Below are 56,530 nucleotides of genomic sequence, written 5' to 3'. Positions count from 1 at the left end.
TTCGACTGGCCTGATCGACATGTCAGCCCTCCACCTCTGTTCGCGGCGCAGGCAGGCTTGGCACGGTCGAGCGGCACGGCTGGGGCTTCCTCATCGTCTGGTCAATCATTCGCTGCCACCTGGTTCCCCCTTCTCTACTCCGGATCAGCCAGGTCCGGGTCAAAGTCCCAAGAGATTTGTCCCGTCCCGCCATGGCACGCCGAGCCAGGCCGCCACCGTCGCCCCCACCGCGGTCAGACCGTCCACATCACCCATGTCCGCTGCGTTGAGCGCGGTCGACCAGAGCACGACCGGCGAATACTCGCGGGTGTGGTCGGTCGAGGCGTCGGTAGGGTCGTTGCCATGGTCGGCCGTGATCACGAGCAGGTCGTCGTCGCCAAGCCTTGCAAGCAGTCGCCCCAACATCTTGTCGAACGTCTCCAAGCATCGACCGAACCCGTCGGGGTCCTGCCGGTGGCCGTACAGCATGTCGAAGTCTTCAAAGTTAGCGAAGATGAACCGGGCGTCTGACTCCAAGGCCTCGAACAAGGCCCCTTCGTGCTCGGCGTTGTTCTGGGTGCGACGGCCCGCCCTGAACCCACGCGCATTGAACAACTCGGGCACGACGCCCACGCCTGCCACGTCGCCGATCACGTCCACCAAGTTTTGCGGGGGGTCGAGGGGAAAGTCTTTGCGGTGTTCCGTACGCTTGAACGCCCCCGGACTCCCCACAAACGGGCGGGCGATGATCCGCTGGACGTTGTTCGGGGCGACGCACAGCCGACGGGCGGTCCGGCACCACTCGTAGAGTTTGTCGACCGGCACGACTTCCTCGTGGGCCGCCAATTGAAAGACCGAGTCGGCACTGGTGTAAAGGATGGGACAGTGGGTCTCCAGGTGCTGTTCACCGAGTTCGGCGATGATCTGAGTCCCGCTGGCGGGCCGGTTACCCAGAGTCTGGACGCCGCACTCCTCCTCAAACTGTTTGACCAAGGCCAAGGGGAACCCTTGGGGGTATGTCGGAAAGGCCACTTCGGTCACCACCCCCGCCATTTCCCAGTGTCCGGTCACCGAGTCCTTTCCCTGGCTCAGGGGCCTCAGCCGTCCAAATCGACCGGGCGACGAGCCCACCCCGGCGGCGGCGAAGAGACCCAACTTCTCAAGGTTCGGGGCGTCCAATCCCCCGCAATGACGCCAAACGTTGGCCAGGGTGGCCACGGCTTCGCCGTCATGGAACGCGGCGTGGTCGGGTGCGGCGCCCGCGCCACACCCGTCCATCACCACCACCACCGCCCTCATGGAGCGGAGATTACTCAAGTCACGCCGCTCAGTCGAGCGACGGCGTCGCGATCTGGTGCTTGCCTGACTTTGGTGCCGGCCCTGCGGCGATAAGGTCGGCCGAGTTCACGATCTGCAACGAGTTCTTGTCGACCTTCATCAGCTTGTTGCCTGAGTAGACGTAGACGAACTTGTCATCGACCGTCATGCTGGTCGCACCCGTCGGCAGACTTGGCGCGCTGGCGAGCCGGTCAGCCTCGCTCGGCGTGACGGCCCGGGCGACAATCGCTTGGCGCAGCGACTGATGTCCGGCGTCGGACTTGACCTGGTCGGTGGATGTCACCCACATCCACGTTGTGGCGCCGGCACCACCGAAGATCACGGTGGCGACGATCGGTACCCATAGTTTTGGTGCTTGTCTCATCTCATTCCCCCCGTTACCGGAGACGGGCACGCCCTGGGCAGTCTGAGTGCCGCCCTTGTTCGCGTCCGTATCGCGAAATACCGAGGTCAGGGTAGGGATGTTTGCAAGACCTACTGAAAGTCGGGCCAAAAGTCTGGAATGAAAAGGCCCGCCTCCTGAACTATGGATGGGGAAGCGGGCGATGAGTGCAGACAGGCACAGTCCAACGTGAAAACTATACAGCAAAAACTCGTCGCCGAGTCAAGCATTTCCGGCAAAGCATCATCAGATCGGTTCGAAATCCAGCCCGTGACACTCGCAATACCGCTTGAACAGATTGCGGGCGGCCGGATAGCACGAGTAGGGCGACATGAAATGGGCGAACTCGAATGTGACGAGCTTCTCCGCCGTCGCCGACGCCGCTTCCATCTTCAGCCTGAGGTAGCGCCAGTCGGCGGGCGGAAACTTGATGGGCATGTCGCGGTCGAAGCTCTCGACATTGGACCACGTCGTGATCCCATACCGGTCGGCGAGCCCGCGCATGCCCGACAGGAACGCCGGGAGCTCGGAATACTGGATCTGCCCGTCCTGAAAAGCGCAGACGTCCACCGCCTCGTGGGTCGCGTCGAAAATACGCTGCCAATGCTCCAGGGACTCCTGAAGTGTGAACGCGGAATGGACGTCGAACTGCTTCGTGCCCTGAGGGTACGGTGAAATCAGGACCGGCACGTCCTTGACCGACTTGCAGTGGCGGCCGATCCCGTTGAATATCTCCACGATGTGGCTGTCCAGGCGACTGGTCTCGTGGGTCATGTACCAACCTTTGAACGCCGGGCTGTCCCCGTAGCGCTCGACCACTTCGTCGATGAACGCCTTGTTCAGGTCGACCTCCTTCCACCAGCTCTGGCGGTGCCAATGGCTGCCGGAGTCGTATGTGCCCCAATAGAGGCTGACCCCGTGTTCCTCGGCCAGGTCCAAGAACATGCGGCCTAGGTCGTCGTAGACCGGCAACAGGCCGGGCAAGACCTTGCTGGGGAAGACGCAACGGTCCCGGTAGCCCGACCGGATGATGACGGCCGTGTCGATGCCGATCCGCTGGTACAGCCGGAACTCCCGCCTCCACTCGTCAATGCCCCAGTTCTGGGAAGGGATGTCGTGGGTGATCTCGTCGAGGAACGTCCCCGTCAGTCGTCGCATCAACCGCGAGTGTAACCCCTGGTCAAAAGTGACGCTGACCAGAATGCAAATTTGTTCTTGGGGTCAAGAAACAGACATAGACCACCGATGAATAGTGCAGGGCGAGCACGACAAAGACTTCGGGCGCCCACCTGAACACAAGATTTTCACACCAGGGAAACAGAGAAGCAAAGAGGGTATGGGCGCGTCGCATCAGCGGCGCGCCGTTTTTTCTTGTAGACTCGCCCGCATGCTTCTCGACGGCAAGAAGGGGCTCGTCCTTAGCGTCACGAACAAGAACAGCATCGGCTGGGCGGTCGCCGAGGCAGCCCACGCGCAGGGAGCCCGGGTCATGGTCGGCGCTCAGAACGACCGGATGCTCGAACGGGTGAAGGAACTTGTCGCCGGTTACCCGAACATGTCGGCCGTCCAAGTCGATTTCGGTGTCGCGTCTGACATGGAGGCCCTCGTCACTCGCGTCCGCGAAGAGTTCGGCACCGCCGACTTCCTCGTCCACTCGGCGGCCTTCGCCCAGCGCGAAGACTTGCAGGGCCGGTTTATCGAGACGAGTCGCGAAGGGTTTGGCATCGCCCTCGATGTCTCGGCATATTCGCTCGTCGCCCTGTGCCGGACCTTGGAGCCAGTCCTCGCCGACGACGCCAGCGTGATGGCGATGTCCTACCTGGGCTCGACCCGCACGGTGGGCAACTACAACGTGATGGGAGTGGCCAAGGCAGCCTTGGAGGCCTGTGCGAGGTACCTCGCCGTCGACCTCGGCCCCCGGGGTATCCGCGTCAACGTGTTGTCGCCCGGTCCGATCAACACAGTCGCCGCCCGCGGGGTGAAGGGTTTGACCGAGATGATCGCCTATGTCCACGACAAGTCGCCGCTGAAGCGCGAGTTTGGCGCCAAGGAAGTCGGCGGGTCAGCGGTCTATCTCATGAGCGACCTCAGCAAAGGCGTGACCGGACAGATCGTGTTCATTGACAACGGCTACAACATCATCGGCATGTAAATGCGGTTGCTGGGCGTCCCCAATTGGTCGTTCGGGCGCGAACGGTCGCTCGTCCGCCAAGTCCGCGACCTCCTCGACGCCTCCGGCCTCGACGTCCACTTTTGCGAGGCCGACATCGACCACAACCGGACGGTCACGGCGTATTCCGGTGACGGCGAGGCCGTCTTTGCGACGACGTCCCGGCTCGCCGACTTGGTCTTGCCCGCGATCGACCTGACCAGGCACCGGGGCGTCCATCCACGTGTCGGCGGCCTTGACGTCTGCCCTTTCGTGCCTCTGGGGGCCTTTGACCCCGACGAGTTGCGGAGGTCGATCGAAAGGTTCGCCGCCGGGTTTGCCACGGCGCACGAAGTCCCGGTCTTCCTCTATGAGCATTCGTCAAAGGCGGGGCGCCGACTACCCGACCTGCGCAAGGGCGGGTTCGGCGGGCTGCTGGGCCGTGAACTCGAACCCGACTTCGGCCCGTCTCATGCCCATCCGTTTCTCGGTGCCACCGTCGTCGGATGGCGAGACTTCCTCGTCGCGATGAACGTGAACTTGGACACTCCCGACCCCGGCCCGGCAGAACGGATCGCCGCCCATATCCGACAAATGCGGCGAAGCGGCACGCCGGGTTGGCAAGGCGTGCGCGCCCTGGGGTTGCCTTTGGCCAGCCGAAACCTGAGCCAAGTCAGCCTGAACCTGACCAAGCCCGACCTCTCCCCCATCGACCCGGTCGTCGAGTGGATCGAGGAGGAAGCGGCCCAGACGGGGGTCCGGGTGGCCTACCCTGAGATCATCGGAGTCGTCCGTGACGTGGACATGGAGCATAACACCAAGGTCCCCTGCCGACGAGAGCAGGTGGTGGAGACATGAGCGACTACGACATCGGGTTTCTGGGCGGCGGACAGCTGGCGCGCATGTCCATCATGGCCGCGCAACGCATGGGGCTCCGCTGCCTGAGCCTGGACACAGCCGGGTCTCCGGCAAGCCAAGTCGCCGACAGCGTCGAAGGCCTGCTCGTCGACCCGGCCACCGTCGCCGTCCTCTTGGGGCAATGCGACAAGGTCACCTGGGACAGCGAGTTCATCCCCGTCCATGTGGTGGCCCAGGCCGTCGGCCAGGCAGGCTTCGACAGAAGCCGGGTCGTCCCCGGTCTTGAGACGATGCAGACCGTCCAGGACAAGTTTGTCCAGCGGGCCGCCTACTCGCGGGCAGGGGTCCCTGGCCCCGAGGCAATGCCGGTGGAGTGCCTTGAAGACCTTGACCTTGCCGTGGCGAGGCTCGGCCTGCCCCTGGTCCTCAAGGCGCGTTTTGGCGGATATGACGGCAAAGGGACAAAGACCCTCCGCACTCGGGAGGACGTCGTCAACGCCGAGGAGGTCGCCTCGTCCGGCAAATGGATGGCCGAGGCGTTCGTCCCCTTCCGCCGCGAAGTCGCGGTGATGGTCTGTCGGTCGGCCCAAGAGACCCTTTGCTTCCCCACCGTCGAGACGGTGCAGACCGACCACGTCTGCGACTTGGTGTTCCCCGCCGGAGTCGACGCTTCCGCCGTCGCCGTCGCCGCCGTCGAGGCCCTGGGGGGGTACGGTCTCTTCGGTGTCGAGCTTTTTGAGCTAGAGGACGGGTCGTTCATGGTCAACGAGACCGCACCACGGCCACACAACTCAGGGCACTACACATTGGACTGGGGCGGGCCGAGCCAGTTCGAGCAGCACGCCCGGCTTGTCATGGGACTACCCTTGGCTCCGACAACCGGGCATGACACCTGTATGGCCAACCTGCTTGGGCAGCCGGACGCGGGTGACTGGCAGGAGGGCCTGCGCGCAGCTCTTAGTGCCGAGCCGGGTGCCCACGTCCACTGGTACGGCAAGGCCCAGTCCAAGCCAGGCCGCAAAATGGGGCATATCAACGTGGCGGGGCCCGACTGCGTCGACCGCGCCAAGGCCGCCCGGGCCGCCTTTTATGCCGGTTGGACCCGGCCCTGACGTAGCGGACCGGGTACAAACCGAAATCCTGGACGACCGGGCCGCATCCTTGCGCCCGCCTCCCGAGGATTTCACATGGCCACGCTGAAAGCTGAACCGCGCTCCCAGGTGTCGAGTGCTGCCACCAACCGCCTGCGCAACTCCGGGCAACTGCCGATGGCTCTCATCCGCAAGAGCAACGAGACCGTCCTGATCCAGGCCGAGCGCGAAGCGGTGAAGGAAGTCCTCTCCGGCCAGCACGGGCTTCTCCAGGCGACCCTCGCCCTGGGCGGTGAGGAAATGAAGGTGGTCGTCAAGGACTCCCAACGCGACCCCGTCAGCCGGCGCATCCTGCACATGACCGTCCAAGAGGTGCTCGGCACCGACGTCATCAAGGTGCAAGTCCCCGTCAAGGTCGAGGGCGAGCCCCTGGCCGTCACCAAGAAGTCGGCGACCCTTATGGTGCCCATGTCGACCGTGCCGGTCCAGGCTCAGGTCAGCGCGCTGCCCGACGCGATCGTCGTCAACGTGCAGGGCATGAAGCAAAATGACAAGATCGCCGCAAGCGACATCACTTTGCCAGACGGGGTCACCTTCCTCTGCTCGCCGGACACCGTCCTTGCCTCCACCAAGCAATTGCGCGGCATGGCCGACTTTGACGATGCTCCCTCGGCCGCCGCTAGCGAAGGCGGCGAAGAAGCCTCCTCGGCAGAGTGATCAAACGACAAGGTCGTGGGTGACCCGGGCGTCCGTCCGGTCACGCACGATCAGTAGCGGCTGGGTCACCTTTTCGACAAGGGACCGGAACACCTTGACCGAGACGTCGTCCTGGTCGTGGGACGCCGAGACACCGACCACCACCTGACAGGCCGCCGCCTCGTCAGCTTGGTCGGCGACCACGTTGGAGAACTCACGCGTCCGCTCGATCCGGACCTCGGAGGGCACGCCGGCCCGCCGGAAGATCTCTTGGGCGCTCTCCGCAAACGCCGAGGCGCTCACTTCGTATTCGGGCATCGGGGCCTGGATCGGCAGTTCGCGCGGGACGATGATCGGCAGGAACAACACGACCCGCGTGTTCCCGCCCTCGAACATGTCGGCGATCACCTCAAGGAAGTGGGTGTCCCAAGTCCCGGGACAGACCGTCGCGAGGACCGACCGGTCGCACGCTTTGCCGATGTCCTTCTTCTTCTTGCCCGTCCCTTCGTCGGCGACAAGCAGGTCGAGGGAGCGTCGCGCCTCGTCGACCGAGGCGACGACGGGCAACTGGGACCGGAGTTCGGACACACCTTTCAGGACCTCGAGGACGTTGGCCGGCACCGCGGCAAGGATGATGCGGGCGTGGGCGTGTTCGCCGACGAACTGCATGGCCGAATGGAACGTCTCGGCCCCCTCGGGCGTGATGTCGACGAGACCGCTACAGTCGATGATGACGCCGGTCGGGTGGCGCTTCAGCGTCAACGCGATCGCCGTGTGGATAGTCTCCCAATGGTTCGCGTTCAGCGAACCAGAAAGGATGACGACGTCTTCGTATGATTCGACGATCATAAAGGTCTCACTTCAGGAAGTATCTGACGTTTGTGACGACGACGTTTTTCCGCCCGCCTAGGGCCCGAAGGAACGGCACCGCGGCGTTGTTGTGCAGGATCTTGTGCCAGGGATACTTGGGCACGGCCTGCGGGACGATCACCGTGACCATCATCGTCGGTTCGATCTCGAGCGTCTCGTCGACATACTCCACGAGCGGCTCGACCAGCGAGCGGTAGGGCGACTCCAGGATCACCAAAGGGATGTCGGCGCCAAACCGTTGCCAGTCGTCCTTCACCTGTTTGACTCCCTTGGGGTCAAGGGTGACGTGGACAGCCCGGACGTCCTTCGACAGGGACTTCGCGTAGGCGACCGCCTGGAGGATGCCCTTGTGCATCCGGGGCACCAGGAGCATCACCATGGTCTTGACGTTCGGCAGGGTGTCGTCGGCGTCGACGCTCAGTTCGCTGGCCAGATAGTGGTAGTGCTTCGACGACCAGTTGAAAAAGAGGATGACGCCGAGGATGGCAAAAATCGTGACCCACGCGCCTTCGACAAACTTGGTCGCCGCCAAGACGATCGTCATGAGTCCGGTCGCGGCCGCACCGACAAGGTTGACGGCCATCGGCAACCCCGCCTTGCCTTGGCGACGCCAGCGGGCGACCATGCCTGCCTGGCTCAGGGTGAACGCGGTGAAGACGCCGACGGCGTACAAGGGGATCAAGGCGTGGGTGTCTGCCCCGAACGCGGTGATCAGGACGCACGACAGCCCGGCGAGGACAATGATGCCGTTGTTGAACACCAGCTTGTCCCCCAGGCTCATCAGGGAGCGCGGCAGGTAGCCGTCTTGGGCCAGTAGGCTGGCCAGCCGGGGAAACCCGGCGAAGGCGGTGTTGGCGGCAAGGAACAAGATCGAGAACGTGGTGATCTGGGTGACCCAGAAACCGACACTGCCCGCCCCGTACAGCCGGGAGGCTAATTGGGCCATGACGGTCATATAGCCCGACTTGTCGGCCTCCATCGGCACGACGCCAAAGTGCTGGGCGCTCCAACTCATGCCGACAAACATGACGCTCAGCAAGATCGCCAGCCGGAACAGAGTCTTGGAGGCGTTGTCCGCCTCGGGCTTTCGGAAGGCCTGCGTGCCGTTCGCCACCGCCTCGACACCGGTCATCGCTGTACACGACGCGGCAAAGGCCCGGAGGATCAGGAAGAGGTTGAGTTCGTGCCAACCGCCCGGCGGTTGGTGGATCACGGGTGTCGTCGCGGGATGACCGAACCCGCTCACCACGCCGGTCACGACCAAGACAAGGGTCGAAATGATGAACGCGTACGTGGGGATCGCAAAGACGATGCCGCTTTCTTTTGCCCCGCGCAGGTTCAAATACATGATGAACACGACGACGAACAGGGCGATCGGCACCTTGACATGCTCGATGGCAGGCACCGCCGACGTCAACGCGCTCACGCCCGAGGCGACCGACACCGAGACGGTCAGGACGTAGTCGAGGAGTAGGGCGGCGCCGGCGATCTTCCCGGCCGTAGGGCCAAGGTTCGCCTTGCTGACGCTGTAGCTGCCGCCTCCTTCGGGGTAGGCATGGATCGTCTGGTAGTAGCTGACGACGATGATGCCCAGCAGCACGCACAGCCCGACCGCGATGCCGGAGAGGCCCCCGTACGCCGCCGTCCCCGCCAAGACCAAGATCAGGAGGACTTCTTCCGTCGCGTAGGCGACCGATGACAGGGCGTCCGAGGCAAAGACGGCGAGCCCCAAGACGTTTGACAGCCGCTCGTCGTGCGCGTGCTTGGTGGCAATGGGCTTGCCCAGCAACACCCGCTTGAAGTTAGATAGGCCGCTCATAAAGCGTAAGCCTCGACAGCGGCGTCTCGGCCACCCGCCATCTTAGCACTCATGGATGTCCCGCAGGCGGAGGTCCGGGCCGAATCTGAGATATCTCTTGGGCGGAGCGGCCAATTGGAGTCTGGCGCGGGGGTTGACCGAGCAACAACGCACCGCCGTCTCGGGCCCAAAGTCGGCCGCTAAGTTCTGGAAGACATCAAGCAACGTCACCGCGCTACCGGCCAACGCACCGTTACTCGCCAAGCGGACCGTTTTGTCGCCGACCTCGCAGGCGTGGCCCCACATGGTCAGGGGCGTACCGGCGGGCAGGCCCGAGGCCATCGTGCTGTCGCTGACACCGACGACCTTGTCCTGGGGTTTGGCCCGCAGGAGCAACGACGCCGCGTCGGGATGCACGTGGGTCCGGTCGTAGATGAGTTCGGCGTAGGCCCGGTCGTCTTGCAAGACCCACCCGACCGTGCCCGGTTCGCGATGATGGAACGGCCGCATCGCGTTGAAGGTGTGGGTCGCATGGTCGGCCCCTGCCCGGGCCGCCTCGGTCGCTTGGTCAAAGGTGGCGTCGGTGTGCCCCAGGCTCACGACCACGCCTCGGGCCGCCAAACGCCGGACGAGGTCGAGCCCGCCAGGCTGCTCCGGAGCCAAGGTCACCAGCCGGAGACGAGGGTCGTCGAGGACCTTGTCCCAGGCCGGGTCGCTCACGACGATGGACTCCGGCGGCTGCGCCCCAGGGTGCTTGGGGCTGATGAAGGGGCCTTCCAGGTGGAACCCCGCGACCATGGGATGGTCGGGAAGGCTGCCCAGAGCCGCGACGACGTCGTCGAGCGGGGCCGTCACCGTCGTCGGCAGAAAGGCGTCGTAGCCCTGTCCGGCCAGTTGGTCGCAAAGTTTGACCATCGACGGCAGGTCGGCCGACATAAAGTCGGTCCCGAAGGCCCCGTGGATGTGCACGTCGACAAGTCCCGGCGCCAAGACGCCCTCAGACACCCCACCCGTAGGTTCAAACTTTGCCTCCCCGCCGCCCAGTTCGACACGGTAGACCCCCCAGCCGTATGGCCCCCAGGTGGAGTAGACGCCCTTCATGGTTTGAGAGAGTATCCCGGCCCGTCACGCACGACACGGCCTTCGACCTCGAGCATGGTGATCTCCGCCAAGACTTCGTCGGGCGCCACGCCGGTCTTGGCGGCCAGTTGGTCGGCGGTCAATCCTCCCTCGGCCAGGGCCTCCAGCAACCGGCCGGCCGTGCCGTCCAGAGCCGGGGGAGCCTCGGGCACGTCGCCTCGTGGCTCGATTCCGAGGTGGTCGAGGATCTGGAACGGGTGGTCGACCAGGGTCGCCCCGTCCCGGATGAGGCGGTGAGAGCCGCTGAAGGAGGCCTGGTGGATCGTGCTGGGCACGACAAACACTTCCCTTCCCAACTCAGCCGCGGCGACGGCGGTCGAGAGCGCCCCCGACTCGGCCGGGGCCTCCACCACGAGCGTCGCATGGGCAAGGCCGGCGATGACGGCGTTGCGCTGGAGAAACCGTTGGGGCAGAGACGGCGCGCCGACGGCGAAGGGGCTGATGAGGAGTCCGGCGGACCGGATCCGCTCAAAGAGCGGCCCGTTGCTGCTGGGATACACCTTGTCGATGCCGTGGCCCAATACGGCGATCGTCGAGCCCCCGACCGAAAGAGCGCCATCATGGGCGGCCGCGTCGATCCCCAGGGCCCCGCCGCTGACGACCGTGACTCCTTCGGAGGCCAAGGACTGGGCAAACTTGAACGCCGCCGCCCGGCCATAGGCCGAGGCGGCGCGGGTGCCGACGACGGCGACCATGGGTCTGTCCCATGCGTCCTGGTGGCCCCAGGTGAACACCGCCTGCGGAGGTGCCTGGACCTCCAACAAGGTGTGCGGCAGACCGTCACGCGGGACAATGTCCACGCCCCGCTCCATAGCCCTCTCAAACCGCTTGAGGTCGCACAGTTCTATCCGACGCCTCTCCGCGTCGCCCAGTCCTCGCCACTGGCGCAGGGCGGCCGCCGGGTCAAGCGAAGGCGCAAGCGTCCGGAAGAACGCTTGCGCCTTGTCCTGCGGCAGCTCGGCCGCCAACAGGTATTGCCAAAAGAGCGGGCTCATCGCCGGGCGGTGCTATCCGCCGTCCGCGCTGCCTCCGCCGCCACCCTTGCCACCGGCACCGGGGAACCCGCCGGTCGTCGACTCGGGCTTCTTCGGCGAACCCAACGGCTTCAGGCTGTTGTCGATGGTCAGGGAGAACTTCTGGTCCAGCACATTGCCCAGCCAGTCCGTGACGTGGACGACCAACGTGGCCCGTCCGTCGGCAAGCGGCTTGTTGCGCGGGTTGATCGCGTTCACCTTGACGGAGACGTACCCCTCGCGCATGGGCTCGGTCGAATACTCTTGGCCGTTGATCGTCACCTTGATGCTGTTGGGGTCGACGCCGACCCCCCAGTCCTCGATCTTGAAGACGATCTCCAACGGGGCGAGCCCGCAGATCTGGTCACCGGCGTTCGGCCAGGCCATCGTCGCGCTCGGCGCGGTCAGGTCGACGCCGTACCGCTTGTCAAAGAGCAACATGCTGCCGTCACCGGCAAGGACAAAGAGCGAGTCACCGTCCAAGGTCGGCGTCCAGACCGCCGGGACGGCCTTGATCTCTTCGCCCTCTTGGGTCGAACTTCCGCCGCGTGCACCGGCACCGGGGAAGCCCGGGCCACCGCCCGAATTGGCCCCGGTCCGACCGCCCTGCGGAGCGGCCTTGATGCCCTTGAAGAGCGGCGGGATCGTGAAGTTCCACTTCAGGTCGCCAGTCTGGCCGTCCAGCAGGTTCACCGATCCGGACTTCGTCGCCGCGATGACGCTGTTGCCGATCACGATGGGTGCACCGGCCACCGGCGAGTACAAGTCCACGCCCTTGGGCATGACCGGCCTCCCGTTGCCACGGTAAGTCACCAGTTTGCCGCTGCGCGACACCGTCGCCACCAGGTCGGGGCTCGCCGACGGCGCACCGGCGAGGAGCTCACCGGTGTTGACCTGCCAGACGTCGCCGCCGGTGTTGGCGCGGAACGCGATCAGATAGGAGTTCGAGTTGACGTAGACCCGGTCGTTGGAAACGGTGAACGCGCCGGGCGAGAGCCGTTGCAGGCCACGGTGCCACCGCTCCTTCTGGGCGACGACGTCGACCATGATGAGGCTGGAGTCAGCCGTGCTCAAAATGACGTTTTTGTCCCACACGGCCAGGTAGGGGTGGAGGACGGATTCCAGGTGGTACGGCTTGGACCAGAACGGCTTGCCGTCGGCGAGTTGGTAGGCGTACAGGTCGTTCCTTGTCGTGCCGACCACCACGTAGTCGCCGGCGACGACCGGGGTCGCGACCACGGTGTCACCGAGGGGGACTTGCCATTTCTTGGCGCCAGTGGCCACGTCGACGGCATACATCTGCCGGTCGTCGGAGATCGCGACGAGGACGCCGTTGGCGAGGACGCATCCCGTGCGGAAGACACCGGCGATCGGTTCGCCCGAAGGAAACCTCCATAGCTGGTTGCCCGAGTGGCGGTCAATGCCGTACATGTAGCCGCCGACCGCCACGTAGGCGGCGCGGCTGTCGACCTGGGGCGATCCGCCGGGAGAGGCGGTCGTCGACTCAGCCCAGCGCCAAGCGACAGGTGCGGGTCCGTCGAACGCGGCCGAGGCGGCACCAGCAATGACCGTCGCCAAGAGCAGGGCGAACGTACGGGTCGTGCGAAGCATCGTGTGTCGTCCTTGTGCGGCCTGGCCAAACGCCCGCGCACACTTCAATGAAGCATACCGAAGCGGTCTGGCAGATTGCCGCGGCTTGTCTTTATGTTCGGACGCGCGGGCCACCCTGAACGTAACCCGTTTCCCCGCCGAAACACCAGTATGCCCGCCTCTGTCGCGATCGTCGCCCTGGTGCTGGCCACGTGGCCGGCCGACCCTGTCGGCGACGGTCTGGCCAGGATCAGCAAGGGCTTTGGCGAGGCAGAGGCGGCGATGGCCCGCCTAGAGGCCGGGACAGTCAAGGCGGAACGCGTCGCGGTCAGGCTAGGAAGCCTCCTTGGCGAGAGCCGCCTGCGCGCCCCGCAAGTCTCGGCGGCACTTCTGGACCCCCGGGCCAAGAGCGACGGTATGCGGCTTGTGGAATGGTCGGGCACCTACGAGGCGTACCTTTCCGCCGCGGTGATGGGCCTGGACGGTGACGACGCCAGCCTGTCCCTCAGCCGGATCCTCGGTGCCCGGCTCCGGCGGGAAATCAACCGCCAAAGTCGGTGACCGTCCTAGCACCGGCCGCCAAAGAGGTATCATCCGCAGACTCCGGGCCTATAGCTCAGTTGGTTAGAGCGCACCCCTGATAAGGGTGAGGTCACTGGTTCGAATCCAGTTAGGCCCACCAACCAACCAGTTCGACTTTGGCGAGGCCGTCTCTGCGGCCTCGTTGTTGTTTCTGAGAGTCGATGTCATCTCATCAACCGGCCCGCCGCCTCTGTCCCTGCGCCGCCGTCCTCCCCAAGAGGTGCGTCTGCACGCCGCCCTTTCTGCCCAAGCCCATGTCTCAGGCAGGCGACGGACGTAGAGTGAGCGAAAGGGTGGCGAGGCGCAGAATGTGCCAGCCCCTCAACCGCCGCGGAGCTCGAGGCCGTATCGGTTACCAAACCGCTCCGCCGTCTTGCGATTCACCTTGCCCCGGTAGGCGTCCCGCGCCTGGAAGAGCGACCGCACCGCCGTCACGAACTCGGCGAGAAAGAAGAGCGCCCAAAGGACGACGAACTTCAGGGCGGCCTGCCACACCGTGTCCCAGGTGAACGCCGCCCCACTCGTCTCGATGGTCTCTTTGACTTTGGTCAAGGTGAGCACCAAGGAGACGATCCCGACCGCCACCGTGGCCGCCTTGAACAGGACGGCTTCCAGAAGGGCGACCCGGGCGTGGTAGGCCACATAGCGCGACACGACAAGGCCGACCGCCCAGAAGGCCAGAGGCCCGACAAACGGAAAGAAGATGCTGGCCACATGGTTGGCCGCCGCCAAGAGCTTCTCGTCTTGTCGCAGGGTCCGCGTCGTCACTGTTATGCTCATACGCTGGGCGCGCCCCCGAGTTGCCGCCGGGCCTCCCGACCGGGACCGGGGATAGACTGACGGCGGCCATGAAGGGCGGGAACATCTGGCTGGGACTGGCCCTGACGGCCGTGGTCGTCTCGGTCGCCGAGACGGAGCGGGTGTCGCGGCCCAAAACATATCCCGGCCGCGTCCTCGTCACGTGCTGGTCGGGGTGGACCGACTTCGAGGCCGACGCGATGCGCCGGGTCATCGACAACTTCAACCGGCGGCAGGACAAGGTCCACGTCGAGTACCTCTCGGTCAGCGGCATCGAAGAGAAAACGATGCTCGCGACCGCTGCCGGAGTTCCCCCCGACCTGGCGGGCATCGCCGGCGCCAACGTGCCGCTCTATGCCTACTACCACGCCTTGACCCCCCTCGACGGCATGTGCGCGGAGGCCGGCATCAAGCGTTCGGACTACATTCCTGCCTGCTTTGACCTGTGCACCTACAAGGGGACGGTGTACTCCCTCCCCGCGACGCCGGCGACGACCGCGCTCCACTACAACCGCGCCGTCCTCCGCGAAGCTGGCTGGGACCCTGACCGGCCCCCCCGCACGTTCAGTGAACTAGACCGGATGGACGAGATGGTCATGAGGAAAGACTCGGACGGCCATGTCACGAGGGCCGGGTTCTTGCCGACCGAGCCCGGGTGGTGGCCGTGGAGCTGGCCCTACTTCTTTGGCGGGACACTGATGGACAAGGCAGGCCGGATCACCACCGATCTGCCCGAAAACGTCCGGGCCTTCACCTGGATGCAGAGCTTTGCCCGGCGCTATGGGTCGAGCCAGATGCAGTCGTTTCGGCAGGGGTTTGGCCAGTTCAACTCACCCCGGAACGCCTTCATCGACGGTAGCGTCGCCACGGTCATGCAAGGGGTCTGGATGGCCAACTTCATCCAAAAATACAACCCCAAGCTGGACTGGGCGGCCGCCCCCTTCCCTCATCCGGACGACCGCCCCGACCTTGCCGGCCGGGTCATCGTCGAACAAGACATCGTTGCGATCCCCCGTGGGGCCAAGCACCCCCGGGAGGCCTTCGAGTTTCTCAAGTACCTCCAGTCCCAGGAAGGTATGGAGACTCTCTGTTTGGGGCAGAAAAAGTTCTCCCCGCTCCTCAAGGTCAGCCCCGACTTTTACGCGAAGCACCCCAACCCCTACATCAAGCTGTTCCGCGACCAGGCCCTGAGCCACAACGCGTTTTTCACCCCCCGGACGCCGGTCTGGAACGAGTACCAACGGGAACTCCAGAACGCGATCGACAAGATGAACCTGCTCGACCCCACCCCACCCAAGACGCTGCTGGCCCAGGTGCGCGAGCGGGTCCAGCACCTGCAAGACGAGGTGGACCACGTCGACGCCCTCCGCGCCAAACAGGGCGGTTGACCGGCCCAAAGGGAACCGGCCTCAAGTCTCGGACCCATCGCGCCGATACCCCTTGGTATACTCGCCGTTCTGTTGCCGCATAGCTCAGTTGGTAGAGCAGCTGACTGTTAATCAGCGGGTCATAGGTTCGAGTCCTATTGCGGCAGCCACCGACTTCAGAGACTCCGGCACCACCGCCGGAGTCTCTTTGTTTGTCTTGCCCCCCGTCCGACACCTGGGACGGCAGTCTCCGCCATAATCACTCTAGGCGCACGACCGAGCCGTTTCGCCCAAAACATGACGCGCATCATAGCGAGGACGAGCTTGGCGGTGCGAAAGTGAAGGAGTGAGCGAGCGTCAATTCTATATCGATCCCAGTCGGTGCATCGGATGCAACGCTTGCGTCCAAGCCTGCGCAGAGTGCGACACGCATCCGGGGATGTCGATGATCCACCTGGAGCAGATCCAGCGGCACGACACCGTGCAGACGACGCCGATCATCTGCATGCACTGCGACGACCCGGCCTGTGCGATGGTCTGCCCCGCTGACGCGATCAAGAGGACGCCGGACGGTGTCGTCCAGAGCTCGCTCAAACCTCGGTGTATCGGTTGCACCAACTGCGTCTTCGCCTGCCCGTTCGGGGTCCCCAAGTACAACGTCGAGGTCGACCAGATGATGAAGTGCGACATGTGCTACGACCGCACGTCAGTCGGACTCAAACCGATGTGCGCGGCGGTCTGCCCGTCGGGGGCTCTCTTCTTCGGCACACCCGAGGAGATCGCCGCCCAGCGTGCCGGCACGCCGATCAACGAGTTCATTTTTGGCAACCGGACCATCCACACCAAGGTCAACCTCATGATGCCGGCTGGCACCCAACGGCTGAAGGTCAAGCCCGACGCCGTGGTGAGGAAGTCCGACCTGCTCGCCACCGCCCGCCCCGTGGAGGCACACCACCAATGAGTAGCAAACTCTCTGAAGACTTCCCCATCGAATGGGAAGACGACCACTTTGTGACCCGGAGGGAGTTCTTCCGGTTCATGACTCTGGCCAGCGGGGGCATCGCAGTGGGGACCACCGCCTTGGCCGCCTATTCCCTCGTGCCGAAGGACGAGCGGCGGTTCGACCCGGCCAAGGTGTGTGACGAGTCGGACCTCCAGCCCGGGACGGCGTTACCGTTCAACTATCCCCGCCCCACCGACATGTGCCTCCTCGTGAGAAAGCGCGACGGCGAGTTTGTCGCTTACAGCCGTCGCTGCACCCACCTGTCGTGTCCGGTGGGCTACGAGGTCCACGACGGCCGAGAACTCTTGTACTGCCCGTGCCACAACGGGGCGTTCGACATCGACGACGGCAAAGTCCTTCAGGGGCCGCCGCCCCATCCGATCCCCAAGATCAAGCTGGCGCACCGCAACGGTGAGATTTGGGCGGTCGGCGTCGTCAAAGGGGAGCACTGATGTACCAGCCGAAGTACCACCGCCGGCGGCAGAAGGCGGCCGTCTTTGTCGGGTTCGTCCTGCTCAGCGTGATCATCTTTATGTGCCAGCTATGGCTCTTCGTCATGGTGCTCGAGAACCTCTTGGCAGGCCGGAACCACATGGTCGTCCAAGCGTCCGCCCTGACCATCGGTCTGCTCGCCGTCAATGTGTGGATGCTCGCCGGGGTGAACCGACTTCTCAAGATGAACTAGCCCTCGGACTCGCCAAGGCGACGACGGACCAGACGCTCGCGCATCGGGTTCGCCGTCCACCGCCGACGCTCCAGAGCCTGGGTCTCACGCGACAGGGCTTCCGCAGCCGCGCTGTCCAAAACAGCTTCGATGGCAGGAAAGAGCACCCGCTCCTCCCAACGGATGTGAGCCTCCAGGGCGGCTCCCAACCGTTCCCCTGATCCCGGCAATCCCTCGGCCAAGCGCGCGATCTCCGCGTGTTCGTCCCTCAGTTGTCCGGCCAAGTCCCCGGCCAAACCACCCAGCAACCGCTCCTCTTCGTCAAAGTGGTCGCGCAGTTCGTCCGACCAAGCCTTCTCAAACTCCTCGACCGCGTCGGGCGACCTACCGACCAGGTGCCTGGCCAGGATCAGGCCGTCATTGTGGTCCCGCGAAAACGGTTCGAGGGCGGGGTGCCGCTTCATTCCGGCGGCCCGCACTTCTCCAACTGCACACAGGCCCGCTTGTACTCGGGAATACCGCTCACGGGGTCAAAGGAGCGCACGGTGAGGTTGTTGGCCGACCTACGGCCGGGCCAGTGATAGGGGATGAAGACGGTGTCCGGGCGGATCGTCGTCACGACCTTGGCCCTGAGGACGACCTCACCGTGCCGGCTTCGCACGCGCATCCAGTCCTGGTCGTTGAACCCGTACTTTTCGGCCAAGGTCGGGTGGATCTCGACATAAGGCTCGGGACACAGGTCGACCAAACCGCCGATGCGCCGGGTCTGGGTGCCGCTGAGGTACTGCGACACGACGCGCCCCGTGGTCAGCACGACCGGGTACTCGTCGTCGGGCTCCTCCATCGGCGGGCGGTATGTGACGGCGTTGAAGTGGGCCTTACCGTCGGGAGTCTTGAACTTCAGGTCCTCCCATAGCCGTGGGGTACCGGGATGGTCGAGTTCGGGGCATGGCCAAAAGACACCGAACTCCTTCTCGATCCTTTCGTAGGTGATGCCGTAGTAGTCGGCGGTGCCGCCTCGACTGGCCACGCGGAGTTCGTTGAAGATGTCCTCCGACTTCTTGAAATGGTCAAAGTACTTCCCCCGCCCCAGCCGCCGGGCCAGTTCCAAGATAATCTCAGTGTCGGCCTTGGCGTTGCCCGGTGGGTCGACGGCCTTGTTGATCTTGATGACCCGGCCCTCGGCACTCGTGCTGGTCCCTTCTTCTTCCTCATGCAGCGAACCGGCCAGCACGATGTCGGCGTGGTGCGCGGTCTCGTTCAGGAAGAAGTCGATCGCGGTGTAGTGCTCCAGCTTTTCCAGGGCCTCGCGAGTGAAGTTCGCGTCGGGCAGGGAGACCAAGGGGTTGAAGCAGATGGAGATCAGGGCCTTGATCTCCCCAGCGTGGATCAGTTGCATGATCTCAGGCGCCGTGTGCCCCCGGGCGGGCAGCTCTTCGTCGGTGCATCCCCACACGGAGCAGATGTAGGCGCGGTGCTCCGGGTTGCTGATGTCGCGGTTGCCGGGGAGCTGGTCGCACTTGTGCCCATGCTCGCGGCCGCCTTGTCCGTTGCCTTGGCCGGTGATGGTGCCGTAGCCGCACCCTTTGCGGCCGATACGGCCGGTCGCCAGGACAAGGTTGATGCAACAGACGACGTTGTCGACGCCCTTGGAACTGTGTTCGATCCCCCGGGCGTGCATAAGGAAGCTGGTCTTGGCTTGGCCCCACATGCGCCCGGCCTTGACGATGTCCTCGACCCGCACGCCACAGATGCGGCTTGCCTCCTCCAGAGACACGGCAAGGGCCGACGCCTTTGTCTCTTCCCACCCTGAGGTGTGCTCGGCGACAAACTCCTCGTTGACGTGACCTTCTTCGATCAGTACCCGCAGGATCCCGGTCAGGAGGGCGGTGTCTGTGCCCGAGAGGACGGGCAAGTGCAAGTCGCAGGTGCGGGCGATCGGGGTCACACGCGGGTCGACCACGATCAGTTTCGCCCCACGGTCGCGGGCCCGCCAGATGTAGTCGGTCGTGATCGGCGAGCACTCGGCCACGTTTGTCCCCACGAGCATGATCACGTCAGCGTGGACGATGTCTTCCCAGTAGTTCGAGGCGCGGTCAAGCCCGAACGCCTTCTTGTTGCCGGCACCGGCGCTGACCATGCACAGTCGCCCGTTGTAGTCCAGGTTAGCGGTCTGCACTCCCAGCCGGGCGAACTTGCCCATCAAATAGCTCTTCTCGTTGGTAAGGGAGACGCCGGACAGCACGGCGACAGCGTCCTTCCCGTACTTCGCCTGGACGTCCTTGATCGCACGGACCGTCTCGCTGTAGGCCTCCTCCCACGAAATCGGCACAAAGCCCTTGCCCGGCACCCGCTTCATCGGGTCCATCAGACGGTCGGGATGGCCGCCTTGCAGGTACCGCTTGACACCTTTCGGGCATAACTTGCCCTTGTTAAACGGGAACTCCTCCCAAATCTCAAAGCCGATGACGCTGTTGTCTTTGACCTTCAACTGGATGCCGCACTGCATGCCGCAGAAGCAGCAATGGGTCTTGACCAGCTTGTCGGGGGCGTCGCGTCCCTGCCATCCCCCGGGGGGCACGTAGGCTGGGTGCGGCCCGAACTCGTCGATGAGCTTGTCAATCGGGACAGGAAGCTTCGCCATGCCCTGATTATGAGGGGCCACAAAATGGGTCGCTATGACCCAAGTCATATACCGACCGGCGGCTAAGCCTTACGGGCACTGGCGTTACCGACCCCGCCCTGGAGAGAATAGACCTGATGTACCCCCCGGGCCCGGAGGTCGGCCACGAGACGGTAGCTGCGACGGCCGCTCGCACAGACGAAGACGGTCGGGCCGTCCCAATCCATCTGGTAGCAATCCTCCATCGGGACGGCAAGGTGGTCGACAGTGAGCCGAGGCTCTTCGTCGGGATCACGGATGTCCACAAGGGTGTGACCGGCGGGCAGACGGTCCACGACCAAACCCTGGCCAGGGGAGGCGACACCCCGCCCACAACCCTCACAGTCCGGGTTCGGCCGCCGGTGGAGCCGGACTGACTCCAACGTGCGGAGGTCGAAGAGAAGGAGGTCCTGGTCCAGGACCGGCATCCCCAAGATGCCCTTGATCGTCTCGTTGGCCTGGAGCGCTCCGAACGTGAGCGGCGTCACGCCCAAGACTCCCGACTGCTCGCAGGTCCCGACGCACTCTTCGGGGGGACGCTCGGGGAAGAGACACCGGAGGCACGGCCCACCGGGGCTCACGACGAGCACCTGCCCCTCAAACTGGTGGATGCTTGAGGTGACGAGTGTTTTGCCCGCACCCCGGCACGCTTCGTCGAGGAGAAACTTCGTGTCGAGGGAGTCCGTACAGTCCAGCACCCAGTCGTAGTCCGCGACCAGGCGGGCGGCGTTCTCCCGGCTCAACCGGTGAGGGAAGGCGTGGGCCTGGACGGACGGGCGGAGCCGCTTGGCGAAAGCAACGACCCGCTCCGCCTTTTGCCGGCCGATGTCCGATGCAGTGAACAGGACCTGCCGGTGGAGGTTTGTCTCTTCGACGGTGTCAGGGTCGACGATCCCCAGTGTCCCGACACCCGCCCCGACCAGAGCGGGCACCGCCCCTGCGGCCAATCCACCCGCACCGACGACCAACACCCGCGCCTGGCCCAGGCGCTCCTGCCCCTTGGGTCCGATTTCGGGCAAGACGACCTGCCTCGCGAACATGCGGTCGCCGTCGTCGGGCGCCGGAGGTGCGCCAGCGCCGACCCATTCCGACACCCCGTCCGCGTACGTCTCACGTTTCCAGATGGGAACCCGCCATTTGAGCTGGTCCATGAGCCATTCACAGGCCTCGAACGCCTCGCGGCGGTGGGGGGAGGCCGCCTGGGCCAGCACCGCGACATCGCCGACGGTCAGAGCACCGACCCGGTGGACGACCCGGGCGTCGACGAGTCCGAACCGGTCGATCGCTTCCTGGACCAACATCTCGCCCTGGTGTTCGGCCATCTCGGGATACGCCTCGTACTCCAAGGTGAGGACGGACCGCCCGTCCGCGTGGTCGCGGATCCTTCCCTCGAATGTGACGAAGGCACCTGCGCCGGGCAGATGGACGGGCGGCAGGCCCAGGGGCTGGTCAGAAAGGCTGAACCTCATCCGCCGGCCACCGGAGGGACAAGGACCACAGTCTCCCCACCGGCCAAGGGACAGTCGTCATCGACGAACTCGCGGTCGACGGCGGCCCGGATGAGTGACGGAGGAAGGCCGAGGCGGTGCCGGGAGACCAACTCACCGACGAGCACACCGACCGTCGGCGCCGACGTCTCCACCGTCTCGCTGGCCAAGCCCCTCCGCTCCCGAAGGACAGCAAAGTACTGGACCGTCACCCGCTTCATCGTCGGGTCTCCCACGGAAACCAGTGTGTCTCAACCTCGTCACCGGCGCTGAGCACCGCCGTTGACGCACTGATCTGGACGAGGCCGTCCGCACCCAACAGGCCGAAGTTTGCGTGAGAGCCGACCGTGTCCTTGACGTCCACTTCTCCGGTCGGAGCCAGAAAGAAGGGGACGAACTCTTCCCTTCCCGGCTTTCGGGTAAGGCCGGCGGCAAGGGTGCGCCGTTCCATGCGAAGCGGGTGGCCCAGGAACGGGCCGACGAACATGAGGAGTCCCGTCCAGGTGGAGAGTGGGTTGCCGGGGAGGCCAAACCACGCCTTGCCGTCGGGCCGGGTGGCGAACGCCAGGGGTTTCCCGGGCTTCATCGCGACGCCGTGGAAGTGGACCTCGAACGACTGCCCTGACATGACGTCCATCATGTAGTCACGCGACCCCACCGAGACGCCGCCGGTCGTGACCAAGAGGTCATGGTCGGCGAGCAAGTCACCGACTGCGTCTCCGAGCGCCTTGGGGTCGTCGTCGACATGACGCGCCGTCACCGTGGCCCCCCACGAGCCCAGCACCGCGCCGACCGCGGCGAGGTTAGAGTCGTAGATCTGTCCTTCACCCAAGGACGTCCCTGGCGCGACGACCTCGTCCCCCGTCCCCAGCACCGCGACGGCCGGAGGACTGACCACCTTCACGCGGTCGAGCCCCACGGACGACAGGGCGGCGACGACCGGCGGGGTGACAAGACAACCTTCGTTGACGATCAGTGAGCCTGCCGCGACCTCCTCACCCCGTCGCCGGATGTGGGCGCCTTCCTTCAATGGCCCTGCGGTCAGTCGGTCGCCGTCCAAGACGGCGTCCTCCTGGGGGACTACCGCCCAGGTGCCCGGCGGCGTGGGAGCACCCGTGTAGATGCGGGCCGCCTCTCCGGCCCGGAGCTCCGGGCCAGGGGCGGAACCAGCCGCAATTTCGCGGACAACTTGCCACGCCCCTTCGCCTTCGCCGACGGCGAAGCCGTCCATGGCTGAGTTGTCGAAAAGGGGAAAGTCAAATGGACTCGCGACCGACTCCGCCAAGACCCTTCCCAGACACTGGCCCAAGCCCACCTCGACGGCCAGGTCGGGCAAACGGCGGGCCACGACGAGCCGCTGTGCCTCCGCGAAAGAGATCACCCGTGACCGCCCCCGGCCAACATCTCGCGGACGTGGAGGAGGCTGGGAAGCAGGCAAGACATCGCGTCCTCGCAGGCCCCCGGGCTCCCGGGGACGCCGAGGACGACGGTCTGGCCCACAATCCCGGCGACCGGTCGGGACAGCATCGCGGTCGGTATGCGGGCTTGGCTGTAACTCATGAAGGCCGACACGACGCCCGGTAGTTCGACATCCAGCATCGCAGTCAAGGTCTGCGGGGTCACGTCGCGAGGCCCGACCCCGGTGCCACCGGTGACGACGACAAGGCTCACGCCCCGGCCCACGGCCTCTTGGACTTCGCGCCGCAGGGCGTCCCCATCGTCGGCCAGCACCTTCTTGGCGACTTGGCCCGCCCCGTGGCGGGACAGGGCCTCGGTCAGGACGGGGCCGCTCCGGTCTTCGTACTCCCCACGGCTGACCCGGTCAGACATGACGATGACGAGTGCCGACCACCCGTCCGCCTTGGGCAGGTCGGACTTGCCTCCCGTCTTCGAGAGCAACCGCACCGACCCGATCTCCATGTCGTCGTCAATGACCTTGAGCATGTCGTAGAGGGTGATCACCGCGGCCGCAGCCGCGGTGATCGCTTCCATCTCCACCCCGGTCTTCGCCACCGACACGACATACACGTCGACCTGGATCCGGTCGGCCAAAAAGTTGAAGTCGACGCGGACATGTTCGATGGGGATGTTGTGGCAGTAGGGGATCCATTCGGTCGTCTTCTTGGTCGCCTGGATGGCCGCCACTTTCGCCACCGGCACCGGGTCGCCTTTGGGGGTGTCACCCCTCTGCACACGGTCGATCGTCGTCGCGCCGGCCAACAGTTCAGCCCGGGCCAACGCCGTCCGCTTGGTCGTGTTCTTGAAGGAAACGTCTCTCATCCGCCTATCTGCACCATCGCTAAGTGGTCTCGCTGGGACCAATCCTGCATCGAAGGATGGGCCCGCCATTTGCTCCGGAGGCATTCGGCAACGGCCGCCTCCAATTCTTCGTCGGAAGCTCCCCCACGGACCAGGTCTCGCAAGGACACGTTGGGCGGCAGGAAGAGGCACGACTTGAGTTGCCCGTCGGCGGTGAGCCGGATGCGGTTGCACCCCGCGCAAAAGCTCTCGGTCACGCTGGAAACGAAAGCCGTCTTCCCTGCGAATCCCTCAACGGTGTACTCCTTGGCGACATCGTTCGGTTGACCTGGTACCAAGGTCAACCGGTAGTTTGTCGCGAGCCGCGACCGCAATTCGGCCGACGAGACCACCCGCGAGGGCTTCCAACCGTTGTCAAGAAAAGGCATGAACTCAATGAACCGGACGGTCAGGGGCCGGTCACGGGTGAGTTCGACAAAGTCGACCAGCTCGTCGTCGTTGACCCCAGGCATCAGGACGACGTTCACCTTGGTCTCGAGGCCCACCTCAAGGGCGGCCTCAATGCCCTCTTGGACATGGGCCAGCCCGGTACGCCGGGTGATGCTCTCGAACCGCTCCGGCCGCAATGTGTCCAGGCTGACGTTGATGGATTTGAGCCCCACTCGTTTCAGCGCCGAAGCGTCGCGGGCCAGGCAACTCCCGTTCGTCGTCATCGTCACCGCGTCCAGGCCGTCGATCCCCGCCAGGTTCGCGACCAAGTCTAGGTAGCCCTTGCGGACAGTCGGCTCACCGCCCGTGACCCTGACCTTGCGCACCCCGCGCTTGACAAAGAACCGGACAAGTCGCTCGATCTCCTCAAAGGTGAGGACCTGTTCCTTTTGGTGGCAGGCGATGCCCTCGGCGGGCATGCAGTAGACGCACCGGAAGTTGCACCGGTCGGTGATGGACACCCGCAGGTAGTCGTGGAACCTGCCGAACCGGTCGGTGAGCACCTCCGTCTTGTCCGCCACGTCCTATTCTTGCCCTTCCCGCGGACCACGACCCATGACCTTGATCATAGTTTTCTTCTCTGCCGGTTCAAATTCGCACCTCAGGCCTGGCTCAATCGGTACTATGGACGGTCTGCGGGCCGACCATACACAGTGTCCGTGAGTTGTTCGACGAGCCATGCATGTCCCCGCCGACCAGATTCGTAAGGTCTTGACCCGGTGCAACGCCTTCGCCGGGATGCAACCGGAGACGCTTGACCAGCTCGTCGCCGCATGCCGCTACCGTACGATCGCGCAGGGCACGTACCTTTGGGTGAGTGGAGAGCCGTCGCACAACTTTGTGATGATCGACAGCGGCCTCATGAGGCTCACCCAGAGCACGCCCAGCGAGAAGTCAGTGGTCGTCGAACTTCTCGGGCCTGGCGACTGCATGGGCATGCTGGCCACGTTCGGCAACGTCCCCCACCCGTTCAGTGCCCTTGCCCTCACCGACGCCCACGTCTTTTCCGTTGACAGCCACACGTGGCGCGCCCTCGCCCAGAAGGACCCTCAGTTGCTGCAGGCGGCCGCCCGTGTGATCGTCCCGCGGATGCTCGGCGCATGCGGGTTCATGGCGATGATGGCGACGGGTTCGGTCGAAGTCCGCCTCGCTCTCGCGCTCCTCCGCCTCGACGAAATCAATGCCCGCGAGCACGGCGTGGGGGAGCCGATCCAAATCACCCGGCAGTCCCTGGCGGACATCGCGGTCACCACCGTCGAAACGTCGATCCGCGTGACGTCGAAGTGGCAGAGGGAGGGACTCATCGCGACCCGGCACCGGAGCATCGCCATCCTCTCCCGGCCTCGGCTTCAGTCCATCGTGACGGCCTTTTCATGAAGGAGGTCCGCCAGCTCCTCCGGCGAATTGACACCGACCGCCGCGGACCAATGGACACCCCGTCCCACCATCCTCTCCTCGTCCACAGTCACGTGGTCCAGGCCACCGACCCAATCCATGACACGCGGGCCGTCCATAGTGCCCAAGGCCTGCCATGCGGAGCGCCGGTAGAGCGCGCAAAGCGGTTGGAGTCGACCACGGACGACCGGCAGGGCGGCGTCGTGGCGGCCGATTTCCGCCTCTAGCACCTCGGCAAGGCCGAGTTCAAACTTGGGGACGTCACAGGACAAGACAAGCACGAAGTCGGCGGTCGGGACGAACTCCCGTAGGGCGGCAAGCGGCCCCGACCCCGGGTGGGCGTCCGCTTGGAACCCGAAGCCATGGATGGGAGACGCCCCTAGGACGGTGGGCTCCCAGCCTCCGGCACGCAAGAGCCGGGCCAGGCGGTGCCCCAGGGGCTCGCCGTCGACCACGATAGAGGCCTTGTCAAAGCCCATCCGGCGGCTGGCACCCCCCGTCAGCAGGACTGATTGCCGTAAAGTCGAGTCAATATGATGTTTGTCATAGTGACCGGTGTCTGGACTCGACATACTGGTCAATATGGCACGGTTGCCCAAGCGCTACGTCAAGTTCTTTGAGGACTATCCGGACGTCGGATCGGCCTACGAAGCCTATGGCGAAGCGGTGGCGCAAGCCGGGCCGCTCGATGAACGGACGCGGAACTTGGTGAAACTGGCGGTCTCGTGCGGGGCCCGGATGGAAGGCAGTGCGAAGAGCCACGCGCACAAGGCCGTCCAAGCGGGGGCCACGGCCGACGAGGTCCGCCACGTGGCCCTTTTGGCCGCGCCTACCGTCGGGTTCCCCAACATGATGGCCTGCCTCGGTTGGGTCAACTCGGTATTGGAGGAAGAGCAGTGATCGCCAAGCAACCACCCAAGAATCCCGTCGCCGTCGCCATGACCGGCGGCATCGTGTGCTCGCTGGGGCTCTTCGCCATGGTGTATTTCGGGTCAGGCATGCTCAGGCGGTTTGACTCACCGCTGGCCGCCTACACCGCCGCGACCATCTTTGCCGCATTCGCCTTTGCGTACCGCTATCTCATGTGGATCCAGCGTCCGCCGACGTGGCGGTTCTTCAAGGCAGGTTGGAAGCTGTTCCTCTACCCGAAGAAGCTGGTCAAAAACGTCGTGAAGCTCGTCAAGCTTCTCTGGGACAACATCGTCATCCAAAAGTTCATCGGAAAGAGGAGCCAGACCCGCTGGATCGCCCACATGGGCATGGCGTGGGGCTGCTTGCTCGCCTTTGCCATCACGTTCCCCCTCAGCTGGGGGTGGATCCAGTTCGGCGTGGCTCCAGACGGCTTCAACTACCAGGTCGAGTTCATGGGCGTCCCTCAGTTCACGTTCGACCCCAACAGTTTGGTGGGCTGGCTCCTGTTCAACGGCCTCAACATCAGCGCGACGCTCGTCTTGGTCGGGATCGGCTTTGCGATGCACCGCCGGGTCTTCCACTATGGGGCCCACGCCGTCCAGTCGATTGAAAACGACCTGATACCGCTGGTCCTCCTCTTTGCCGTCTCGATCACCGGTCTGATGATCACGGCCAGCTACCGGTTGATGGGCGGGGCTCATTTCAGCTTCATTTCATTGATCCACGCGTTCACCGTCATCTTGCTCCTGTTGTGGATGCCGTTCGGCAAGCTCTTCCACGTCATCCAAAGGCCCGCCCAACTGGGCGTCGCCTTCTACAAGGAGGCAGGCGAACAAGGGCCGCAGGCCGTGTGCGCCCGAAGCGGCGTGGCGTACCAGTCGCAGCTCCACCACGACGACTTGGTCGAGGTCATGCGCGAGGTCAACATCGACTTTGGCGAACACCAGAACCTCTGCCCGCTTGAGAAGCGCAGGCTGATCGCCCTCAACCAAATGGCGTCGATGGAAGACCGGACGTTTGTGGGATGACGGCCGGGCCGGTGTCAAGAATCTGTCGGGCCGCCTAGCTTCGGGTCGAGTGGCGATATGATGCGCCAAGGACCCGATGAGAATCGTCTACGAGCACAACCAACACCCTCACATCAAAGAACGCACCAAGACCGGCCCGGTCAAGCGTCGGGGCCATGGCAAGGGTGAGCACCTGGGGCTGAACGCGCGGATCGCGATCAACCTGACCAAGGCGGTCGGCACCATGTGGTGCGCCTACTTCTTCGGTGGCCTGGCTTTTGTCGCCCTTCCCGACGCGGTCAAGTCTGGCTCGGTCGTGACGCTGGTCGAATGGGTCAGCCAGACCTTCATCCAGCTCGTCATGCTGTCGGTCATCATGGTCGGCCAAAACATCATGGGCCAGGTGAGCGACAAGCGGGCGGAGATGACGTTCAAGGACGCGGAAGCCGCGTTCCACGAAGCGTGCGAGATTCAAAAGCACCTAGAGCAGCAAGACCAGGCGATCAACGCCATCCTCCAAAGGCTCGACGCCATGAACGGCGGGCCGACGAAACAGAGCGGCCCACCGGAATCCGGTGGGCCGCCTTCTCACTCGGCTTGAGGCCGGGCCTTAGGCCTTCTTGCGGCGACGCAGAAGAGCGGCGACGCCCAGACCAAGCACCGTCATCGTGGCCGGCTCGGGCACGACATCGTAACCGATCGCGTCGAAGGCGCGGACGTCTTGGTCGGTGATGCTCATCAACTGGTTGAAGTCGACGGCCGGGTCCATGATGCCGATCTTGGGCGGGTTCTGGAAGTGCCAGTGGCTGGCCTGCCATCCGTCGCCGTGGACGATGCCGTTGGCAAAGCGCCCTTCGTGGGTCGCACCGCCGTCGACACTGAAGTACTTGGTCCCGTTGTCGGCGGTCCAGTCCATGTAGGCCTGGCCGTCGCCCAGCCGGTTTTCACTGTAGCGGAACAGGTCGAGGGTGCTGACAAACGTGAACTGGTCGTCGCGGAAGACCCCAGTCGGGTTGACGTCGAGAACGTCGACACCGCTCACGAAGCCAAGGGCGTGACCGATCTCATGGGTCGCGACGCCGACAAAGTCGATCTTGCCCGCGCTGATTCCGTTCGTGGGGTCGAAGTCCCAGGAGAACTGGTTGCTGAACGTGATCGAGGCGTCGGAATCGTTCGCGTTCCCGGTAAAGATGCCGAGAGCCTTCTGGTTCGCCGTGTTCAGCCGGAGCGTCGTGTTGTTCGCGTCGCCGTCATCGTCCAAGAACGGGGCCGAGCTACCTCCGCCGTTCGGGCTGTTGCTCGTCCAGTTCATCAAGAAGTCGACGGACGAACCGGCTTGCAAGTGGGCCGTGGCGGTGGCGTCCAAGGCCGACTTGGAGTCGGCGACCAGACCCGACCGCACAGTGCTGTAGCTCTTGGTGGACGCGGTCGAACTCGTCGAGCCAAGGATTCCCTGGCCCAGTTGGGTGAAACCGATGTTGATGTTGATCGTGACCGGGTCCTTGAAGAGCGCAGACCAACGGTCGGCGGCAGCCTGGAATCCCGCGACGGCGTTGGCGTCCATACCGGCGTCATGGCTGAAGTTGAACTGCAACCCGCTAGCAAACGCGTTCGAGGTCAAAGCAAGGCCGACACCGGCGGCACAGCTAAGTGTAAGAGCTCTCGTAAATTTCATGAAAGTCAAATCCCTTGAGTCGCTTGATGGCCGGGGAACCGGTCACTCAGCGCAATCAACCTCTATTTAAGTCCATTTCCGATGGGCAGGGCCGCAATCGGCCCCATCTTAATGCGCCCTTATCGCCCAACCCGCATTTTTGCTAGCTGAAACTTGCAAAAAAACTAGCCTTCGGTAGGCCTCTGGACCCATTGGGCCGACGAGGACCGGGCCTCTCCTGGACATTGACGTGCGCGGCACCCACCGTGCGAAGACGCTGGGATGATGCAGAATCGAAGTGATGATCAGACAACTCTGCATCGCGGGGGCGGCGGCCGCCCTGCTCTTCCTGGCCGGATGCGGCAACGAGGCCGGTGCCCCTGCGTCCAACGCGTCGAAGGCAGGCGACGCGAAGCCGGTCAAACTCGCCTTCATCACCAACAACGCCTCGGACTTTTGGACGATCGCCCGCAAGGGCGTCGAGAAGGCCGAGAAGGAGATGCCCAACGTCAAGGTGGAGTTCCTGATCCCGAGCGACGGTTCGGCCACTGAGCAGAAGCGCCTGATCGACGACCAACTGGCCAAGGGCGTGGACGGCATTGCGATCAGCCCGAACGACGCCGCCAATGCGACCGAGACCCTGAACAACGCGGCCAAGCAGGCTGTGTTGGTCACCCAAGACAGCGACGCGCCGGCCAGCAACCGGGCCGCCTACGTCGGAACCGACAACAAAGCGGCCGGGCTCCAGGCGGGCGAAGAGCTGAAGAAGGCGCTTCCGCAGGGCGGCAAGGTCATGGTATTTGTCGGGAAGACCGACGTGCAGAACGCCCAGGACCGCATCGCGGGCCTGAAGGAGGCGATCAAGGGCACCAAGATCGAGATCATTGACGTCCGGACGGACGACGCCGACCATGCCCGCGCCAAGGCCAACGTCGCCGACACGCTCGTCAAGTACCCCGATATCGCCGGGATGGTCGGCATCTGGAGCTATAACGGCCCTGCGATCATCAACGCGGTCAAGGAGGCCAACATGGTCGGCAAGGTCAAGATCGTCTGCTTCGACGAAGAGAACGACACCCTCGCCGGGGTGAAGGACGGCTCGATCGAGGCGACCATCGTCCAGCAGCCGTTCGAGTTCGGCTACCAGTCGGTCAAGGTCCTTGCCGCGATCAAGGCGGGCAAGACCGACGTCGTCCCGGCCAACAAGCTCATGATCGTGCCGACCCAAGTCATCAACAAAGCCAACGTCGATGACTTTGCGGCAAAGCTGAAGGAACTTCGGGGCAAGTAGACCGGCCGTGCTGCTGGCCGCGGGGATCGTCAAGCGCTATCCGGGCGTGACCGCGCTGGACGGGGTGGACTTTTCCGTCTCGTCCGGCGAGGTCGTCGGGTTGGTGGGGGAAAACGGGGCGGGTAAGTCCACCCTGATCAAAGTCTTTGGCGGCCTCACCCAACCCGATTCCGGGACCGTCAGTGTCGACGGTGTGACGGTCAGGATCGACTCGTCTGCGACGGCCCGCCGGCTTGGTGTCGGGGTGATCCACCAGGAGCTCAGCGACCTCGACAACCTGGACGTCGCCGGCAACGTCATGCTGGGGCGCGAACCGGCGCGGTTCGGACTGGTCGACCGGGCGGCCCTACGCCGCTCCGCCGTCTCGGCCCTGGCCCGGCTGGGAATGGAGCACTTGGTCGACGCCCCCCAGTCCAGCCTCTCGATCGGTCAGCGGCAATTGGTCGAGATCGCCAAGGCCCTCTCGCTGGAGGCCCGCGTCCTCATCATGGACGAGCCGACCTCCAGCTTGACCGCCGGCGAGACCGACCGGCTTCTGCGGGTGGTCCACGACCTTCGCGGTCAGGGGGTCGGCGTGGTCTACGTCTCCCACCGGCTCCAAGAGGTGAAGGAACTGGCCGACCGCGTCGTCGTCCTGCGCGACGGCCGGAACGCCGGGTCGTTGGCCAAGCAGGAGATCACGCCAGAAGCCATGGTGCGCCTCATGATCGGCCGTGACGTGGCCCCGGCCCAGGCGAGACCATCGACCGGGGGCGCCGCGGTCCTGACCGTCCGTGGGTTGCGCACGACTCGGTTCCCCGAGCAGCCGGTGACCTTTGACGCCAGAGCTGGCGAGGTTGTCGGGCTCGCCGGACTGGTCGGTGCGGGCAGGACCGAGTTGGTCCAAGCCGTGTGCGGCATCGACGACCGCGCCGGCGGTGAAGTCTTCCTCGACCAGACGCCCGTCCCGCCTTCGGTCCGCGGGGCGATCGCCTTGGGTCTTTATCTGGCCCCCGAAGACCGCCGCCGCACCGGCCTGGTGACGTCGGCGAGTGTCCGGGAGAACACGACCTTGCCGAACCTCAAACACTATGCTCGAAACGGCCTCGTCGACCGGTCCGCCGAATGCGGGGTCACCGAACGGATGCGCGAGGAATTGGGCATCAAGGCCCCGACGGTCGAAGCTGATGTCAGCGGCTTGAGCGGCGGCAACCAGCAGAAGGTCGTCTTGGCCAAATGGCTTGCCATGTCTCCACGTTGCCTGGTCTTCGACGAGCCGACCCGGGGAATCGACGTCGGCGCCCGGGCCGAGATTTATGCGCGGATGCGCGCCCTCGCCGACCAAGGTGTCGCGATCCTGATGGTCAGCAGCGACATGGAGGAGGTCCTTGCCATGAGCGACCGGGTCCTCGTCATGCACGAGGGACGGATGGCCGGCGAGCTTACGCGCGAAGAAGCCTCCGAAGAGGCCATCATGGCACTGGCGGTCGGGAATGTCTAAGTTCAAATTTGGCAAAGAGGCTGGCATCTTGCTGCTTCTCGTGGTCCTGTGCGTGGTCGTGACCGCGCTCAACCCACGGTTCCTCTCGCCCATCAATATCCAGAACACCGCCCGGTTGATCGGCATGTTCGGCATCCTGAGCCTTGGCCTGGCCGTCGTCATCGTCACCGGCGGCATCGACTTGTCGGTCGGTTCCTTGGTCGCCCTCTTGGGCGCCCTGCTCTCCATCGGGCTGGTCGACAAGCATGTCTCCGCGCCTTTGGTCGTGGTCGGGGTGCTTCTTGTCGGGGCCGGTTTGGGGCTTGTCCATGGTCTTCTTGTGACCCGGGCGAAGCTGCAGTCGTTCATCGTCACCCTTTGCGGACTGCTCATCTACCGTGGTGCGGCCCGCTTTGTCGCCGAAGACCAGTCCAAGGGATTCGGCGACTCGGCCGGGTTCATGTGGTTACACGATTTGGCCGTCGGCAACCTCCTGGGCGTCCCGTGGCCCTTCGTCATCTTCATCGCCTTTGCCGTGGTGCTCGGCGTCCTCCTCCATCGGTCCGTCTACGGCCGGTACCTCTACGCCATCGGGCGTAACCCCGAGGCGGCCCGCTACTCGGGGGTGGACGTCAAAAAGGTCGAGACCTTCGCCTACGTGGTCGCGGGCGGATTGGCCGGTGTGGCGGCGATCTTGTTCGCCTTCTACACGAACTCGATCTCACCCTCCACCCACGGGAGCTTTTACGAACTCTACGCCATCGCGGCGGCCGTGCTCGGCGGGTTCTCCCTGAGGGGCGGCGAAGGCTCGGTCGTCGGCGTCGTCCTCGGCGCGGTGTTGCTCCAGGTCCTCCAGAACCTCGTCAACCTCCTCGGCATCCCCAGTTCGTTGAACTTCGCCGTCATGGGGGCCGTCATCCTGGTCGGGGTGCTGACCGACAACCTCCTGCTGCGTCGGAAGAGCGCTTAGGTCACCGCCGGAGGAACGAGTCCACGACAGCGGCGGCCTCTCGGCCCTCGCGGACCGCCCACACCACCAGTGACTGGCCCCGCCGCATGTCGCCCGCCGTGAACACACCCTCGACCGGCGTCGCATAGGGAGTCTGCGTCAGGATCCCGCCGCCAGGCACCGTCTCCAGGCCGAGTTGGGCCACCAACCCGTCCAAGACAGGGCCTCGGAAGCCGACGGCAAGCAGGACAAGTCCGGCCTCGAAGACCCTTTCGGAGTTGGGCTTCTCCTCAAAGTCGGGGGGCGGGCCCGCCTGCACGGTCCGGAGGCCGGCGACACGACCTTGACCGTCGTCGACAAAGTTGGTCGATTTCAGCCCCCAATAGCGCTGGCCACCCTCCTCGTGCGAGCTTTCCGTGCGCAACATCAAGGGCCATAAGGGCCAAGGTGTCGTCGAACTCCGTTCGACGGGCGGCATCGGCATCAGTTCGATCTGCCGGACCGAGGCCGCTCCTTGACGCAGTGACGTGCCGAGGCAGTCGGCCCCCGTGTCGCCTCCGCCGATGATCACGACATGCTTGCCCTCCGCCAAGATCGGTTCGCCGACGACCTCCTCTCCCTCGCACCGTCGGTTTGCCTGGGTGAGGAAGTCCATGGCGAAGTGAATGCCCTTGAGGTCCCGGCCCGGCAGGGCGACGTCGCGCGGCGCTTCGGCGCCGCACGCCAACAGGACCGCGTCGAACTGGTCGCGCAGTTCGTCGCCGGTGATGTCGACCCCTACATGGACGCCGCCCCGAAAGACGACGCCCTCAGCCTCCAGTTGGGCGAACCGCCGGTCGACCAAGTGCTTCTCGAGTTTGAAGTTGGGGATGCCGTAGCGCAAGAGACCGCCCGGCCGGGCCGCCTTGTCGAACAGAGTGACCGCATGCCCGGCCCGGGCCAACTGTTGCGAGGCGGCCAGACCGGCCGGGCCCGACCCGACGACGGCGACGGACTTCCCCGTCGGCTTGCTCGCGGGCCGAGGCTCCACCCAACCGTTGTCAAACCCCATGTCGACAATGCTCTTTTCAACCAGCTTGATGGCGACGGCCGGCTCGTTCACCGCCAAAACGCACCCGGCCTCGCAGGGTGCGGGGCATATCCGGCCGGTGAACTCGGGAAAGTTGTTGGTGGCGTGGAGTGACTCCAGCGCGTCCCGCCAGCGCCCTTGGTAGACGAGGTCGTTCCAGTCGGGGATCGAGTTGTTCACCGGACAGCTGGGCTGGCAAAACGGCACGCCGCAGTCCATGCATCGCGCCGCTTGCACGCGCACCTTGGACTCCGGAGTCTTGAGTGCGACCTCCTGCCAGTCGCTGACCCGCTCCCGGGCCGACCTCTTCCGCTCGTTCTCGCGGCTGTACTCGATGAAACCGGTGACCTTACCCATGGTATGTGACCTCCGACTCGAACGGCATCGCCGTGGCGATCGGTGAAGGACCGCTGACCGCGCTGCGCACTGTCACGACCGCTTTGGGCCCGACCCCGCGCACCCGTTTGAACTCGTGCGGATAGACCTTGACGAATTTCGGCAGGGCCCGTTCCCACGTCTCCAAAAGGCGGTGCGCCTTCTCACTGTTCGTCAGTTGGAAGTGCCGCTCGACCAGCTTGCGCAGTTCGACGGCGTCTGAGTCGTCCACGGGCTCAAGGTCGACGGTCGCACGGTTGCACCGCCGGGCGACAAAGTCGTCGCGCTCGTCCAGGACGTAAGCGATCCCCCCCGACATCCCCGCGGCAAAATTGCGGCCCGTCGTGCCAAGGACGACGACTGTCCCGTTCGTCATGTACTCGCAACCGTGGTCACCGACGCCCTCGACCACTGCCGTCGCCCCCGAGTTGCGGACGGCAAACCGCTCGCCTGCCGTCCCACTCAGGAACGCCTCCCCGCTCGTGGCCCCATAGAGGGCGGTGTTGCCGACGATGACACTCTCGTCACTGGAGTAGCCCGCGTCGAGCGGCGGATGGACGATCAACCGGCCACCCGAGAGCCCCTTCCCGACGTAGTCGTTGGCGTCACCGGTGAGCTCCATCGTCACCCCACGGGCCAAAAACGCACCGAAGCTTTGGCCCGCAGATCCTTCCAGCCTGATCCGGACGGTGTCGTCGGGCAGACCCGCCGAACCGTGTCGTTTGGCGATCTGGCCGCTCAGACGCGTCCCGACTGACCGGTCGGTGTTGGCCACGGGCGTATAAATGCGCACGGGCCGGCCTGTCTCGACCGACTCTGCCGCCGCCTCGTCGATGGCCCGCACCGCCCGGCTCAGGGGAGTGTCGGCGACGCTACCCAGGAACCGTCGGCCGACCGTGTCCGGCACGTCGGGCATATGGAGCAACCGGCGAAGGTCGATGTGTCTGGCCTTCCAGTGACCCTCCAGCGGCCGTTGCTCCAGGAGGTCCGCCCGACCGACGATCTCGTCGAGCGACCGGTAGCCCATCTTGCTCAGCAGCACGCGCACCTGCTCGGCGACGAAGAAGAAGAAGTTGATGACGTCTTCGGGCTGGCCCCGGAATTTCCGGCGCAAGTCGGGGTCCTGGGTGGCAATGCCGACCGGGCACGTGTTCAGGTGGCACTTGCGCATCATCACGCAACCCAACGCGACCAAAGGCATCGTCGAGAACCCGAACTCCTCGGCCCCCAGCAACGCCGCGACGACCACGTCGCGGCCCGTCTGCAGCTTGCCGTCGGTTTGGAGCACCACCCGGCTCCGTAAGTCGTTCAGAAGGAGGGTCTGCTGGGTTTCGGCAAGGCCAAGCTCCCAGGGCATCCCCGCGTACCTGACCGACGAGACCGGCGACGCTCCAGTCCCTCCGCTGTCCCCGGAGATCAGGACCACGTCGGCACCAGCCTTGACGACCCCCGCCGCGATCGTGCCGACGCCGACTTCGCTGACGAGCTTCACGCTCACCCGAGCCTCTGGGTTCGCTTGCTTGAGGTCGAAGATGAGTTGGGCGAGGTCTTCGATCGAGTAGATGTCGTGGTGCGGCGGAGGCGAGACGAGCCCCACCCCGGGCACGGAATGGCGCACCTTGGCGATCACCGCGTCCACTTTGTGCCCCGGCAACTGGCCTCCTTCGCCCGGCTTGGCTCCCTGGGCAACCTTGATCTGCAGTTCCTCGGCGTTTACCAGGTAGTGGGCGGTCACGCCGAAACGGCCCGACGCGACTTGCTTAACCGCGCTGCGCCGCCAGTCGCCGTTGGCGTCCTTCTCAAACCGCCGAGGGTCTTCGCCGCCTTCCCCGCTGTTGCTCCGCCCGCCAATGCGGTTCATCGCGACGGCAAGCGTCTCGTGGGCTTCCTTGCTGATCGAGCCAAAGGACATCGCCCCGGTCGCGAACCGCTTGACGATCGCACTCGCCGGTTCAACCTCGTCAATGGGGACATGGGCGCCTTCGGCGATCTCGACCGTGCTCCGCAACGAGAGCAGTTGGGTGCCCTGCTTGTCAATGACCTCGGAGTACTTTTCGTACTCACGGTAGTCCTTCCGTAGCAAGGCATGCTGGAGCTTGGTGATCGTCTCATGGTCGACCATGTGCCGTTCGCCTTGGACGCGGCAGGCGTAATAGCCGCCCGGGTCGAGCAACGGGCTGGCCGACTCGACAAACGCCGACTTCCAACGCATCAGGACTTCCTCGGCAAGGACCTCCAAACCAATGCCTCCGATCCGGCTCGGCGTGCCGACAAAGAACTCGTCGATGACCGACGGGGCCAGGCCCACCGCCTCGAACAGTTGGGCCCCCTTGTAGCCCTGGAGGGTCGAGACCCCCATCTTGCTCATGACCTTGAGCAGGCCCTTGTTGACGGCGCGGATCAAGTTGGCCAACGCCTTCTCAAAGGTGACCGCTCCCGCGAGCGGCGGCTTCTGGCACAGGTCGGCCAATGTCTCGATCGCCAGGTACGGGTTGACCGAGCTGGCCCCATAGCCGATGAGCAGGGCGACGTGCATCACCTCGCGCGGCTCGCCGCTTTCGACCACCAACCCGACTTGGGTGCGCTTGCCCGCCCGGACCAGGTGGTGGTGGACGGCACTCAGAGCGAGGAGCGAGGGGACCGGGGCATGGTCAGCGTCGACCCCCCGGTCTGAGAGGACCAAAAGCGTATGGCCGTCTTCGATCCTCGCCACCGCGTCGGCACAGAGCCGCTTGACCGCCGCCGACAAGCCGGCCCCGCCCTCGCGGGGGTCGAAGAGCATCGGCAGAGTCGCGGCGCGGAGACCTGGCTCGTCGATCGCACGCAGCTTCTCCAGGTCCAGATTGGTGAGGACGGGATGGGCGAGACGCAGACTCTTGCAGAGGTCCGGCGTCTCGTCGAGGAAGTTGCCTTCCCGGCCGATCGGCGAGATCAAGGACATCACAAGCGACTCACGCAACGGGTCCACCGGCGGGTTGGTCACCTGGGCGAAGAGCTGGCGGAAGTAGTTGAACAACAGTTGCGGCCGGTCACTCAAACAGGCGAGGGGGATGTCGTTGCCCATTGAGCCGACGGGCTCCTCGCCTAGGCTCGCCATCGGCGTCAGGACCATCTTGATGTCCTCCTGGGTGTAGCCGAAGAGGCGTTGTCGCCACAGAAGGTTGTCCAGGTCGGCGCCATGCACCTGAGGGGGTTCGGGTATCTGCCCCAAGGTGCGCTGTCCCGCACGGAGCCAGTCCTCATAGGGGCGGCGGCTCGCCAAGTCCTCTTTGATCTCCCGGTCGTTGACCAACCGCCCCTGTTCGGTGTCGACGAGGAGCAGTTTCCCGGGCTGAAGGCGCCCCTTCTTGACGATCTTGCTCGCAGGCAGGTCGATGACGCCGGTCTCACTGGCCATCACCAGGCGACCGTCGGTCGTGATGACGTAGCGCCCGGGTCTCAGACCGTTCCGGTCAAGCGTCGCCCCGATCGACCGACCGTCGGTGAACGCGACCGCCGCCGGCCCGTCCCAAGGCTCGATCAATGAGGCGTGATATTCGTAGAAGGCCCGTTTCTTGGCGCTCATGTGGAGGTCGCCTGCCCACGGCTCAGGGACCATCATCGCGATGGCGTGGGGCAATGACCGCCCCCCCAGGACCAAGAGCTCAAGGACGTTGTCGAACGACGCGGAGTCACTGTTGCCCGGCTGCACGATCGGCAACAACTTGGCCACATCGTCGCCAAAGTGCTCGCTGGACAGCAGGCTCTCCCGAGCGTTCATCCAACTGACATTGCCGCGCACCGTGTTGATCTCGCCGTTGTGCGCGATGTAGCGGTACGGGTGGGCCAGTTTCCAACTCGGAAAGGTGTTGGTCGAAAACCGCTGGTGGACCAAGCACAGGGCGCTCACCAGGTGGGGGTTGGCCAGGTCGCGGTAGAAGCCGCCCAACTGCCGGGCGAGGAGCAGCCCCTTGTAGACGATCGTCCGCGACGACAGGGAGGCGATAAAGAAGTCGTCGCCCGTACCCAGCGAGGCCGCCTCGTTCTCCATCCGTCGCCGGGCGACGTAGAGCCTTCGCTCGAGGTCGTCGCCCGACAGGCCCTGTTCCGATGCCAAGAAGACTTGCCGGACAACCGGCATGGTCTCGCGGGCCACCCGACCGCAACACGTCTCGTCCACCGGCACGTCGCGCCATCCGAGCAGGCTGAGGCCCTCCTCGCCGGCCGTCTGCACGACCAACTCCTCACAACGGCCGCGCTGGCCGTCGTCTTGGGGCAGAAACACCATGCCGACACCATAGGCGCCGGGTCCAGGCAGGGAGAATCCGCAACTGACGGCGAACAGTTCGTGAGGGACCTGGATCAAGAGGCCCGCGCCGTCACCGGTCTCGGGGTCGCATCCCGAGGCGCCGCGATGTTCGAGGCGGGTCAAGACGCCGATGCCTTGGGTCACGACGTCGTGGGCCCGCCGACCCTTGATATCGACGACAAACCCGATGCCGCACGCGTCGTGCTCAAAATCGGGGTGGTAGAGCCCTTGGGGCGCACATGGTCCTGGCATAGCCATCTCGGACCCGCTGCTTCGAGGGCGTCACTCAATCGTTGAGTCCGGACATTATAGATGGACCAGGGCCCGAACGTGCAGGTTTTTCGCTCGCTGACCCCAGCTAGAATGGTCTTGGCCCATGTCAAACCCTCCATCCCCCTCGACCGGGCTACTCGGCTTGGAGCCCGAGCAACATGGGCTGAGCGCACCCTTGTCGGCACAACTGCGGCTAGTCGACAGCATGCTCGGCGAGGTCGTCACCGCGTTCGAGGGGCCCGAGTTCGTCGCCCTGGTGCGCCAACTCCACAGCCTGTCGCTGACAGAGCCCGACGCAGACCCGTTCGGCCGGATCCCCGCCCTCGCCGACCCGGCGAAGGCAGAGCGGGTCGCCCGGGCCCTCACCGTCCTCCTCCAGTTGGTGAACCACGCCGAGCAGATCGAGATCGTCCGCGTGAACCGGTCGAGAGAATCAAGGCCCGAGTCCATCCGAGAGGCCGTCCGCACCCTGGCCGGGCGCGGACAGTCGGCCGCCGACATCCAGGCGACGCTTGACCGCATCTTTGTCTGCCCGACGCTGACCGCCCACCCCACCGAAGCCCGCCGCCGGGCCGTGCTTGACCGCCTTAAGGCCGTGTGCGGGGCGATGAGCCGGATCGGCCAGCCACGCAACATGGTCGATTTGGAGCGTCCCCTGGACGACCAGAACTGGGATCTCACCGACCTCCGCCGCAACCTCTACGCCCTTTGGCAGACCCCCGAAATCAACAGCCAGACATTGCACGTCAGCGACGAGGTCGCCAACACGCTTTACTACTTTGAGCAGACGATCATGCGCGTCGCCTCTTGGCTCCGGAGGGACATCGAGATGGCGCTCAAGGAACAGACCGGCGAAAACGTCGATGTGCCCCGGGTCCTCAGTTACCGTTCATGGGTGGGCGGCGACCGGGACGGCAATCCGAACGTCACCGCCGAGACGACTTGGCAGACGGTCCTCCAACACCGCCGGGTCGCCTTGGGCGCCTACCTCGATATCGCTGAGCGGCTCCGGAGTGAACTCACCCAGAATGCTGGCGGACTGTCCGCTGGTGACCCGTTTTGGTCGATTTTGCGGCGGGCGCTGCGGCGGGGCCATGTCGACAGTGACACGGCCCGGCGTCACGGCCAGGAGCCGTTCGCACTCTACATGGCCGCACTCGCGGCGGCGTTCCGGGCCGAATTGGCCGCCCTGGCCCGGGCCGAAGGCGGGGCGTCCGAAGAGTTTCCATGGACAGACGAGGCCCGGCTTCTCTCCGACCTCGAACGGGTCAAGGATGCGGTCGAAAGCTGCGGGGGCGAACTGGCCGCCCGGACGGGGCTCCTCGCGCGGTTCGTCCGTCAGGTCCAGGTGTTCGGGGTCGGATTGGCCGCCCTCGACATCCGTCAGCATTCCGACGTCCACGCCCCGGTCGTCGGCGCGCTCCTTGCTGCGGCGGGGACAGTCTCCACCCCAGCCGACTATGTCGCCGCCACCGAGGACGAAAAGGTCCGCCTCCTCACCCGAGAGCTGCTCGACCCCCGTCCGCCAGTCGGCCCTGCCTGGCGGTCGAACGCCAGTGACGAAGCGGTCCGCGACGTGTTCCGGGTGGTCAAACGCGCCCACGACACCTTTGGCAAGGACTGCGTCCGATGCCACATCGTCAGCATGACGCACGGCGTCAGCGACCTCCTGGAGGTGCTCGTCCTGGCCAAAGACGCCGGGTTGGTCGGCCACCGGCGGGGCAAGCCCTACGGGTCCCTGGATGTCGTGCCCCTGCTCGAGACCATCGCCGACCTGAAGGCGAGCCGGACGTTGGTCGAGGCCCTGTGGGCCAACCCGGCGTACGCCGCGTACATGCGGGGCCGCAACATGCGCCAGGAGGTGATGCTTGGCTACAGCGACAGCAGCAAAGACGGCGGCTACCTTGCCGCCAACTGGGAATTGCACGTCACCCAAAGCGAGCTTGCCGCCGCGGCCCGCGCCCACGGTGTCCGGCTCAGACTGTTCCACGGGCGCGGCGGCACCGTCGGCCGCGGGGGCGGTCGGGCCAACCGGGCGATCCTGAGCCAACCGGCCGGCTCCTTTGACGGCCAGATCCGGTTCACCGAACAAGGAGAGGTGGTGTCTTTCCGGTACGGTCTGCGCCCGATCGCCCACCGTCACCTGGAACAGATCCTTTCCGCGTCGATCCTTGCCGCGTCGAGCCAAAGCCAAGGCCAAGGCCCCGATGAGCCGCGGGAGTGGTGGGACGCGATGGACAAACTGGCCGCAGACTCCATGGCCTCCTACCGGGAACTGGTGCACGAAGACCCGGCGTTCTGGCCGTTCTATCTGCGTTCGACCCCGATCCGTGCGGTGGGTCGCATGAGCATCGCGAGCCGGCCCGTCTCACGACCCGGCAAGGCAGACCTTGGCATCGAAGGGCTTCGAGCGATCCCCTGGAACTTTGCTTGGGTGCAGAGCCGCCTCCTCGTTCCGGGTTGGTACGGCCTGGGCACGGCTCTCGAACACTTCCTCGCCGACAATCCCGACGGCCTGGCCCTGCTCCAGGACATGCGGTCGCGCTGGCCCTTCTTCCAGACCATATTGGAAAACGTCGAGCTGGAGTTGGTCCGCACCCACCTGCCCACCGCCGAACTCTACGCCCGGGCTGGCGGCGAGGGTGACACCGGTCGGATCATGGCGCGGATCGAGGCCGAGTTCGACCGGACCGTACGCACAGTGACCCAGATACTGGGCACCTCGGAGCTCATGGAGGGGGCGAAGACGGTCCGCCGGACAGTCGCATTCCGGAACCCGGTGGTGTTCCCCCTCAACATGCTGCAGGCCGCACTGCTCCGCCGGATCGACGCCGAACCTGCTTACGAGGGAGCTTTGCTCCAAACGGTCGCCGGCGTCGCCGCCGGGATGCAAAGCACGGGTTAGGCCGTGTAGGTGGTCCGGGTTTCGCTGGTCACGACGTCCACTTGGCCCGTCGCGCGGTAACCACGCCCCGGTTCGGTGACGATGTAGCGCGGTTGGGCCGGCTCAAGCTCGACCTTTTGCCTCAATTGGCCCACGAAGACCCTGAGGTAGTGCGTCTCCTGAGCGTAGGCGGGGCCCCAGACCTTGGCGAGCAGGTCGCGGTGGGCGACGACGCGACCCTCGTTCCGCACCAATGTCCACAGCAGTTTGAACTCGGTCGGCGTCAGGTGGACTTCCTTCCCGCGCACCATGACCGTACGACTGGCGGGATCGACGACCAAGCGGTCGTCATCGACGGGATGCCCGTCGATGTACTCTTGCCCCCGCCGCCGCCGCAAGGTGACGCGGATACGGGCCAAGAGTTCACCAAGCGAAAACGGCTTGGTCAGATAATCGTCTGCCCCCCCTTCGAGGGCGGCGACGATCTCGTTGGTGCCCGACCGGTCGGAAACAACCAACACAATGGCGTCGGACCGCGACCGGATGTCCTGCAAACTGCGGACATCGGGCAATTCAAGGATCCGGGTCGGCAAGACGACAACGTCTGGCTTGACCGTGGCGAGGGCACCCCGCGTCTCCGCAAGGTCGGAAGCTTCGACGACCGTGTAGCCCGACCGTTCCAGGGCGGACGTGACACGACGCCGTTCAGCCGATTCCGGCTCGACGACCAAGACCATGCTCTTCTCCGTATTAGGTTTCACCGGGTCAAATCACACCGGCCAACCGGTACCGCCGGTTAGACCGCTCTCCTATCTGACTTGTTCCATGCGCACCGACCAGCAGATTTCATTGACCCATCAATAATCGGGCACGCCCCAAACCGGGTAGCGTGCTGGGCATGGGCTTGGTCAAAGAGTTCAAAGAATTCGCCGTCAAGGGTAGTGTCATCGACCTGGCCGTCGGCGTGATCATCGGGGCCGCCTTCGGCAAGATCGTCGACTCTCTCGTCAAGGACGTCGTCATGCCGCCGATCGGCCTGGTCTTGGGCAAGGTGGACTTCAACAACCTTTACGTCTTACTGTCGACTGAAAAGGGCTCCAACTTTGCCAGCCTGGCCGACGCGCAAAAGGCCGGTGCACCAGTACTGGCGTACGGTGCGTTCATCAACAACTTGATCAGCTTCCTGATCCTCGCGTTCGTTGTGTTCTTGATGGTCAAGGCGGTGAACGCGGCCAAGCGGACCGAACCTGAACCGGTCGCGGACCCCGCACCGACACCGACCGAGGAACTGCTGACCGAGATCAGAGACCTGCTGAAAACCAAGTAGACCGGTTGCAGGAGGGCCCGCGACGACCCGACCATAGAGTTAGGACAGGCGGTCCCGACGATGGCGCGGAGTTACAAAGAGCTAGAACGGATGTTCGGGGGTGCCTCGGCCCTGCCTCAGCCCTCCAAATCACCCTTGCGCCTGGCCGCGATGTTGGAGGCGGGCGAGCCGAAGCAGTCCGAAATCGAGCAGGTGGTCCTTTCCGACCCGGCCCTGACCGCCGGTCTCTTGCGCTCCGCCTCGTCAGCCGCGTTTGGCCGCCAACGCCAAGTGACGACGGTGCGGGAGGCGGTCATGGTGCTCGGCTTCCGGTCGGTCCGTTCTCTCGCGGTCGCCCTCTGGACCCAGGCGCTGGTGAGCGAAGGCAAGCACTCGTCAAGGCTCGACCTCGACCGCTTCTCCCGGGGCAGCTTTGTCACCGGCTGCCTCGCCAGTGACCTCTTCGCGGGATCGAAACCGACTGACGAGGGCCGTTGGACCGCTGAAGAGGTCTTCTCCTTGGGCGTGCTTGCCCGCCTGGGGCTGGGGCTCCTGTCGCTCCTGGCCCCCGACGAGTTTGACGATGTCTATGGCCTCGCCAAGGAGGCCGCGGTCAGTCTGGAGCAAGCCTTCACCGACCGCCACGGGCAATCCGTCGCCACCCTCGCCGCCTTGGCCAGCGAAGCGATGGGCTTGCCCGACGGCCTTGTCCAAGCGATGCAGACCTATGCGGGTGCGCCCGGAGAACCAGCTGCCGAAGACGCCTGCCGCTTTGTCCACGCGGCCCGGCGGCTGGTTGACGGGCAGGGCCTGGGGGTCGTGCCTTGGACGGTCACGGCCGACACGGACGGCTCCCCTGTACCCGATTGCGGAACCATAGACATGGAGCCGAGCCTTAGCCGAGCGGTCGCCGCGGCGACCACCGTCTTCAAGGCTGCGTAGGACCGGCGAGCCGGGCCGCCACCGTCCGGTACGCCTCCCGGAACGAGACTCCTGTCTCAACGACCAGCTTGAACGCCTCTTCGGTCGCCCTCACGGGGCCGTCAATGGCCTCCGCACCCCGCGCGGCGTCAAACTCGACCGCGGGTAGGGCCGCCGCCATGACACTCGCGCATGCCTCGGCACGGTCAAGGACCCTGAACAGAGGCCCCTTGACCAACTGCAAGTCCCGGTGATAGCCGCTGGGCATCTTCGCCGTCGTGGCCAGGACGGCGAGGAGGTCGCCTTGCGCCTGCGCGCTGTGCCCTCGCACCAGTTCAAAGACGTCAGGGTTGCGCTTCTGCGGCATGATCGACGAACCGGTCGTGTACGCCGGTGGCAACTTGGCGAACCCAAACTCTTGGCTGGCGTACAGGCACAGGTCGGCGGCGAGCCGGCCCAAGTCTTGGAGCAAGAGGGTCGCCTGGAAGGCCACCTCGGCCTCGGCCTTGCCCCGGCTCAGTTGGGGAGCGGTGACGGGGTCGTGAGGGGCGTCAAAGCCCAGGAGCATCGTCGTGAAGTTTCGGTCGAGGGTCAGGCCCGGCGTCCCGTATCCGGCCGCGCTACCCAACGGGTTCTTCCCCAACCGCCGCTGGCACGCCTCCAGACCTTCCGCGTCGTCCCGGACTTCCGCGGCAAAGCCGTCGGCCCACAGCCCGACCGAACTGGGCATGGCCCGTTGCAAGTGGGTGTAGCCCGGCAACGGCTTCTCACCCTGGCTCGCGCTGAGCCCTTCCAATGCCGCCGCGACTGACCGGGCCGACTCCGCCAAGTCCGACACCTGGTACCTGAGATAAAGGCGCAGCGCGACAAGCACCTGGTCGTTCCTTGACCGACCCAGGTGGACTTTGCCGCCCAAGTCGCCCAACTTCTCAACCAAACGGTTCTCGATCGCGGTGTGGCAGTCCTCTTCTTCAACGGTGACCGACCACCCACCGGCGTCGTGGTCCGCCGAGATCTCGTCGAGGGCCTGACAAAGCGACTCGCCTTCCTCTTGGGTCAGATATCCCTGCCTGACCAGCATCCGAGCGTGCGCCTGCGAGGCCCACACGTCATAAGAGACCAAACGCTGGTCCAGCAAGTGGTCGTCACCGACCGTGAACGCCAAGACCGCCTCGTCGACAGGAAGGCCCTTGTCCCATAACCTACGCATATTGTGCAAACTCCTTCACCAAACGGTTATAAAAAGCCAACCCCTCAGTCAGCTCGCTCTCCAGGACGTACTCGTCGGCGGTGTGCGAACGGGCGGTGTCCCCCGGCCCGCACTTGATCGCCGGCCAACCGGCAAAGAACACTTGGTCGCTCATTGTCCTGCTCCCAAATGTGGCTGGCGCACCGGCGGCGGTGGCCGCCGCGATGACCGCGGCTCCGTCCGGGCATTGGTACGGTTGCAGCCTGACCGACCTCACCTGGACTTCGCTCTTGACCCTGGCCCTGACCAACTCGACGACGTCCTCATGAGACAGGCCGGGCACCGTCCGGACGTCCAGCACGCACCGGGCCTCGTCAGAGACTTGGTTGCGCGCCCTCGCCGCGCTGAGGGTGGTCGGTTGGAGGGTCGCCGAACCGAGTTGGGGATGGGGGTCACCCAGGCTCAGCGATTGAAGCGCGACCAGGTCGTCGGCCAACCCCCAGACCGGGTTGACCGCCCCGAGCTCGGTGGCGTTGGCCGCATGACAAGCCATTCCTTTCGCGACCAACTCAAGCACCAGCATGCCCCGCTGTGACGTGCCGACGGCCAAGCCCGTCGGCTCCCCGACGACGATGCCGTCAGGCCGGTATCCGTGCCCCAAGAGTCTGGGCCAGACGACCTCGGTGCCCCGGCCGCCCGTCTCCTCCTCCTGGACCAGGGTCAACGTGACCTCGCACGGCCCTCCTGACCGGAGGACGTCCAGAAAGGCGCACACCATGCATGCGGCGGACGCCTTGGCGTCGTTGGCCCCGAGGCCGATGATTTTGTCGCCGTCCCTCCTGACTTTCCACGGGTCACCCGTCCACGAGTCCGTCGGCGGAACGGTGTCGAGGTGGGTGTTCAGGAGGAGTTTGGGGCCACTCCCGGCCCGGGCGACGACGTTGTCCTCCCACCGTTCGACGTCCGCCCCATGTCCGCGGAGGAAGCTCTCGGCCAAGTCGGCCACTTGCTTCTCGTCGTGAGACACCGACGGTGTCTCGACCAAGGCCCGGTGAAAGTCGACGACCATGGGATGTCACTTCGTCGCGTCGGTGACCGCCGCTGGCAATGCCTCCACGCTCCGGACGACCATCGTCCCACAGCCCTCGTTCGTGAAGACCTCGGTCAGCAGCGCGTCGGCCGGTCCGTGCCCGATGACATGGACGCGCTCGACCCCTCCCTCCAACGCCCTACGGATTGACGCCGCCTTCGGCCCCATCCCGGCGGTCAGCGCGCCACTGGCTTCAAGGTCTTGAAGTCCGGCGAGGTCGGTGTAGCTCACCAAGGACGAAGCGTCGGCAGGGTCGCGGAGAATGCCCGGGGCCCCGGTCATGTAGACCAGCTTGTCGGCCCACAGGGCGACGGCCAGTTCCGACGCCACCGTGTCCGCATTGACGTTGAGGCTTTGTCCGTTCTCATCGGCGCAGAGCGGGCTGACCACTGGGGTGACGCCGTTGTTGAGTAGCGTCGATAGGACGCTCGCGTCGACCTTTTGGATGTCGCCGACCATCCCGTAGTCCACTCCCTTCTTGGCCGGTCGCTTTTTGGCGACGACCAGGCCGGCGTCCAGGCCGGAGAGGCCCACGGCGCGGAGCCCGACCTGGCGGCACGCCGCGAGCACCTCGGCCCGCACCGCGCCGTTGAGGGCGAAGACCATCGCCTCGAGCATTCCCGCGTCTGTCACCCGACGCCCTTCGACAAACTGGCTGTCGTGACCCAGTCGCGCTCCAGTCTCGGTCGCCTGCGGCCCACCTCCGTGGACAAGCACGATCTGGACCCCCAACTGGGCGAGCAACGACACCTGCCGGACGACGTTGGACGTCGATTCACGCGACTGAAAGGCCTCTCCCCCGACCTTCACGACAAAGGTCTTGCCCTGGTACAGGCGGAGGTACGGGGTCGCCTCCAAGAGGGCGCGCATGGTTTGGTTGGTCGGCATGGTCAGTCAGTTTCTCCGGCAAGGGTGGCCAAGACGGCCTTTTGGGCGTGCAGGCGGTTACCTGCCTGCTGGACGACGACGCTCCTCGGCCCGTCCAGGACTCGGTCGGTCACTTTGACGTTACGGCGGACGGGCAGGCAATGCATGAACTTCGCGTCGGGCCGGGCGCTTGCGAACCAGGGTTCGTCAACGGTCCAATCGGCGAACGACTGGCGAAGTCGGTCGTCCTCCTCCGGTCGGCCATAGAACTGGGGTGCCGCCCAAGACTTGCAGTAGACCACATGGGCGCCGTCCATCGCGGCGTCGCGGTCGTCCGTCTCGACAACCCTTCCCCCGCCTCTTCGGGCCGCGTCGTCAATCCGTCGCCGACCTTCGGCAGGGAGAGCGTAGGGGGCTGGCCGCAAGATGCGGACGTCCATGCCACGACGCGCCGCCATGGAAGCGGCGGCCAGCGGCACCGCGTACGCCAATGCCTTGGGGTGATAGGCCCACGACAGCACAAAACGTCCGTCGGTCGGTATGCCGAGGTCGTCAAGGGTCTTCCAGTCCGCCAGGGCCTGGCACGGGTGGTCGGAGGCCGACTCCATGTTGACCAGAGGCACCGGGCACAGGGCCTTGATTTTCTTGAACATCGTCTCGCCCAGGTCCTCGCCAAGGTCCTTGCCGGCGGCAAAGCACCGGACCGCCAAAATGTCGCAGTACTGGGCGAGGACGGGGACAGCCTCGTCAATGTGCTCCTGCGCGGCCCCGTCCATCCGGACCCCGTCGCGGGTCTCCAACTGCCAAGACCCCTGGCCCGGCTGGATCACAAAGCTCGTGCCACCCAGGTGCCCGACTCCAGCCTGGAAGGACGCCAGGGTGCGGAGAGACGGGTTCATGAAAACGAGGCCGACCACCTTGTCCTTCAAGGCCTTGAACCCGCGGTCATGCTCCAGTTGCCGGGCCAACGACAGCAAATTGGCGATCTCGAGGTCCGACAAGGTGTCTAGGTTCAAATAGTCTCTCATCTCAGCACCACCCCACCCCCAGATTAGTCAGCCCGGTCTCTTGCGGCAGTCCGAAGAGCCGGTTGAGCCACTGGACACCACCGCCGGCGGCCCCCTTGGTCAGGTTGTCCACGACACTGGTCACCACGACGCGACGCCCCTCGACCGCCACTCCAAGGTGGCACCGGTTTGTGCCGACGACTTCCTTCACGCTGGGCATGCGGGTGGACACCGAGACAAACGGCGTGTGGCCGTAGAACGCGGCGGTCTCGCTGACCAGGGTCGCGGCGTCGGTGTCGCGGGCCAGGCGGGCGGTCACGGTCATGTGGATTCCCCGGGCGAAGGGCCCCGAGTGGGGAAGGAAGACGAACTCTTCCAATTCACCGAACCGACCGATGAGCATGCTCATCTCCCGGCCATGACGGTGGCGCACGGGTTCGTAGGCCCACATGCCGCTATGCCGGTCGGGGTGGTGGGTGCCCGCCTTCGGAGTCCGACCACTGCCTGTGCTCCCCGTCACCCCGTTCGCGACGACGGCACCCTCGACCCATCCTCCCGCCACGAGCGGAGAGACGGCCAGGGTCGCCGCCGTCGTGAAACAGCCTGGCTCGGCGATGTGGCAGTCCGGCGTCTCCTTCTCCAGATCAGGCAGCCCGCAGAAGAACCCCGACGACGGGTCGGCGAACCGGAAGTCGGTGGACAAGTCGACGACCTTGGCGGTGACCCCCGCTCTGGCGGCCGCTTCCAGGGTCTCGCCGATCCGCTCGGCGGCGGCGCCGTGGGGCAAGGCCGAGACGACTCCCCATGACGGGTTCTCGCCCAGGCAGGCCATCGCGTCCCCCATGGGGACAAAGTTGAGGCCGTCCAGCATGCCCGTCAAATGGGGGAACGCGTCAGCGACAGGTTGTCCCGGCGAGGACTCGCTCACCACCGCCTTGACTCGAAAGGCAGGGTGCCCCGCCAACAAGCGCAACGCCTCACCGGCCACGTAGCCGGTACCGCCCAAGACGACGACCGGAACCTCAGTCATGCCCCAACCCCAGCTTCTCCGCGACAGTGCGGGCCAGTTCTCCCGGATGCGTCCTCGCGTTGACACCAGGCAGGCCCGTTTCCCGTCGAAGCCCGTCGACACCCGCGGCGTTGTCGGTGCACGGTCCGGTCACGACGGTCGGCGTGATGCCGTAGAGGTCGGCGAGCAACCGCCATCCCCCCCAAGCGCCGACCGGGTCGTTGGCGGCCAACACCACGGCGGTGAACCGCTTGGCCAGGCCAGGGTCCGCCAGGATCGCCTGGACGCCGTAGTCGCCCATCAGGCCGTCACCCAGCTCGATGACGACCACGTCGGGCTCTTTGGCCCCCAAGTGGTTCATGATCGTCTTGGCCAGCCCGGCGGCGTTCAGTTCGGAAGTCGTCACGACCCCGCAATCGGTAAACGTCATCCCTTCCGCCGCCCCCGCGTCAAGCATGGCCAAAACATCGCGCCGCAGGCTCACCCCGGTCGTCTTGCCCGCCGCCACATGCAAGCCGGTGCGGGCGAAGTACTGGACCAAGGCCATGGCGGCCTCGGTCTTGCCCGAGTTCATGCACGTTCCGACCACGGCGACGACCGGCGGCCCCTGAGTGTCCACCTCTTCGTCAATGGGGACGGCGGCGTTCTTGATGCTGGCCGGGACACCGACCCGGCTTCCCAGGTAGGGAAACTCAAGGACCTGCCCCAGCACCTCGCATTCAAAGGGCGGGCCGACCACCGGTGACCATGAGGTGCACGTGCCCAGCACGCCGCCCATGTTGAGGATGTTGACGGTGTCGCCCGGCTTGAGTGACGGGGGGATATGCCCGGCATAGCCGCCAAGGGCGCGGCGGTGGCCCAAGGCGCCGGCCACGACGTCACCCTCCTTGAGAGCGGAGAACCGACCGGTCGTCAACTCCATCGTGTTATAGGTGGTCTTGGAGTTCTTGATCCTCACCGCGAGGACGTCTCCCTCTTGACACCGGATTTCGTCCCCCAGCTTGACGTCACGCCGCAGGTTGCAGTTGAGGGTGACGCTCCCGATCTTGTCGATCACGCAGGGCTTCAAGGTTGTCTCCCCGCCCGGGCATGCAAGACGGCGGGCAACCCGACGATCGTGCAAAAGCCCTGGGCGTCGCGCGGTTCCCATTCACCGACCGCCTCGCCATAAACGGCCCGGCTTGCCCGGTGAAGGGAAAACGGCGAGGTCACGCCCTCGACCATGAACGACCCGGTCCTCAGGACCACCTTGACCTCGCCGGTCACCCGTTCCTGCGAACTGGCCAAGAACGCCTCGATGTCCCGACAGACCGGGTCGGGAAACTGCCCGGTGTGGACGTACTCGCCGTACAGCGCGGACAGCTGGTCCTTGGCGGCGATTTGACGGCTGGTCATGACCAGCTTCTCAAGCTCTCGGTGGGCGGCGACGAGCAACGTCGCGGCCGGAGCCTCGAACGCCACCCGGCCCTTGACCCCCAAGACCGTCTCGCCGAGGTGGATACCCCGGCCTATCCCGTGACGTGCGGCGACCACGTCGAGCTTCTCGATCGCTTCCACACTGTCACCCTTGACCCCGTCCAGTCCGTCGGGCCGCCCCTTGTAGAAGCTGAGGGTGACCCGCTCCTCTTCCGGCGGGCTGTCAAACACGCCCCGGGTGCGCTGCCAGGCCGACTCGGGGATGGTCTGGTCAGTCGTTTTCGTCTCGTTCCCGCCGATCGTGACGCCCCAGAGGCCGCTGTTCACCGAATAATCCGCCCCAAACGGCGGCACCGGCAGGCCCCGATCCTTCAGGTACGCCACTTGGTCGGGCCGGCTTGGGGCAAGGTCGCGGATAGGGGCCAAGGCAGTCACGTCGGGAGCGTAGGCCCGCAGGGCGATATCAAAACGGACCTGGTCGTTGCCCGCCGCGGTGCACCCATGGGCCACGGCGGTCGCTCCGACGCGGGCCGCCACCCGGGCCGACTCGCGGGCCTGGAGGGCGCGCTCGCTACCGACACACAGGGGATAGGTCCCGCCTCGCATGACGTTCCCGGCCAGCAGGAAGCGCACGACCTCCTCGAAGTACATTTCACGGGCGTCGACATGGATGTGGTCGACCGCCCCGAGGGTCTTGCTCTGCGCCCTCAGCGCCTCTCGTTCTTCCGGCGATATTCCGCCAACGTCGACCGTGGCGGTGACAACCTCGTGGCCCTGCTCGATCAGCCAGGGGACGCACCAACTGGTGTCAAGCCCACCGGAAAACGCCAAAACAACCTTCTCAGCCATTCAACTCCTCTTCACCCGCCCAAACCTCAGCCAGGCGCCGGGTGCTCGCCTCACCGTCCGTGGCGACAAACACGGTGTCGTCTCCCGCGATCGTCCCGACGACTCCGGCATAACCGCCCTGGTCGATCAGGAGCCCCACCCGCGACGCCGTGCCCGTCTCCGTTTTGAGGACGACCATGTTCGCCCCGCACGGGACCGCCGACACCAGACCAGACCCGGCCAGGCCAGGACGGCCCGCGACGACGTACCGCCCGCCGACCTTGGCGACACCGAGTTCATAGAGGTCCCGCGAGACACTGCTCTGGGTCACCTCGTAGCCTTCGGCGCGCAGGAGGCCGGCCAACTCGCCTTGCGTCGTGACCTTGTGACGGGCCAAGATCCGGCGGACCGCATCCAACCTCTTGTCCCGCGCCACGTCCATGTGCATGATTATGCACAATCATGCATAAACTTGCAACGAAGTCCTACTTGGCGTCCCCCGCGTAGCCGTGGGCACTGCCGACGTGGTCGATGTCGCCGTCGACAAACTCTGCCCATGTCGTCAAGTCGGGATGCTCCAAGAGGCGTTCCGTGCCCTGGGGGAACTTGATCTTCTCCCCCTGGGGCCACCAACTCACGTAGTGGATCATCGCGACCATCGGCCGTGGGGTCGGCGTCCGGTTCGGCATGCCCGCGTGCCACATGCGGATGTCCCGGACCACGATGCTCCCCGCCCTCACGACAGGCTGGACGGGCGGGCTGACGTCGCGCCAGCGGGCCAGCGCTTCCTCACCCGCCTCGATCAGCCCGTCCTGGAAGACGACGCTGGGGTCCTTGTGTGTGCCCGGCCATATCTCGGTGGAACCGTTATCGGGCCCCATATCGACCAAGGGGACGTTCACCACGATGCCGTACGGCGGGTGGACATGCTCCTGGCCCGGCCACAGGTGGCCGATGTCGGCGTGCACCGGCTGCCGCTCGTCGCTGGGGAGGGCTGTGTTTCCGCTGTAGAAACTGTTGACCATGCCCTTACCCAAGATCTTCTTGGTGACCTGGATGGCAAAGTCGTTCACGAGGATGTCGCGGAAGAGGAACTCTGCTTGGCGCGGCGGGTCCTGCTGGACGTTGCCTTTGGTCCAGTTGTACGGTGCGTCAGGCCGGGCCAGGAACCGGGCGAGGTCGTCCAGCATCTTGTCGCGGAGCGACGCGACATGGCCGAGGTCGACGACGTCCTCCAGGATGACGATCCCGTCGTCAAGGACGGCCCGGACGGCCTGGGCAGCCCGGTCGGGCGTGAACGCCCCGGCCAGACGCTCCGCCGGAGTCGGGGCGAGCGACGTCAGCATCCCTGGTCACACCAGGCAGGTCTCATAGGCTTCACCCAAAGACTTGACGGGGTCTCGCTTGGGGATGAACTCGTGGGCGAAGTAGCCCTTGAAACCAGTGTCGGCGATCGCCTGGGCCACCCTCCGGTAGTTCAACTCCTGAGTGGCGTCAATCTCGTTGCGGCCCGGGTTTCCGGCCGTGTGATAGTGGGCGATGTGCTCGTGGTTCTGCTCGATCGTCCGGATGACGTCGCCCTCCATGATCTGCATGTGATAAATGTCGTAGAGGAGCTTGAACCGTGGTGAACCGACCCGCTTGACCAGTTCGACGCCCCACGGAGTCTTGTCGCACTGGTAGTCGTGGTGGTCCACTTTGCTGTTCAACAGTTCCATGATCACCGTGACACCGAGCTCCTCGGCGAGCGGGGTGATCCGTTTAAGTCCCTTGGCGCAATTGGCCAGGCCTTCGTCGTCGGGCAGGCCGGCGCGGTTGCCGGAGAAGACGATCATGTTCGGAATGCCGGCGGCCTTCACGAGGGGGAGGAGCCGTTCGGACTCCTTCACAAACCGGTCATGGTTCTCGATGCGGTTCCAACCCGTGCCGATGCTCGTCGGCCCGTTGGCGACGGCGCAGACCAAGCCGTGCTTGGCCACTGTCGGCCAGTCGGCCTCGCCGAGCAGTTCGACGCTCTTCAGGCCCAGCTTGGCGGCGTGTCCCGCCAGTTTGTCCAGGTCCATGGAGTAGCACCACTTGCAGACGGACTGGTTGAGCCGGCCCGCACCGGGCTTCTCCGCAGGCGGAGTCACGGCCGAGACCTTTGACGCGGTGGCCGACACGACGGCGGCCGCGCCCCATGCGAGCGCTTGTCGGCGCGTGACGTTGCTGTCCATGCCGTCAGGATATCTCAAGCGGCAAGTGAAGTTGATAGTGACGACTTCACTGACCCAAAGGCCACCAACCGACGGGCCTCGGCCATCGAGGTCAAGCCATCGACGACCTTGGTCAACGCGTCCTGCTGGATGGTGGTCATTCCCTCTCGCTGGGCAAGTGCGCTGATCTCTTCAACAGTGGCGTGTCTGGCGATCAGACTTGCGGCGTCCGGGCTGACGCGGAAGATCTCGTGGACCGCGCTCCGTCCCCGGTAGCCAGACCCGAGACACGCCGGGCAGCCCACGGACTCCCAGAGGCTGTCTGGTACCTGGCCCAAACAGGCACCCAGGAGATCGGCGTCTTCACTCGACACCTTTTGCTCAACCTTGCAATTCGGGCAGAGCCTCCTCACAAGTCGCTGGGCGACAACCCCAAGGAGCGAGGTGCTCAACAAATACGGCTCGGCACCCATGTCGAAGACCCTCGGCAAGGCACCTACCGAGTCGTTGCAGTGAAGTGTGCTCAGAACCAAGTGGCCAGTCATCGAGGCCCGTATCGCAGTCTGCAATGTTTCGGCGTCCCGTATCTCGCCCACCAGAACCACGTCCGGGTCTTGCCGCAGGATCGCGCGGAGTTGGCGGGCAAAGGTCAGGCCGATCCGCTCGTTCACCTGGGACTGGTTGATCCCCTCTAGGTCGCACTCCACCGGATCCTCGCAAGTCATCACGTCGCGAGTCGGCCCAGCGATGCTGCTCAGAGCCGAATACAACGTCGTCGTCTTGCCTGATCCGGTCGGCCCGGTGACCAAAAGCAATCCGTACGGGTTGTCGATCAACTCGCGCCAAGTGGCGAGGTTTCGGTCGGAGAATCCGAGTTGGTCCAGATCAAGCATTTGCGACTTGCTGTCCATCACGCGCATGACGACGCGGCAACCATGACGGTTGGGAAGCAGGCTGACGCGGACGTCGACGGCGCGGTCGTCGAGCCTAGCGCTGAAGTGACCGTCTTGCGGCAGACGGTTCTCGACCACGTCCAGTTCGGCCATGATCTTGATCCGTGCCGCCACCATCGCATGCAGTTTGGACGGGAACTGCTGAACCTCTTGCATCAGGCCGTCTAGGCGGAATCTGACGTCGGATCGGTCACGCCGAGGTTCGATATGGATGTCGCTGGCCTTGAGCGTGATCGCTTGGGCAATGATCTGGTTGACAAGGGTGATGACCGGGGCGGTCGACTCAACGGTCAAGATGCTCTCGGAGTCATCTTCAACGCTGTTGTCTTGGGTAACTTCCAGCGCTTTGCTGACGAGCAGATCCGCAAAGTTGACGGCTTGCCGAGTCTGACCACCGAGGAAGGCTTCCAATTGGGCCGTCCTTACCAAGACCGGAACGACGCGCTTCTTTGCTCCTAAGGCGACGGTGTCGCTGGCCCGGACATCGTCAATGTTCGCCATCGCCACGTAGAGGTCGTCGTTAATCAGCTGTACGGGGACTAGCCGGTGCTCCTGACACACTGACATGGGGACACAGGCGAGGGCGTCCTGGGTCGGCGGGCATGATTCAAGATCCCAAACCGGCGTCTTTAGGTGCTCAGCCAAAGTCTCGAGGAGGTCAGATTCATTGACAAAGCCCATCCTCATGAGAGCCGTGCCAAGAGGCTCTCCCGTGATCTTTTGCTCAGCAAGTGCTTGCTCGATATCTGACTCTGAGACCAACCCACGACCGAGTAAAGCGTCACCAATCCGAATGCGCACGGCAATATCCGCCCCTCAACAGGGCAGCCTCCACGAAGGCAATTATCGGGATGTCCACCCCCTATCCTCACCAGCCTCCCAGCGGCGCCTTGCCCGGACGTTGTTATAATGCCGCCGAGGTGGTGGGCGGCGAGAACCTGGGCAAGCGCTATGGCGACCGATGGCTCTTCCGCCGCTTGGACTTCACCGTCGCACCGGGTGAGTGCCTGGTGCTCCTGGGCCGGAACGGCAGTGGCAAGAGCACGCTGCTCAAGCTCCTTGCCGGCCTCACCCCCCCTACCGAAGGCAAGGTGACCCGGCCCGACGACGTCGGCAGCGGCCTGGGTTACGCCGCTCTGGACCAGGCCGTCTATCCCACCTTGACCGTCGCCGAGCACCTGGAGCTTGCCGCCCGTCTCCGTGGGTGCACCGCCCGGGTCAGCGAACTCCTCGACGAAGTCGGCCTTGCCTACGCCGCGGGTTATCCTGCGCGCACCCTGTCCACCGGAATGAGGGCGAGGCTCAAGCTCGCCCTGGCCGTCCAGGCCGGACCGGGAGCCCTGTTGCTCGACGAGCCGGGGGCCGGTTTGGACGCCGACGGCCTCGCCACCCTCTCGGCCGTCGTCGCCGCCCGCGCGCCGAGGACGGCCATCGTCATCGCGACCAACGACCCGGCGGAACGGAGGTTCGCCACCCATGAGTTGGAGTTGGCTTGAGCAGACCGCGGCCGTCGTGAAGAAGGAGTGGACGGCCGAGCGCCGGGACACCAGTGCGTCGGTCACGGCGCTGGTCTTGTCGTTCGGCACCGTCTTCACCCTGGCTTTCGCTTTCTACGGCCGGACTGTAGACGCCCCTGCCGCGGCGGGGATGATGTGGGCGGCCCTGTTGTTCGCCGGCGTCAGCACCTTGACAAGGACGTTCGTCGCGGAGGACGAGCAAGGCACGGGCGACCTCCTTCGGGTTTGGTCGCAGCCTTACGTGGTCTTTTGGGGCAAGGCCGCCTACGCTTGCCTGCAGATGGCGGTGGTCGGAGCGGTCGTCGCCCTCAGCTTCGTCGTCCTCATGTCGCTGGCCGTCAAGGAGCCCCTCCTGTTCTTCTGCAGCCTGGGTGGCGGAGTTTTCGCCCTGGGGGGCACGGTGACGCTGACCTCGGCGATCATTTCGCGCGGGGCCAACCGCTCCAACCTGAGCGGTGTCG

54 protein-coding genes and 2 tRNA genes (2 of these 56 running past the window's edge) are annotated in these 56,530 nt (G+C 65.1%); 23 read left to right on the top strand and 33 right to left on the bottom strand.

From position 1 onward, the window contains the following. From KF857_09965 to KF857_09950, 4 genes are all read right to left on the bottom strand, one after another. A protein-coding gene (locus KF857_09965) for a pirin family protein (protein MBX3112322.1) crosses the window boundary here: on the bottom strand, nt 1–21 show its 5' end (the start). It extends 870 nt beyond the left edge of the window; 21 of the gene's 891 nt are visible here — the first part of the coding sequence; its start codon is at nt 19–21; its stop codon lies beyond the left edge, outside the window. 138 nt (nt 22–159) lie between these two features. Beyond that, complete coding sequence (locus tag KF857_09960) at nt 160–1,278, bottom strand: phosphopentomutase (protein ID MBX3112321.1); 1,119 nt, start codon at nt 1,276–1,278, stop codon at nt 160–162. 28 nt (nt 1,279–1,306) lie between these two features. Beyond that, the gene (locus tag KF857_09955) at nt 1,307–1,681 is read right to left on the bottom strand and encodes a hypothetical protein (protein MBX3112320.1); all 375 of its coding nucleotides are present in this window, start codon (nt 1,679–1,681) and stop codon (nt 1,307–1,309) included. A gap of 264 nt (nt 1,682–1,945) precedes the next feature. After that, the gene (locus KF857_09950; GenBank protein MBX3112319.1) at nt 1,946–2,857 is read right to left on the bottom strand and encodes a DUF4434 domain-containing protein; all 912 of its coding nucleotides are present in this window, start codon (nt 2,855–2,857) and stop codon (nt 1,946–1,948) included. A gap of 229 nt (nt 2,858–3,086) precedes the next feature. Between KF857_09950 and KF857_09945 the strand changes: the two genes are divergently transcribed. From KF857_09945 to KF857_09930, 4 genes are all read left to right on the top strand, one after another. Further along, the gene (locus KF857_09945; GenBank protein MBX3112318.1) at nt 3,087–3,851 is read left to right on the top strand and encodes an SDR family oxidoreductase; all 765 of its coding nucleotides are present in this window, start codon (nt 3,087–3,089) and stop codon (nt 3,849–3,851) included. Continuing rightward, nucleotides 3,852–4,706 (top strand): hypothetical protein, encoded by an 855-nt coding sequence (locus tag KF857_09940; protein ID MBX3112317.1) that lies wholly within the window; start codon nt 3,852–3,854, stop codon nt 4,704–4,706. It abuts the gene before it with no gap. Next, nucleotides 4,703–5,818, top strand: coding sequence for an ATP-grasp domain-containing protein (locus KF857_09935; GenBank protein MBX3112316.1), 1,116 nt, complete (start codon nt 4,703–4,705; stop codon nt 5,816–5,818). Before KF857_09940 ends, KF857_09935 begins: the two co-directional genes overlap by 4 nt. Before the next feature lie 75 nt (nt 5,819–5,893). Continuing rightward, complete coding sequence (locus KF857_09930) at nt 5,894–6,514, top strand: 50S ribosomal protein L25 (GenBank protein MBX3112315.1); 621 nt, start codon at nt 5,894–5,896, stop codon at nt 6,512–6,514. On the opposite strand, the gene KF857_09925 is transcribed toward KF857_09930, so the two are convergent. From KF857_09925 to KF857_09905, 5 genes are read right to left on the bottom strand one after another with little or no spacing between them, the layout of a single operon-like run. Continuing rightward, nucleotides 6,515–7,342 (bottom strand): hypothetical protein, encoded by an 828-nt coding sequence (locus KF857_09925; GenBank protein ID MBX3112314.1) that lies wholly within the window; start codon nt 7,340–7,342, stop codon nt 6,515–6,517. Between the two features lie 7 nt (nt 7,343–7,349). Then, on the bottom strand, nt 7,350–9,182 hold the full coding sequence (locus tag KF857_09920) for an APC family permease (GenBank protein MBX3112313.1): 1,833 nt from the start codon (nt 9,180–9,182) through the stop codon (nt 7,350–7,352). 42 nt (nt 9,183–9,224) lie between these two features. After that, nucleotides 9,225–10,262, bottom strand: coding sequence for an amidohydrolase family protein (locus KF857_09915; GenBank protein MBX3112312.1), 1,038 nt, complete (start codon nt 10,260–10,262; stop codon nt 9,225–9,227). Continuing rightward, nucleotides 10,259–11,296, bottom strand: coding sequence for a DNA-processing protein DprA (gene dprA / locus KF857_09910; protein MBX3112311.1), 1,038 nt, complete (start codon nt 11,294–11,296; stop codon nt 10,259–10,261). The genes KF857_09915 and dprA overlap by 4 nt, the downstream gene beginning before the upstream one ends. 12 nt (nt 11,297–11,308) lie before the next feature. Beyond that, a complete protein-coding gene (locus tag KF857_09905; protein ID MBX3112310.1) occupies nt 11,309–12,925 on the bottom strand; it encodes a PQQ-binding-like beta-propeller repeat protein in 1,617 nt (538 codons plus the stop codon). 150 nt (nt 12,926–13,075) lie between these two features. Here KF857_09905 and KF857_09900 point away from each other — a divergent pair, with 150 nt between their 5' ends. Further along, the gene (locus tag KF857_09900; GenBank protein MBX3112309.1) at nt 13,076–13,465 is read left to right on the top strand and encodes a hypothetical protein; all 390 of its coding nucleotides are present in this window, start codon (nt 13,076–13,078) and stop codon (nt 13,463–13,465) included. Between the two features lie 44 nt (nt 13,466–13,509). Further along, a tRNA-Ile gene (locus KF857_09895) sits at nt 13,510–13,586 on the top strand. A gap of 221 nt (nt 13,587–13,807) precedes the next feature. Here the strand turns inward: KF857_09895 and KF857_09890 are convergent. Further along, nucleotides 13,808–14,254 carry a hypothetical protein gene (locus tag KF857_09890; protein MBX3112308.1) on the bottom strand — a complete coding sequence of 149 codons (447 nt, stop codon included), beginning with the start codon at nt 14,252–14,254 and terminating at the stop codon, nt 13,808–13,810. A gap of 80 nt (nt 14,255–14,334) precedes the next feature. Here KF857_09890 and KF857_09885 point away from each other — a divergent pair, with 80 nt between their 5' ends. From KF857_09885 to KF857_09865, 5 genes are all read left to right on the top strand, one after another. Continuing rightward, nucleotides 14,335–15,672: an ABC transporter substrate-binding protein gene (locus KF857_09885; GenBank protein ID MBX3112307.1), complete on the top strand. Its 1,338-nt coding sequence runs from the start codon at nt 14,335–14,337 to the stop codon at nt 15,670–15,672. Nucleotides 15,673–15,745: 73 nt separating this feature from the next. Beyond that, nucleotides 15,746–15,821: transfer RNA gene (locus tag KF857_09880), tRNA-Asn, on the top strand. A 176-nt stretch (nt 15,822–15,997) separates the two neighbouring features. Next, nucleotides 15,998–16,612: a 4Fe-4S binding protein gene (locus tag KF857_09875; protein MBX3112306.1), complete on the top strand. Its 615-nt coding sequence runs from the start codon at nt 15,998–16,000 to the stop codon at nt 16,610–16,612. Further along, nucleotides 16,609–17,106, top strand: coding sequence for a Rieske (2Fe-2S) protein (locus KF857_09870; protein MBX3112305.1), 498 nt, complete (start codon nt 16,609–16,611; stop codon nt 17,104–17,106). The genes KF857_09875 and KF857_09870 overlap by 4 nt, the downstream gene beginning before the upstream one ends. Then, entirely contained in the window at nt 17,106–17,339 is a 234-nt protein-coding gene (locus KF857_09865; protein ID MBX3112304.1) for a hypothetical protein, read from the top strand. Before KF857_09870 ends, KF857_09865 begins: the two co-directional genes overlap by 1 nt. On the opposite strand, the gene KF857_09860 is transcribed toward KF857_09865, so the two are convergent. The 7 genes from KF857_09860 to moaA all read right to left on the bottom strand — a co-directional run bounded on the left by KF857_09860 (nt 17,336) and on the right by moaA (nt 24,736). Then, a complete protein-coding gene (locus KF857_09860) occupies nt 17,336–17,782 on the bottom strand; it encodes a hypothetical protein (GenBank protein ID MBX3112303.1) in 447 nt (148 codons plus the stop codon). The genes KF857_09865 and KF857_09860 overlap by 4 nt on opposite strands. After that, complete coding sequence (locus tag KF857_09855) at nt 17,779–19,962, bottom strand: molybdopterin oxidoreductase family protein (protein MBX3112302.1); 2,184 nt, start codon at nt 19,960–19,962, stop codon at nt 17,779–17,781. The genes KF857_09860 and KF857_09855 overlap by 4 nt, the downstream gene beginning before the upstream one ends. Nucleotides 19,963–20,024: 62 nt before the next feature. Continuing rightward, nucleotides 20,025–21,449, bottom strand: a complete 1,425-nt coding sequence (locus KF857_09850) for a ThiF family adenylyltransferase (protein ID MBX3112301.1) — start codon at nt 21,447–21,449, stop codon at nt 20,025–20,027. Continuing rightward, entirely contained in the window at nt 21,446–21,703 is a 258-nt protein-coding gene (locus KF857_09845) for a MoaD/ThiS family protein (GenBank protein ID MBX3112300.1), read from the bottom strand. The genes KF857_09850 and KF857_09845 overlap by 4 nt, the downstream gene beginning before the upstream one ends. Then, entirely contained in the window at nt 21,685–22,848 is a 1,164-nt protein-coding gene (locus KF857_09840) for a molybdopterin molybdotransferase MoeA (GenBank protein MBX3112299.1), read from the bottom strand. The genes KF857_09845 and KF857_09840 overlap by 19 nt, the downstream gene beginning before the upstream one ends. Beyond that, nucleotides 22,845–23,747, bottom strand: coding sequence for a bifunctional molybdenum cofactor biosynthesis protein MoaC/MoaB (moaCB, locus tag KF857_09835; protein ID MBX3112298.1), 903 nt, complete (start codon nt 23,745–23,747; stop codon nt 22,845–22,847). Before moaCB ends, KF857_09840 begins: the two co-directional genes overlap by 4 nt. Then, nucleotides 23,744–24,736, bottom strand: coding sequence for a GTP 3',8-cyclase MoaA (moaA, locus tag KF857_09830; protein MBX3112297.1), 993 nt, complete (start codon nt 24,734–24,736; stop codon nt 23,744–23,746). Before moaA ends, moaCB begins: the two co-directional genes overlap by 4 nt. 157 nt (nt 24,737–24,893) lie before the next feature. On the opposite strand from moaA, the gene KF857_09825 reads away from it, so the two are divergent. Then, on the top strand, nt 24,894–25,592 hold the full coding sequence (locus tag KF857_09825; GenBank protein ID MBX3112296.1) for a Crp/Fnr family transcriptional regulator: 699 nt from the start codon (nt 24,894–24,896) through the stop codon (nt 25,590–25,592). On the opposite strand, the gene KF857_09820 is transcribed toward KF857_09825, so the two are convergent. Then, complete coding sequence (locus KF857_09820; protein MBX3112295.1) at nt 25,565–26,089, bottom strand: NTP transferase domain-containing protein; 525 nt, start codon at nt 26,087–26,089, stop codon at nt 25,565–25,567. The two genes, KF857_09825 and KF857_09820, sit on opposite strands and share 28 nt — an antisense overlap. Nucleotides 26,090–26,192: 103 nt before the next feature. Between KF857_09820 and KF857_09815 the strand changes: the two genes are divergently transcribed. The 3 genes from KF857_09815 to KF857_09805 all read left to right on the top strand — a co-directional run bounded on the left by KF857_09815 (nt 26,193) and on the right by KF857_09805 (nt 28,130). Further along, nucleotides 26,193–26,510 carry a carboxymuconolactone decarboxylase family protein gene (locus KF857_09815; protein MBX3112294.1) on the top strand — a complete coding sequence of 106 codons (318 nt, stop codon included), beginning with the start codon at nt 26,193–26,195 and terminating at the stop codon, nt 26,508–26,510. Next, nucleotides 26,507–27,550, top strand: a complete 1,044-nt coding sequence (locus KF857_09810) for a hypothetical protein (protein MBX3112293.1) — start codon at nt 26,507–26,509, stop codon at nt 27,548–27,550. Before KF857_09815 ends, KF857_09810 begins: the two co-directional genes overlap by 4 nt. 76 nt (nt 27,551–27,626) lie before the next feature. Next, nucleotides 27,627–28,130 carry a hypothetical protein gene (locus KF857_09805; protein MBX3112292.1) on the top strand — a complete coding sequence of 168 codons (504 nt, stop codon included), beginning with the start codon at nt 27,627–27,629 and terminating at the stop codon, nt 28,128–28,130. Nucleotides 28,131–28,139: 9 nt separating this feature from the next. Here the strand turns inward: KF857_09805 and KF857_09800 are convergent, their stop codons facing one another. Continuing rightward, entirely contained in the window at nt 28,140–29,093 is a 954-nt protein-coding gene (locus KF857_09800; GenBank protein MBX3112291.1) for an NF038122 family metalloprotease, read from the bottom strand. A gap of 391 nt (nt 29,094–29,484) precedes the next feature. Here KF857_09800 and KF857_09795 point away from each other — a divergent pair, with 391 nt between their 5' ends. From KF857_09795 to KF857_09785, 3 genes are read left to right on the top strand one after another with little or no spacing between them, the layout of a single operon-like run. Next, on the top strand, nt 29,485–30,474 hold the full coding sequence (locus KF857_09795) for a sugar-binding protein (GenBank protein MBX3112290.1): 990 nt from the start codon (nt 29,485–29,487) through the stop codon (nt 30,472–30,474). A gap of 7 nt (nt 30,475–30,481) precedes the next feature. Further along, nucleotides 30,482–31,954 carry a sugar ABC transporter ATP-binding protein gene (locus KF857_09790; GenBank protein MBX3112289.1) on the top strand — a complete coding sequence of 491 codons (1,473 nt, stop codon included), beginning with the start codon at nt 30,482–30,484 and terminating at the stop codon, nt 31,952–31,954. Beyond that, on the top strand, nt 31,947–32,903 hold the full coding sequence (locus KF857_09785; GenBank protein ID MBX3112288.1) for an ABC transporter permease: 957 nt from the start codon (nt 31,947–31,949) through the stop codon (nt 32,901–32,903). The genes KF857_09790 and KF857_09785 overlap by 8 nt, the downstream gene beginning before the upstream one ends. Nucleotide 32,904: 1 nt before the next feature. On the opposite strand, the gene KF857_09780 is transcribed toward KF857_09785, so the two are convergent. Then, entirely contained in the window at nt 32,905–34,308 is a 1,404-nt protein-coding gene (locus KF857_09780) for a glutamate synthase subunit beta (GenBank protein MBX3112287.1), read from the bottom strand. Next, nucleotides 34,301–38,866 carry a glutamate synthase large subunit gene (gene gltB / locus KF857_09775; GenBank protein ID MBX3112286.1) on the bottom strand — a complete coding sequence of 1,522 codons (4,566 nt, stop codon included), beginning with the start codon at nt 38,864–38,866 and terminating at the stop codon, nt 34,301–34,303. The genes KF857_09780 and gltB overlap by 8 nt, the downstream gene beginning before the upstream one ends. Nucleotides 38,867–38,990: 124 nt before the next feature. Here gltB and KF857_09770 point away from each other — a divergent pair, with 124 nt between their 5' ends. Next, nucleotides 38,991–41,792: a phosphoenolpyruvate carboxylase gene (locus KF857_09770; protein MBX3112285.1), complete on the top strand. Its 2,802-nt coding sequence runs from the start codon at nt 38,991–38,993 to the stop codon at nt 41,790–41,792. Here KF857_09770 and KF857_09765 read toward each other — a convergent pair. After that, on the bottom strand, nt 41,789–42,508 hold the full coding sequence (locus tag KF857_09765) for a winged helix-turn-helix domain-containing protein (GenBank protein ID MBX3112284.1): 720 nt from the start codon (nt 42,506–42,508) through the stop codon (nt 41,789–41,791). The two genes, KF857_09770 and KF857_09765, sit on opposite strands and share 4 nt — an antisense overlap. 161 nt (nt 42,509–42,669) lie before the next feature. Here KF857_09765 and mscL point away from each other — a divergent pair, with 161 nt between their 5' ends. Further along, nucleotides 42,670–43,098: a large conductance mechanosensitive channel protein MscL gene (mscL, locus tag KF857_09760; GenBank protein ID MBX3112283.1), complete on the top strand. Its 429-nt coding sequence runs from the start codon at nt 42,670–42,672 to the stop codon at nt 43,096–43,098. 60 nt (nt 43,099–43,158) lie between these two features. Further along, on the top strand, nt 43,159–44,019 hold the full coding sequence (locus KF857_09755; GenBank protein MBX3112282.1) for an HDOD domain-containing protein: 861 nt from the start codon (nt 43,159–43,161) through the stop codon (nt 44,017–44,019). Here the strand turns inward: KF857_09755 and argH are convergent. Genes argH through KF857_09700 form a run of 11 tightly spaced genes read right to left on the bottom strand, consistent with a single transcriptional unit; the run spans nt 44,006 to nt 55,233 of the window. Further along, nucleotides 44,006–45,208, bottom strand: coding sequence for an argininosuccinate lyase (argH, locus tag KF857_09750; GenBank protein ID MBX3112281.1), 1,203 nt, complete (start codon nt 45,206–45,208; stop codon nt 44,006–44,008). The two genes, KF857_09755 and argH, sit on opposite strands and share 14 nt — an antisense overlap. Then, nucleotides 45,201–46,256 carry a M20/M25/M40 family metallo-hydrolase gene (locus KF857_09745; protein MBX3112280.1) on the bottom strand — a complete coding sequence of 352 codons (1,056 nt, stop codon included), beginning with the start codon at nt 46,254–46,256 and terminating at the stop codon, nt 45,201–45,203. The genes argH and KF857_09745 overlap by 8 nt, the downstream gene beginning before the upstream one ends. A gap of 6 nt (nt 46,257–46,262) precedes the next feature. Beyond that, nucleotides 46,263–47,165, bottom strand: a complete 903-nt coding sequence (gene argB / locus KF857_09740) for an acetylglutamate kinase (protein ID MBX3112279.1) — start codon at nt 47,163–47,165, stop codon at nt 46,263–46,265. Nucleotides 47,166–47,167: 2 nt separating this feature from the next. After that, nucleotides 47,168–48,172, bottom strand: a complete 1,005-nt coding sequence (locus tag KF857_09735; GenBank protein ID MBX3112278.1) for an N-acetylornithine carbamoyltransferase — start codon at nt 48,170–48,172, stop codon at nt 47,168–47,170. 1 nt (nt 48,173) lies between these two features. Further along, nucleotides 48,174–49,181 (bottom strand): N-acetyl-gamma-glutamyl-phosphate reductase, encoded by a 1,008-nt coding sequence (argC, locus tag KF857_09730; GenBank protein MBX3112277.1) that lies wholly within the window; start codon nt 49,179–49,181, stop codon nt 48,174–48,176. Continuing rightward, nucleotides 49,174–50,217, bottom strand: coding sequence for a hypothetical protein (locus tag KF857_09725; protein ID MBX3112276.1), 1,044 nt, complete (start codon nt 50,215–50,217; stop codon nt 49,174–49,176). The genes argC and KF857_09725 overlap by 8 nt, the downstream gene beginning before the upstream one ends. 8 nt (nt 50,218–50,225) lie before the next feature. Further along, the gene (argG, locus tag KF857_09720) at nt 50,226–51,425 is read right to left on the bottom strand and encodes an argininosuccinate synthase (GenBank protein ID MBX3112275.1); all 1,200 of its coding nucleotides are present in this window, start codon (nt 51,423–51,425) and stop codon (nt 50,226–50,228) included. Next, entirely contained in the window at nt 51,418–51,846 is a 429-nt protein-coding gene (locus tag KF857_09715) for a hypothetical protein (protein MBX3112274.1), read from the bottom strand. The genes argG and KF857_09715 overlap by 8 nt, the downstream gene beginning before the upstream one ends. A 43-nt stretch (nt 51,847–51,889) precedes the next feature. Continuing rightward, nucleotides 51,890–52,750 carry a phytanoyl-CoA dioxygenase family protein gene (locus KF857_09710; GenBank protein MBX3112273.1) on the bottom strand — a complete coding sequence of 287 codons (861 nt, stop codon included), beginning with the start codon at nt 52,748–52,750 and terminating at the stop codon, nt 51,890–51,892. 6 nt (nt 52,751–52,756) lie between these two features. Next, nucleotides 52,757–53,620 (bottom strand): TIM barrel protein, encoded by an 864-nt coding sequence (locus tag KF857_09705; protein ID MBX3112272.1) that lies wholly within the window; start codon nt 53,618–53,620, stop codon nt 52,757–52,759. A gap of 14 nt (nt 53,621–53,634) precedes the next feature. Beyond that, a complete protein-coding gene (locus tag KF857_09700) occupies nt 53,635–55,233 on the bottom strand; it encodes a type II/IV secretion system protein (GenBank protein ID MBX3112271.1) in 1,599 nt (532 codons plus the stop codon). Nucleotides 55,234–55,472: 239 nt separating this feature from the next. On the opposite strand from KF857_09700, the gene KF857_09695 reads away from it, so the two are divergent. Both KF857_09695 and KF857_09690 read left to right on the top strand, forming a co-directional pair. Next, nucleotides 55,473–56,048, top strand: coding sequence for an ABC transporter ATP-binding protein (locus tag KF857_09695; GenBank protein ID MBX3112270.1), 576 nt, complete (start codon nt 55,473–55,475; stop codon nt 56,046–56,048). Continuing rightward, nucleotides 56,029–56,530, top strand: the 5' portion of a protein-coding gene (locus tag KF857_09690; protein ID MBX3112269.1) for a heme exporter protein CcmB. 176 nt of this gene lie beyond the right edge of the window; the window shows 502 of its 678 coding nt (coding positions 1–502); it begins with the start codon at nt 56,029–56,031; its stop codon lies off the right edge, out of view. Before KF857_09695 ends, KF857_09690 begins: the two co-directional genes overlap by 20 nt.

The sequence above is a fragment of the Fimbriimonadaceae bacterium genome, from assembly GCA_019638795.1.
Classification (GTDB): Bacteria; Armatimonadota; Fimbriimonadia; order Fimbriimonadales; family Fimbriimonadaceae; genus JAHBTB01.
This window is presented reverse-complemented; position numbering and strand designations above follow the sequence as displayed.

Excerpts from the sequence above, each read along its gene's own strand:
- KF857_09930 (MBX3112315.1), top strand. The coding sequence starts at position 5,894 with ATGGCCACGCTGAAAGCTGAACCGCGCTCCCAGGTGTCGAGTGCTGCC.
- KF857_09950 (MBX3112319.1), bottom strand. The coding sequence starts at position 2,857 with ATGCGACGACTGACGGGGACGTTCCTCGACGAGATCACCCACGACATC.
- KF857_09710 (MBX3112273.1), bottom strand. The coding sequence starts at position 52,750 with ATGCTGACGTCGCTCGCCCCGACTCCGGCGGAGCGTCTGGCCGGGGCG.
- KF857_09755 (MBX3112282.1), top strand. The coding sequence starts at position 43,159 with ATGGCGCGGAGTTACAAAGAGCTAGAACGGATGTTCGGGGGTGCCTCG.
- KF857_09860 (MBX3112303.1), bottom strand. The coding sequence starts at position 17,782 with ATGAAGCGGCACCCCGCCCTCGAACCGTTTTCGCGGGACCACAATGAC.
- mscL (MBX3112283.1), top strand. The coding sequence starts at position 42,670 with ATGGGCTTGGTCAAAGAGTTCAAAGAATTCGCCGTCAAGGGTAGTGTC.
- KF857_09850 (MBX3112301.1), bottom strand. The coding sequence starts at position 21,449 with ATGAGGTTCAGCCTTTCTGACCAGCCCCTGGGCCTGCCGCCCGTCCAT.
- KF857_09915 (MBX3112312.1), bottom strand. The coding sequence starts at position 10,262 with ATGAAGGGCGTCTACTCCACCTGGGGGCCATACGGCTGGGGGGTCTAC.
- KF857_09705 (MBX3112272.1), bottom strand. The coding sequence starts at position 53,620 with ATGGACAGCAACGTCACGCGCCGACAAGCGCTCGCATGGGGCGCGGCC.
- KF857_09900 (MBX3112309.1), top strand. The coding sequence starts at position 13,076 with ATGCCCGCCTCTGTCGCGATCGTCGCCCTGGTGCTGGCCACGTGGCCG.
- KF857_09925 (MBX3112314.1), bottom strand. The coding sequence starts at position 7,342 with ATGATCGTCGAATCATACGAAGACGTCGTCATCCTTTCTGGTTCGCTG.
- KF857_09770 (MBX3112285.1), top strand. The coding sequence starts at position 38,991 with ATGTCAAACCCTCCATCCCCCTCGACCGGGCTACTCGGCTTGGAGCCC.
- KF857_09870 (MBX3112305.1), top strand. The coding sequence starts at position 16,609 with ATGAGTAGCAAACTCTCTGAAGACTTCCCCATCGAATGGGAAGACGAC.
- KF857_09735 (MBX3112278.1), bottom strand. The coding sequence starts at position 48,172 with ATGAGAGACTATTTGAACCTAGACACCTTGTCGGACCTCGAGATCGCC.
- KF857_09920 (MBX3112313.1), bottom strand. The coding sequence starts at position 9,182 with ATGAGCGGCCTATCTAACTTCAAGCGGGTGTTGCTGGGCAAGCCCATT.
- KF857_09955 (MBX3112320.1), bottom strand. The coding sequence starts at position 1,681 with ATGAGACAAGCACCAAAACTATGGGTACCGATCGTCGCCACCGTGATC.
- dprA (MBX3112311.1), bottom strand. The coding sequence starts at position 11,296 with ATGAGCCCGCTCTTTTGGCAATACCTGTTGGCGGCCGAGCTGCCGCAG.
- KF857_09865 (MBX3112304.1), top strand. The coding sequence starts at position 17,106 with ATGTACCAGCCGAAGTACCACCGCCGGCGGCAGAAGGCGGCCGTCTTT.
- KF857_09940 (MBX3112317.1), top strand. The coding sequence starts at position 3,852 with ATGCGGTTGCTGGGCGTCCCCAATTGGTCGTTCGGGCGCGAACGGTCG.
- KF857_09780 (MBX3112287.1), bottom strand. The coding sequence starts at position 34,308 with ATGGGTAAGGTCACCGGTTTCATCGAGTACAGCCGCGAGAACGAGCGG.
- KF857_09825 (MBX3112296.1), top strand. The coding sequence starts at position 24,894 with ATGCATGTCCCCGCCGACCAGATTCGTAAGGTCTTGACCCGGTGCAAC.
- KF857_09795 (MBX3112290.1), top strand. The coding sequence starts at position 29,485 with ATGATCAGACAACTCTGCATCGCGGGGGCGGCGGCCGCCCTGCTCTTC.
- KF857_09700 (MBX3112271.1), bottom strand. The coding sequence starts at position 55,233 with ATGGGCTTTGTCAATGAATCTGACCTCCTCGAGACTTTGGCTGAGCAC.
- gltB (MBX3112286.1), bottom strand. The coding sequence starts at position 38,866 with ATGCCAGGACCATGTGCGCCCCAAGGGCTCTACCACCCCGATTTTGAG.
- KF857_09815 (MBX3112294.1), top strand. The coding sequence starts at position 26,193 with ATGGCACGGTTGCCCAAGCGCTACGTCAAGTTCTTTGAGGACTATCCG.
- KF857_09715 (MBX3112274.1), bottom strand. The coding sequence starts at position 51,846 with ATGGACGTGGCGCGGGACAAGAGGTTGGATGCGGTCCGCCGGATCTTG.
- KF857_09885 (MBX3112307.1), top strand. The coding sequence starts at position 14,335 with ATGAAGGGCGGGAACATCTGGCTGGGACTGGCCCTGACGGCCGTGGTC.
- moaCB (MBX3112298.1), bottom strand. The coding sequence starts at position 23,747 with ATGAGAGACGTTTCCTTCAAGAACACGACCAAGCGGACGGCGTTGGCC.
- KF857_09935 (MBX3112316.1), top strand. The coding sequence starts at position 4,703 with ATGAGCGACTACGACATCGGGTTTCTGGGCGGCGGACAGCTGGCGCGC.
- KF857_09745 (MBX3112280.1), bottom strand. The coding sequence starts at position 46,256 with ATGGTCGTCGACTTTCACCGGGCCTTGGTCGAGACACCGTCGGTGTCT.
- KF857_09960 (MBX3112321.1), bottom strand. The coding sequence starts at position 1,278 with ATGAGGGCGGTGGTGGTGGTGATGGACGGGTGTGGCGCGGGCGCCGCA.
- argH (MBX3112281.1), bottom strand. The coding sequence starts at position 45,208 with ATGCGTAGGTTATGGGACAAGGGCCTTCCTGTCGACGAGGCGGTCTTG.
- argC (MBX3112277.1), bottom strand. The coding sequence starts at position 49,181 with ATGACTGAGGTTCCGGTCGTCGTCTTGGGCGGTACCGGCTACGTGGCC.
- argG (MBX3112275.1), bottom strand. The coding sequence starts at position 51,425 with ATGGCTGAGAAGGTTGTTTTGGCGTTTTCCGGTGGGCTTGACACCAGT.
- KF857_09805 (MBX3112292.1), top strand. The coding sequence starts at position 27,627 with ATGAGAATCGTCTACGAGCACAACCAACACCCTCACATCAAAGAACGC.
- argB (MBX3112279.1), bottom strand. The coding sequence starts at position 47,165 with ATGCCGACCAACCAAACCATGCGCGCCCTCTTGGAGGCGACCCCGTAC.
- KF857_09945 (MBX3112318.1), top strand. The coding sequence starts at position 3,087 with ATGCTTCTCGACGGCAAGAAGGGGCTCGTCCTTAGCGTCACGAACAAG.
- KF857_09855 (MBX3112302.1), bottom strand. The coding sequence starts at position 19,962 with ATGGCGAAGCTTCCTGTCCCGATTGACAAGCTCATCGACGAGTTCGGG.
- KF857_09765 (MBX3112284.1), bottom strand. The coding sequence starts at position 42,508 with ATGGTCTTGGTCGTCGAGCCGGAATCGGCTGAACGGCGTCGTGTCACG.
- KF857_09785 (MBX3112288.1), top strand. The coding sequence starts at position 31,947 with ATGTCTAAGTTCAAATTTGGCAAAGAGGCTGGCATCTTGCTGCTTCTC.
- KF857_09820 (MBX3112295.1), bottom strand. The coding sequence starts at position 26,089 with ATGGGCTTTGACAAGGCCTCTATCGTGGTCGACGGCGAGCCCCTGGGG.
- KF857_09905 (MBX3112310.1), bottom strand. The coding sequence starts at position 12,925 with ATGCTTCGCACGACCCGTACGTTCGCCCTGCTCTTGGCGACGGTCATT.
- KF857_09800 (MBX3112291.1), bottom strand. The coding sequence starts at position 29,093 with ATGGACGCCAACGCCGTCGCGGGATTCCAGGCTGCCGCCGACCGTTGG.